Origin of the sequence: Ferrovibrio sp. (assembly GCF_029255545.1) — a bacterium.
Lineage (GTDB): Bacteria > Pseudomonadota > Alphaproteobacteria > Ferrovibrionales > Ferrovibrionaceae > Ferrovibrio.
This window is the reverse complement of sequence record NZ_JANLJJ010000051.1, coordinates 1-50,237: the sequence shown is the minus strand read 5'-3', so window position 1 is coordinate 50,237 and position 50,237 is coordinate 1. Positions and strand designations below refer to the sequence as shown.

58 protein-coding genes, 1 pseudogene and 1 riboswitch are annotated in these 50,237 nt (G+C 66.5%); of the genes and pseudogenes, 33 read left to right on the top strand and 26 right to left on the bottom strand.

What is annotated here, in order from left to right:
* The first annotated feature begins 141 nt into the window (after positions 1-141).
* A complete protein-coding gene (locus tag Q1J79_RS10650; RefSeq protein ID WP_300300004.1) occupies positions 142-867 on the top strand; it encodes a hypothetical protein in 726 nt (241 codons plus the stop codon).
* Between the two features lies 1 nt (position 868).
* Here Q1J79_RS10650 and Q1J79_RS10645 read toward each other — a convergent pair whose 3' ends face one another.
* Positions 869-1,483 (bottom strand): hypothetical protein, encoded by a 615-nt coding sequence (locus tag Q1J79_RS10645; protein ID WP_300300003.1) that lies wholly within the window; start codon positions 1,481-1,483, stop codon positions 869-871.
* Between the two features lie 115 nt (positions 1,484-1,598).
* Between Q1J79_RS10645 and Q1J79_RS10640 the strand changes: the two genes are divergently transcribed.
* The 3 genes from Q1J79_RS10640 (at position 1,599) to Q1J79_RS10630 (ending at position 5,033) form a co-directional block, all read left to right on the top strand.
* Positions 1,599-2,003 (top strand): PaaI family thioesterase, encoded by a 405-nt coding sequence (locus Q1J79_RS10640; protein WP_300300001.1) that lies wholly within the window; start codon positions 1,599-1,601, stop codon positions 2,001-2,003.
* 12 nt (positions 2,004-2,015) lie between these two features.
* Positions 2,016-3,170, top strand: coding sequence for an alanine racemase (locus Q1J79_RS10635; protein ID WP_300299999.1), 1,155 nt, complete (start codon positions 2,016-2,018; stop codon positions 3,168-3,170).
* Positions 3,171-3,236: 66 nt separating this feature from the next.
* Positions 3,237-5,033, top strand: a complete 1,797-nt coding sequence (locus tag Q1J79_RS10630) for a HAMP domain-containing sensor histidine kinase (RefSeq protein WP_300299997.1) — start codon at positions 3,237-3,239, stop codon at positions 5,031-5,033.
* Positions 5,034-5,036: 3 nt separating this feature from the next.
* On the opposite strand, the gene Q1J79_RS10625 is transcribed toward Q1J79_RS10630, so the two are convergent.
* From Q1J79_RS10625 to rsmI, 8 genes are all read right to left on the bottom strand, one after another.
* Entirely contained in the window at positions 5,037-5,852 is an 816-nt protein-coding gene (locus Q1J79_RS10625) for an alpha/beta fold hydrolase (RefSeq protein WP_300299995.1), read from the bottom strand.
* A gap of 15 nt (positions 5,853-5,867) precedes the next feature.
* Positions 5,868-6,998, bottom strand: a complete 1,131-nt coding sequence (locus tag Q1J79_RS10620) for a DUF2336 domain-containing protein (RefSeq protein WP_300299994.1) — start codon at positions 6,996-6,998, stop codon at positions 5,868-5,870.
* A 216-nt stretch (positions 6,999-7,214) separates the two neighbouring features.
* Complete coding sequence (locus Q1J79_RS10615; RefSeq protein ID WP_300299993.1) at positions 7,215-7,832, bottom strand: trans-aconitate 2-methyltransferase; 618 nt, start codon at positions 7,830-7,832, stop codon at positions 7,215-7,217.
* Positions 7,829-8,785: a glutathione synthase gene (gene gshB, locus Q1J79_RS10610; protein ID WP_300299991.1), complete on the bottom strand. Its 957-nt coding sequence runs from the start codon at positions 8,783-8,785 to the stop codon at positions 7,829-7,831. Before gshB ends, Q1J79_RS10615 begins: the two co-directional genes overlap by 4 nt.
* Positions 8,786-8,816: 31 nt before the next feature.
* Positions 8,817-9,641, bottom strand: a complete 825-nt coding sequence (locus Q1J79_RS10605; RefSeq protein ID WP_300300008.1) for a SirB1 family protein — start codon at positions 9,639-9,641, stop codon at positions 8,817-8,819.
* Between the two features lie 24 nt (positions 9,642-9,665).
* Positions 9,666-10,280, bottom strand: coding sequence for a BON domain-containing protein (locus Q1J79_RS10600; RefSeq protein ID WP_300299989.1), 615 nt, complete (start codon positions 10,278-10,280; stop codon positions 9,666-9,668).
* 52 nt (positions 10,281-10,332) lie between these two features.
* Positions 10,333-10,695, bottom strand: coding sequence for a YraN family protein (locus Q1J79_RS10595; protein WP_300299987.1), 363 nt, complete (start codon positions 10,693-10,695; stop codon positions 10,333-10,335).
* Entirely contained in the window at positions 10,682-11,596 is a 915-nt protein-coding gene (gene rsmI, locus Q1J79_RS10590) for a 16S rRNA (cytidine(1402)-2'-O)-methyltransferase (protein WP_300299985.1), read from the bottom strand. Before rsmI ends, Q1J79_RS10595 begins: the two co-directional genes overlap by 14 nt.
* Before the next feature lie 67 nt (positions 11,597-11,663).
* On the opposite strand from rsmI, the gene Q1J79_RS10585 reads away from it, so the two are divergent.
* The 3 genes from Q1J79_RS10585 to Q1J79_RS10575 all read left to right on the top strand — a co-directional run bounded on the left by Q1J79_RS10585 (position 11,664) and on the right by Q1J79_RS10575 (position 14,235).
* Positions 11,664-13,010 (top strand): penicillin-binding protein activator, encoded by a 1,347-nt coding sequence (locus tag Q1J79_RS10585; protein ID WP_300299983.1) that lies wholly within the window; start codon positions 11,664-11,666, stop codon positions 13,008-13,010.
* Between the two features lie 176 nt (positions 13,011-13,186).
* A complete protein-coding gene (locus Q1J79_RS10580; RefSeq protein WP_300299981.1) occupies positions 13,187-13,720 on the top strand; it encodes a response regulator in 534 nt (177 codons plus the stop codon).
* A 17-nt stretch (positions 13,721-13,737) separates the two neighbouring features.
* The gene (locus tag Q1J79_RS10575) at positions 13,738-14,235 is read left to right on the top strand and encodes a hypothetical protein (RefSeq protein WP_300299979.1); all 498 of its coding nucleotides are present in this window, start codon (positions 13,738-13,740) and stop codon (positions 14,233-14,235) included.
* Here the strand turns inward: Q1J79_RS10575 and Q1J79_RS10570 are convergent.
* Positions 14,232-14,993, bottom strand: a complete 762-nt coding sequence (locus Q1J79_RS10570; protein ID WP_300299977.1) for a sulfite exporter TauE/SafE family protein — start codon at positions 14,991-14,993, stop codon at positions 14,232-14,234. The two genes, Q1J79_RS10575 and Q1J79_RS10570, sit on opposite strands and share 4 nt — an antisense overlap.
* Entirely contained in the window at positions 14,983-15,600 is a 618-nt protein-coding gene (locus Q1J79_RS10565; protein WP_300299975.1) for a HupE/UreJ family protein, read from the bottom strand. Before Q1J79_RS10565 ends, Q1J79_RS10570 begins: the two co-directional genes overlap by 11 nt.
* Positions 15,601-15,725: 125 nt before the next feature.
* Positions 15,726-15,962, top strand: a riboswitch (cobalamin riboswitch).
* A gap of 114 nt (positions 15,963-16,076) precedes the next feature.
* Between Q1J79_RS10565 and cobW the strand changes: the two genes are divergently transcribed.
* The 11 genes from cobW to Q1J79_RS10510 are packed head-to-tail and all read left to right on the top strand — an operon-like array spanning position 16,077 to position 28,640.
* Positions 16,077-17,132 (top strand): cobalamin biosynthesis protein CobW, encoded by a 1,056-nt coding sequence (gene cobW, locus Q1J79_RS10560; protein ID WP_300299973.1) that lies wholly within the window; start codon positions 16,077-16,079, stop codon positions 17,130-17,132.
* Between the two features lie 25 nt (positions 17,133-17,157).
* Positions 17,158-20,916, top strand: a complete 3,759-nt coding sequence (gene cobN, locus Q1J79_RS10555; protein WP_300299971.1) for a cobaltochelatase subunit CobN — start codon at positions 17,158-17,160, stop codon at positions 20,914-20,916.
* On the top strand, positions 20,913-21,557 hold the full coding sequence (gene cobO, locus Q1J79_RS10550) for a cob(I)yrinic acid a,c-diamide adenosyltransferase (protein WP_300299969.1): 645 nt from the start codon (positions 20,913-20,915) through the stop codon (positions 21,555-21,557). The genes cobN and cobO overlap by 4 nt, the downstream gene beginning before the upstream one ends.
* A 1-nt stretch (position 21,558) precedes the next feature.
* Positions 21,559-21,942, top strand: coding sequence for a RidA family protein (locus tag Q1J79_RS10545; protein ID WP_300299967.1), 384 nt, complete (start codon positions 21,559-21,561; stop codon positions 21,940-21,942).
* Positions 21,943-21,951: 9 nt separating this feature from the next.
* On the top strand, positions 21,952-23,001 hold the full coding sequence (locus Q1J79_RS10540) for a sirohydrochlorin chelatase (protein ID WP_300299965.1): 1,050 nt from the start codon (positions 21,952-21,954) through the stop codon (positions 22,999-23,001).
* Positions 23,001-23,681: a precorrin-8X methylmutase gene (locus Q1J79_RS10535; protein WP_300299963.1), complete on the top strand. Its 681-nt coding sequence runs from the start codon at positions 23,001-23,003 to the stop codon at positions 23,679-23,681. Before Q1J79_RS10540 ends, Q1J79_RS10535 begins: the two co-directional genes overlap by 1 nt.
* Positions 23,678-24,880: a precorrin-6y C5,15-methyltransferase (decarboxylating) subunit CbiE gene (gene cbiE / locus Q1J79_RS10530; RefSeq protein ID WP_300299961.1), complete on the top strand. Its 1,203-nt coding sequence runs from the start codon at positions 23,678-23,680 to the stop codon at positions 24,878-24,880. Before Q1J79_RS10535 ends, cbiE begins: the two co-directional genes overlap by 4 nt.
* Positions 24,881-24,890: 10 nt before the next feature.
* The gene (gene cobI, locus Q1J79_RS10525) at positions 24,891-25,610 is read left to right on the top strand and encodes a precorrin-2 C(20)-methyltransferase (RefSeq protein ID WP_300299959.1); all 720 of its coding nucleotides are present in this window, start codon (positions 24,891-24,893) and stop codon (positions 25,608-25,610) included.
* A complete protein-coding gene (gene cobJ, locus Q1J79_RS10520; RefSeq protein WP_300299957.1) occupies positions 25,607-27,421 on the top strand; it encodes a precorrin-3B C(17)-methyltransferase in 1,815 nt (604 codons plus the stop codon). The genes cobI and cobJ overlap by 4 nt, the downstream gene beginning before the upstream one ends.
* The gene (gene cobM / locus Q1J79_RS10515) at positions 27,418-28,212 is read left to right on the top strand and encodes a precorrin-4 C(11)-methyltransferase (protein WP_300299955.1); all 795 of its coding nucleotides are present in this window, start codon (positions 27,418-27,420) and stop codon (positions 28,210-28,212) included. Before cobJ ends, cobM begins: the two co-directional genes overlap by 4 nt.
* A gap of 8 nt (positions 28,213-28,220) precedes the next feature.
* Complete coding sequence (locus Q1J79_RS10510; RefSeq protein ID WP_300299953.1) at positions 28,221-28,640, top strand: protease inhibitor I42 family protein; 420 nt, start codon at positions 28,221-28,223, stop codon at positions 28,638-28,640.
* A gap of 3 nt (positions 28,641-28,643) precedes the next feature.
* Here the strand turns inward: Q1J79_RS10510 and Q1J79_RS10505 are convergent, their stop codons facing one another.
* Positions 28,644-29,417, bottom strand: a complete 774-nt coding sequence (locus Q1J79_RS10505) for a cobalt-precorrin-6A reductase (protein WP_300299951.1) — start codon at positions 29,415-29,417, stop codon at positions 28,644-28,646.
* Positions 29,417-30,517, bottom strand: a complete 1,101-nt coding sequence (locus Q1J79_RS10500) for a cobalt-precorrin-5B (C(1))-methyltransferase (protein ID WP_300299949.1) — start codon at positions 30,515-30,517, stop codon at positions 29,417-29,419. Before Q1J79_RS10500 ends, Q1J79_RS10505 begins: the two co-directional genes overlap by 1 nt.
* 46 nt (positions 30,518-30,563) lie before the next feature.
* On the opposite strand from Q1J79_RS10500, the gene cobA reads away from it, so the two are divergent.
* From cobA to Q1J79_RS10480, 4 genes are all read left to right on the top strand, one after another.
* Positions 30,564-31,379 (top strand): uroporphyrinogen-III C-methyltransferase, encoded by an 816-nt coding sequence (gene cobA / locus Q1J79_RS10495; protein WP_300299947.1) that lies wholly within the window; start codon positions 30,564-30,566, stop codon positions 31,377-31,379.
* Positions 31,361-32,689, top strand: a complete 1,329-nt coding sequence (locus Q1J79_RS10490; protein ID WP_300299945.1) for a cobyrinate a,c-diamide synthase — start codon at positions 31,361-31,363, stop codon at positions 32,687-32,689. Before cobA ends, Q1J79_RS10490 begins: the two co-directional genes overlap by 19 nt.
* A gap of 119 nt (positions 32,690-32,808) precedes the next feature.
* On the top strand, positions 32,809-33,363 hold the full coding sequence (locus Q1J79_RS10485) for an SH3 domain-containing protein (RefSeq protein WP_300299943.1): 555 nt from the start codon (positions 32,809-32,811) through the stop codon (positions 33,361-33,363).
* Positions 33,356-33,637, top strand: a complete 282-nt coding sequence (locus tag Q1J79_RS10480) for a TfoX/Sxy family protein (protein WP_300299941.1) — start codon at positions 33,356-33,358, stop codon at positions 33,635-33,637. The genes Q1J79_RS10485 and Q1J79_RS10480 overlap by 8 nt, the downstream gene beginning before the upstream one ends.
* A gap of 12 nt (positions 33,638-33,649) precedes the next feature.
* On the opposite strand, the gene Q1J79_RS10475 is transcribed toward Q1J79_RS10480, so the two are convergent.
* Positions 33,650-34,093, bottom strand: coding sequence for an Rrf2 family transcriptional regulator (locus tag Q1J79_RS10475; protein WP_300299940.1), 444 nt, complete (start codon positions 34,091-34,093; stop codon positions 33,650-33,652).
* A gap of 114 nt (positions 34,094-34,207) precedes the next feature.
* On the opposite strand from Q1J79_RS10475, the gene fdxA reads away from it, so the two are divergent.
* From fdxA to Q1J79_RS10460, 3 genes are read left to right on the top strand one after another with little or no spacing between them, the layout of a single operon-like run.
* A complete protein-coding gene (gene fdxA / locus Q1J79_RS10470; protein WP_300299939.1) occupies positions 34,208-34,549 on the top strand; it encodes a ferredoxin FdxA in 342 nt (113 codons plus the stop codon).
* Positions 34,546-35,748: an NnrS family protein gene (locus tag Q1J79_RS10465; protein WP_300299938.1), complete on the top strand. Its 1,203-nt coding sequence runs from the start codon at positions 34,546-34,548 to the stop codon at positions 35,746-35,748. The genes fdxA and Q1J79_RS10465 overlap by 4 nt, the downstream gene beginning before the upstream one ends.
* 43 nt (positions 35,749-35,791) lie before the next feature.
* Positions 35,792-36,295 (top strand): group III truncated hemoglobin, encoded by a 504-nt coding sequence (locus Q1J79_RS10460; protein WP_300299937.1) that lies wholly within the window; start codon positions 35,792-35,794, stop codon positions 36,293-36,295.
* 2 nt (positions 36,296-36,297) lie between these two features.
* Here the strand turns inward: Q1J79_RS10460 and Q1J79_RS10455 are convergent, their stop codons facing one another.
* Positions 36,298-36,966, bottom strand: coding sequence for a glutathione S-transferase family protein (locus Q1J79_RS10455; RefSeq protein WP_300299936.1), 669 nt, complete (start codon positions 36,964-36,966; stop codon positions 36,298-36,300).
* A 69-nt stretch (positions 36,967-37,035) separates the two neighbouring features.
* On the opposite strand from Q1J79_RS10455, the gene Q1J79_RS10450 reads away from it, so the two are divergent.
* Complete coding sequence (locus Q1J79_RS10450) at positions 37,036-37,626, top strand: TetR/AcrR family transcriptional regulator (protein WP_300299935.1); 591 nt, start codon at positions 37,036-37,038, stop codon at positions 37,624-37,626.
* Here Q1J79_RS10450 and Q1J79_RS10445 read toward each other — a convergent pair.
* The 6 genes from Q1J79_RS10445 to irrA form a co-directional block, all read right to left on the bottom strand.
* A complete protein-coding gene (locus Q1J79_RS10445; RefSeq protein WP_300299934.1) occupies positions 37,623-38,231 on the bottom strand; it encodes a pyridoxamine 5'-phosphate oxidase family protein in 609 nt (202 codons plus the stop codon). The genes Q1J79_RS10450 and Q1J79_RS10445 overlap by 4 nt on opposite strands.
* A 66-nt stretch (positions 38,232-38,297) precedes the next feature.
* Positions 38,298-38,729 (bottom strand): VOC family protein, encoded by a 432-nt coding sequence (locus Q1J79_RS10440; protein WP_300299933.1) that lies wholly within the window; start codon positions 38,727-38,729, stop codon positions 38,298-38,300.
* 77 nt (positions 38,730-38,806) lie between these two features.
* Positions 38,807-39,397 carry a DUF3501 family protein gene (locus tag Q1J79_RS10435; protein WP_300299932.1) on the bottom strand — a complete coding sequence of 197 codons (591 nt, stop codon included), beginning with the start codon at positions 39,395-39,397 and terminating at the stop codon, positions 38,807-38,809.
* A gap of 59 nt (positions 39,398-39,456) precedes the next feature.
* Positions 39,457-40,821: a heterodisulfide reductase-related iron-sulfur binding cluster gene (locus Q1J79_RS10430; protein ID WP_300299931.1), complete on the bottom strand. Its 1,365-nt coding sequence runs from the start codon at positions 40,819-40,821 to the stop codon at positions 39,457-39,459.
* A gap of 91 nt (positions 40,822-40,912) precedes the next feature.
* Positions 40,913-41,332, bottom strand: coding sequence for a rubrerythrin family protein (locus Q1J79_RS10425; RefSeq protein WP_300299930.1), 420 nt, complete (start codon positions 41,330-41,332; stop codon positions 40,913-40,915).
* Positions 41,333-41,548: 216 nt separating this feature from the next.
* Positions 41,549-41,977, bottom strand: coding sequence for an iron response transcriptional regulator IrrA (gene irrA, locus Q1J79_RS10420; protein ID WP_300300006.1), 429 nt, complete (start codon positions 41,975-41,977; stop codon positions 41,549-41,551).
* A gap of 363 nt (positions 41,978-42,340) precedes the next feature.
* On the opposite strand from irrA, the gene fabA reads away from it, so the two are divergent.
* From fabA to Q1J79_RS10395, 5 genes are all read left to right on the top strand, one after another.
* Positions 42,341-42,865, top strand: coding sequence for a bifunctional 3-hydroxydecanoyl-ACP dehydratase/trans-2-decenoyl-ACP isomerase (gene fabA / locus Q1J79_RS10415; protein WP_300299929.1), 525 nt, complete (start codon positions 42,341-42,343; stop codon positions 42,863-42,865).
* 103 nt (positions 42,866-42,968) lie between these two features.
* Positions 42,969-44,201 (top strand): beta-ketoacyl-ACP synthase I, encoded by a 1,233-nt coding sequence (gene fabB / locus Q1J79_RS10410; RefSeq protein ID WP_300299928.1) that lies wholly within the window; start codon positions 42,969-42,971, stop codon positions 44,199-44,201.
* Between the two features lie 49 nt (positions 44,202-44,250).
* Positions 44,251-45,081: an SDR family oxidoreductase gene (locus Q1J79_RS10405; RefSeq protein WP_300299927.1), complete on the top strand. Its 831-nt coding sequence runs from the start codon at positions 44,251-44,253 to the stop codon at positions 45,079-45,081.
* Between the two features lie 33 nt (positions 45,082-45,114).
* Entirely contained in the window at positions 45,115-45,654 is a 540-nt protein-coding gene (locus Q1J79_RS10400; RefSeq protein WP_300299926.1) for a PAS domain-containing protein, read from the top strand.
* 61 nt (positions 45,655-45,715) lie between these two features.
* Positions 45,716-46,297 (top strand): PAS domain-containing protein, encoded by a 582-nt coding sequence (locus Q1J79_RS10395; RefSeq protein ID WP_300299925.1) that lies wholly within the window; start codon positions 45,716-45,718, stop codon positions 46,295-46,297.
* Positions 46,298-46,304: 7 nt separating this feature from the next.
* On the opposite strand, the gene Q1J79_RS10390 is transcribed toward Q1J79_RS10395, so the two are convergent.
* Complete coding sequence (locus Q1J79_RS10390) at positions 46,305-47,468, bottom strand: aminotransferase class V-fold PLP-dependent enzyme (RefSeq protein ID WP_300299924.1); 1,164 nt, start codon at positions 47,466-47,468, stop codon at positions 46,305-46,307.
* Positions 47,469-47,604: 136 nt separating this feature from the next.
* Here Q1J79_RS10390 and Q1J79_RS10385 point away from each other — a divergent pair, with 136 nt between their 5' ends.
* A complete protein-coding gene (locus Q1J79_RS10385) occupies positions 47,605-48,489 on the top strand; it encodes an EamA family transporter (RefSeq protein ID WP_300299923.1) in 885 nt (294 codons plus the stop codon).
* A 31-nt stretch (positions 48,490-48,520) separates the two neighbouring features.
* On the opposite strand, the gene Q1J79_RS10380 is transcribed toward Q1J79_RS10385, so the two are convergent.
* From Q1J79_RS10380 to Q1J79_RS10370, 3 genes are all read right to left on the bottom strand, one after another.
* A complete protein-coding gene (locus Q1J79_RS10380) occupies positions 48,521-48,673 on the bottom strand; it encodes a hypothetical protein (RefSeq protein WP_300299922.1) in 153 nt (50 codons plus the stop codon).
* 90 nt (positions 48,674-48,763) lie between these two features.
* A complete protein-coding gene (locus Q1J79_RS10375; protein WP_300299921.1) occupies positions 48,764-49,030 on the bottom strand; it encodes a hypothetical protein in 267 nt (88 codons plus the stop codon).
* Between the two features lie 162 nt (positions 49,031-49,192).
* Positions 49,193-49,498 carry a hypothetical protein gene (locus Q1J79_RS10370; protein WP_300299920.1) on the bottom strand — a complete coding sequence of 102 codons (306 nt, stop codon included), beginning with the start codon at positions 49,496-49,498 and terminating at the stop codon, positions 49,193-49,195.
* A gap of 96 nt (positions 49,499-49,594) precedes the next feature.
* On the opposite strand from Q1J79_RS10370, the gene Q1J79_RS10365 reads away from it, so the two are divergent.
* The gene (locus tag Q1J79_RS10365) at positions 49,595-49,951 is read left to right on the top strand and encodes a hypothetical protein (protein ID WP_300299919.1); all 357 of its coding nucleotides are present in this window, start codon (positions 49,595-49,597) and stop codon (positions 49,949-49,951) included.
* Between the two features lie 17 nt (positions 49,952-49,968).
* Here the strand turns inward: Q1J79_RS10365 and Q1J79_RS10360 are convergent.
* A pseudogene (locus tag Q1J79_RS10360) lies at positions 49,969-50,237 on the bottom strand (CDP-diacylglycerol O-phosphatidyltransferase); the annotation flags it as partial.

The following is a 50,237-nucleotide window of genomic DNA, read 5'->3' as shown; positions in this document are numbered from 1 at the left end:
TAAGCAGCCTACCCCGCCCCGTCAAGGGAGCCTTGCCCGGATTCCGCCATAATTTCTTCCAGCCGGCCGGCTTGACAAAATAAGTTTTATTTCCTATGTTCTTCATATATTCTATTTTCATTGCAAGAGCACCAAATTCAGATGGCCGATCCCTATTTCTCTCTGCCCCGCGTCTCTTCACCTAGGCACGATCCCGATCACGATGACTGGTCGTTCACCGGCCTCTCCCCATCGCCCTATGTGCCAGAGCATAAGAACCAGTTGATCGATCAACAGGACTGGCAGCGCTTCAACGATGCCTTTGCTGCCCTGGACGGGACCGACCGGCTGCAGCAATACGTGGCGTCTCGGCTTTATGCCGAGGAAGGCGGGCGACGCTGGAACGGCAGCCGCAGCGCCTATGCCGGCATCCAGCAGGCGGCCTTGGCGGAAGCCCAGAAGCGCGACCCCGCGCTGGGTGGCCTGACGCTGGGGGAGGGGCTGACCGATGAGCAGATCGCCCGCATCTACGCCACCACCATGGCCGCCGGCGCGCGGCGCTATGGCGGCTTCGAGGCCCTGGCCCGCCTCAATCACGACGGCACGGTGGCCGCCATTGTCGATACGCAGTTTCGCCATGGCCAAAATGACGGTGCCAAGGCAATCCGCGATGCCGTGAGTGAGGCAAAGAAAGCTTTACCCGAAGATGTGCGAGCCAGCCTGAAACTGCCCGACCTGGGCGACAGCACCGGTCCGGAAGAAACCCTGCGGCAATTACGCCAGCTTGGCGAAGCCGGCTATGGGGCGCTGTTCCGTGGCGCCCTGGCTGAACTGCGCAAAGAGCGAGGGGGAGAAAAGGAAAAGCCTCGTTACGACCGCTACCGCTGACTCAGCCCCTTTCGATCGTATACCAGTTGACTACACGCCAAGCGCCATCGGGTTGACGGCGCAATGTGTATTCGGTCGGACTGTTTTCGGGATTGTCGCTATCCATTGGGCGCGTACAAAAATCGCCCTTGTCCTCGCGATAGCAGTTCATCCATTGCACCGAGATCACGATGTCGCCGTTTTCGCGCGGCAGGCGCACGACGTTGTAACCATGAATCCACATATCCGCCTCGCCGCGCACCCGCTTAGAGCCAGCTATGCGGTACCGCCGGAATTTGGTCGGCACAGGCCTCATGCCTGCAAAGTCTTCCGCCGTCTCGACATGGTCGGGGCCGTGCGGCTTTCCATCGCTATCCAGAGGCGGATTCGGTGCGATTGCCATGCGGCAATAATCCCCGGCACGGGCGAGGCAGGCCATCATCGTATGGACGGCGCAAACCGGACTGCTCAGATCGCCGACACAGGCAGGGAGAGGCCCGGTCTGATGGATGTCGCGCCACTTGCTCTTGGGGTCGGCCGCCGGCAGATCCGGATCGATAGCTTTTTTTGTCTGTGCCTCTGCGATGCCGCAAAACAGCACTAGAAAAATGGTGGCACAAAGCTGGGATCGGATCATGCTAATATTTTATGTCATGCCCCTATCAACACCAAAAAGAATTCCGTGTCTTGCATAGGGATTCATTCTTCTCCAAGCTTCGTGCATATGCATGTATGAAGCGCGAGAGAGCCTGATGTCCGACTTGCATGGCCTGCCCTTCGCCGAACTGATGGGCTTGAAGATCACGGCGATCTCGCCTGATAAGGTCACTGCCGAACTGCCGGTGCGGCCCGAGCTATGCACCCGGCCCGCCGTACTGCATGGCGGCGCGGTGATGGCCTTCGCCGACACGCTGGGCGCGGTGGCCACCATGGCCTGGCTGAAGGCCAATCTGGGCGAGGGCTGGGGCACCACCACGATCGAAAGCAAAACCAACTTCCTGGCCGCCATCCCGGCCGGCGAGACCGCCCATGCCGAATGCACGCCGATCCATCGCGGTCGCACCACCCAGGTCTGGCAGACGAAAATCAGCCGTGCCGACGGCAAGCTCGCCGCCATCGTGACCCAGACGCAGCTTGTGCTGGCGCCACGCGCATAATATGCCAGACCGATGACAATCACCCTTGCCGACCTGCCCACGCCGTCGCTGATCCTCGACCGGCAAAGGCTGCTGAACAACATCGCCCGCATGCAGGCCCGCGCCCGCGACCTGGGCGTCATCCTGCGGCCGCATCTGAAGACGGCGAAATCGGCGAAGGTGGCCGAACTGGCCGTGGGCAAAGCTGGCCCGCTCACCGTTTCGACGCTGGCCGAGGCGGCGTATTTCGCCAGGGCAGGCTTCACCGATATCACCTATGCCGTGCCGATGGCGCCGGCCAAGCTGACCCAGGCCGCCGCCATCATGCGCGATGCGCCGGGCCTGAAGCTGATCACCGATAATATCGCCGTGGCGCGCGCCGTGGCCGAGCAGGGCCGCGCGCTGGGCGTGACCTTTGCCGTGCTGATCAAGATCGATTGTGGCCTGGGTCGTGCCGGCATCGCGCCGGAATCCGAATTGCTGCTGCCGCTGGCAGACGCGCTCTCGCAACCGGGCGCCCGTCTCGCCGGCGTGCTGACCCATGCCGGTCATTCCTACCATGCCAAAAGCATTGCCGAGATCACGCGCATCGCCGAGGAAGAGCGCCAGGCCGTGCTGCTGGCAGCCAGCCGCCTGCGCGCGGCCGGGCAGGATTGCGCCATCGTCTCGGTCGGCGCCACACCGACCGCGCTGTTCGCGAAGACGCTGGACGGCGTGACCGAGATGCGGCCGGGCAATTTCGTGTTCTTCGACCTGTTCCAGGCCGGCCTGGGCTGTTGCGGCATGGAGGATATCGCGGTCAGCGTGCTGGCCAGCGTGGTGAGCCATCACCATGGCCGCAACCATCTGCTGATCGATGCCGGCGGCCTCGCCCTGTCGAAGGATACCGGCGCCAACGAACACGCGCCGGGCACCGGCTATGGCCGGGTCTGCCAGCCCGGCGGCGAACTGCCGCTGCCCGACCTTGCCGTGCATGATGTACACCAGGAACATGGGCTGGTGGGCACAGGTCAGAATGAACCGGTGGATTTCGCCGCCCATCCGCCCGGCAGCCGCCTGCGCGTGCTGCCCAACCATGTCTGCATGACCGGCGCGATGTATGAGCGCTATCACGTGGTCGAGGGCGGCAATGACGCGGCGCTCAATCCGGCCGTGATCGCCGAATGGGACCGGGTAAACGGCTGGTAACCGAAAAGATAGGTTGCAGGGCGGACGCCTTTTCCGGTTGAGTTGGCTGGGGGAAAACATCTGCCGATGATCAGCACCGACCAGCCGATAGGCCGCCAGGCTGCCCAGGAGCAGCCTACCCGGGCGCAGTCTGCCCGGGAGCAGCCGGCCGCCGGCAGCGAACCGCGACAGCGGAACCGCGATCCGGTGCTGGGCAGCTTCCGCCAGGTGGTGCCGATCAACGGGGCCGTCACCCTGATCAATGCGTCGGCCCTGGTCCTGCTGCTGATCAATGCCATACCGGGTCAGTGGCTGCTGGCCTGGTGGCTGCTGCATGCCGTGCCGGCTCTCTACATGCTGTTCCGCTGGCTGCGCCGGTCGCCGGCGAAACCCGCCGACGGCCGACAGCGCATGCGCCGTTACGATGCGATCGTCGCCGCGATATCCGGCGCAAGCTGGGGCGTGGCGGCCCTGTTCCTGCCCCTGTTGAGCGAGCAGCAGCAATTGCTGGTGATCATGGTGGCGGCCGGCATGATCGCCGGTTCGGCCGCCACGCTGGCCGTGGTACCGAATGCGGCGACGATCTTCATGCTGCTGATCGCAACGCCCTATATCCTGTTTTTCATCCAGCAGGCGACGACGATCAGCCTGGCCATGGCGGTGCTGTCGATCCTCTATGTCGCCGCGATGATCCTGACCAACCGCATCGTCAACGGCGTGATCCGCCGCAATCGCCGGCTCTATGAGGAAAACAGCGCGCTGTATGAGCGTATCCGCGCCGCCCAGAGCGAATTGCTCGATATCGCCGAGAGCACCGAAGCCTTCGCCTTCCTCGATGCGCAGGGACGCCTGCAGCTGTGGAACCGCCGGCTGCCCGCCCTGCTCGGTCTCGCCGATACGGACCTGGAGCGCGGAATTGATTTCGAACTGCTGCTGCGGCACGCCGGTTTGCCTGACGCGCTGCTGACCAGCGAGATTGCCGGCGGCATGCTGCAATTGCCGAATGGCCGCTGGGTGCAGATCGGCCGCCGCGTCACGCCGCAGGGCGATCATGCCCTGATCCTGACCGACATGAGCGAGCAGCAGCAGGCCAGCGCCCAGCTGCAGGCGCAGAATGCCCGGCTGGAAGAGCTGTTCCGGCAGGTCAGCCTGGCCCGCGATGCCGCCCTGCGCGCCAGCCAGGCGAAGTCGATCTTCCTGGCCAACATGAGCCATGAGCTGCGCACGCCGCTGAACGCCATCATTGGGTTTTCCGATATCGTGCAGAAGAAGATGTTCGGCGCGGCATCGCCGAAATACGATGAATACCTGAACGACATCAACGGCAGCGCGCGGCATCTTCTGGCGGTGATCGACGACATCCTCGATCTCGCCCGCATCGAGGCCAACCAGATCGCCCTGCATGAAAGCGACGTGATGCTGGACGAAGAGATTCCGATCTGCGCCCGGCTCGCGGCATCGCATTACGGCCGGCCGGCCCATGCCGTGACGGTGGATCTGCCGGAGACGCTGCCGGCCCTGCATGCCGATGCGCGGCTGGTGCGCCAGATCCTGATCAACCTGATCGGTAACGCACTGAAATTCTCGTCGGACGGCATGGTGGTGGAAACCGGCGCCCGGCTGGATGAGCAGAGCGGCGAGATTTCGCTCTGGGTGCGCGACCATGGCATCGGCATCGCCCCGCAGGACCAGGCGCGGATTTTCGATCCCTTCGAGCAGGCCGACACCCAGCTGAGCCGCAATTACGGCGGCGTCGGCCTGGGCCTGTCGCTGGTGCGGGCCTTCGTGCAGGCCCATCAGGGCCGCATCAGCATCGACAGCGCCCCCGGCAAGGGCACCCTGATCACCGTCACCTTCCCGGCCGCGCGCACCAGGCGCGACTGAGCCTCACCAGAAAAAGCCGAGCTGGTGCAGGAAGGCGTCCACCGCCGATTGCCACAGGCCGGGGCGTTCCAGCAGCTGGTGGCCTTCATCATCCTCGACCGGACCGAACAGATACAACTCGGCATTGCCGCCGGCACCGGTATAGGCGTCATGCCAGCGGCGGATCGCGGGCATCGTATGATGGCGATCATTCTCGGCATACAGCCATAGCGACGGCGCCACAGCCCCGGCGCCCGCGCGCACGAAGGCGTCGCGGTTGAAATCCTCCATCATGCCCTGCTCGGCAATCCAGCCGCCGGCAAAGCTGATGCTGCCGATCACGCCGGATGGCTGCCGGCCGGCATAGGCGACGCTGAGCAGGCCGCCACGCGAATGACCGGCCACCAGAATGCGGCGGCCATCGATCTCCGGCTGGCGGCGCATGAACTCCACCACCGCCTCGACATCGTCCAGCGCATGCTGCAGGCCCTCGGCCAGCTTCAGCGCGTCCCAGTTATAACTTTCCAGATAATCGCCTTCCGAGCCGCCGCGGCCGCGCCGCATCGGCGCCAGGAAGGCGAAGCCGCGGGCATGGAAATACCGGGCCTGGTTTTCATAACGCAGCACCGCCTCGCGCGGGATGCGGCCACGTTCGGCGCCCTGGCCGGTGGAGCCATGATTGAAGATCACCAGCGGCGCCGGAACTGGCCGGGCATCCCGAAGCCGTGCCGGGTAATAGGTGGCCTGTATGGTTAACGGGCGGCCGAGCGCCGGATCGGCAACACGGCTGGGGATCGTGAGGGTTTCGCTGGGAAGACTGTTGGCCGGCGCAGCGATCATGTCAGCGGGTTCTGCTCAGGCCACCATCCGCTGCGCCGCCTGGGCCCGCGACCGCCGGCGACTGAGCCAGCGCTGTTCCTGCGGGTCCCACAGGGCGGCGTAATCGGCTAGCATCATGGCGGTCACCATCTCGGCGAATTCGGCGCGCTCGGCGGCGCCGCGCACGAAGTCGAAGCCGCGGGCCAGTTCGACCACCGCTTCGGTCATCTTGAAATAATCCTGCGGCAGGCGGCAGCGCTGATAGATCGCCGCCAGGCCACGCCGGCCGGGATCGTGAATCAGCAGGCGGGCATTGGCCAGCGAGATGCCGGCCAGCTGGGCCAGCGCCTGCTCGAAAAAGACCAGGTCGCCGCCAGAGAGCGCACGCAGGACCAGCGTGCTGCCAAGCTGGCCGCGTTTCTGCAAGTCGGCCACCAGATCGGCCAGCGCCGGCGGCTCGGCGCCGTCGCCGAGCAGGCCGAGCAATGTGCGCTCGCGCAGCTGCATCATGGTGTCGGCCGCCATGGCAGGCGGAATGTGATAACGCGCGATCAGCGCCTCGCGCAGCGCATCGGACACCTGGGCGATCAGGCGGGCGGCGAATTTCGGCGGCAGATCGGGATGGCGGGCCAGCGCATCGCCGACGCCACGACTGTCTGGAAACCGATCCAGCGCGGATCCCATTTGCGACGGCCCGAGCCGGGCGCCGCGGTTGCCGATCAGCACCACCACCGCCGGCTCGGCCGCATGGGCGATCAGCGCATCGGCCAGCTCGGATGAAACGGCGGCGCGGCCGGCAATCGCCGATTGGTGCTGCGGCGACACGGCCTGCAGCAGATCGATCAGGTCGGCATCGGTGAAAACCGGCGAATGCTGCAGCAGCGGCGTGGCGACCGCGGCAATGTCGCGCGCCATGCGCAGAGCAAGACTGCGCGGCAGGTCGTCGCTCTGCCTGAGATGTTCGGCCAGGGCCTGGCGCACGCTGGCTTCCGCGTCGCGGGCCAGCGCGGCGATGATGGCCTGGGCCAGCTCGCGTTCGGTGGCGTTCAGCGCGCGGCGGCTATAGGCGCTGGCGACTTTCGTGGCCGTGTCGGCGCGGGCCACCGGCGATGGATCCGCCAGCAGCCGCTCGACATCCTGAATGCTGAGAAACGCCCCGTCTGACACCGAAATCCTGCCCCCGCGGCCCGATGTTGGCGGCGGACAATAGCAAAGGACGGCGAAATGTCACGACCAAATGTTGCCGCCGCTGCGACCGGCGATGGCCGGTAACTGCGGCAAACCTTACTGTGCGAAGAACGATTTACTTTCGTATGCAGCCAGCGGCTGCACGAAACCCAGGCGCCGGACAGAGATTCAATCGCTTATCCGGCATGACGCGGCCTACACGCGCCGGAACCGGCTGAACTGGAAATGCTGCACCCGGCCGGCTGGCGTCTGGTGATCCTCCTGCAGCGCCTGCTGCAGCAGGAAATCGCCGCCGAGTTCGGCCTGCAGGCTTTCGGGGCTGTAGCGCTGCACCGGCAGGCCGCTGCAGCGTTCCGGGCCATCCGGCGCGAAACTGCCGATCACGACATGGCCGCCCGGCGCCACCGCCGCGCGCAAGGCCGCCTTGTAGGCGACGCGGTCTGCGGCCGTGGTGAGGAAGTGGAACACGGCGCGGTCATGCCACAGATCGTATCGCCGGCGCGGCTGCCAGGTGGTGATGTCGGCGACGATCCAGTCAACGCTTGCGCCGCGGGGCCCCAATCGCGCCTGCGCCCTGGCCAGGGCCGCGCCGGCGATATCGAGCACGGCGATGTCGCGCCAGCCGGCATCGAGCAGGGCGTCGACCAGCCGCGAGGCGCCGCCGCCGATATCAATCAGCGATGCATCGGGCGACAGGCCGGTCTGCGCGATCAGATCAAGCGAGGTCTGCGGCCGGTCCTGGAACCAGCTCACCTCGGCCTCGTCCTTGGTCGAGTAGACCTCCTGCCAATGCTGCTGGCGCGATTCGGTCATGCCAGCACGCGCCGCTTCAGGGCATCCTCGATGGCGTCCCAGATCTCGGCTTCGATCTGCACGCCGTCGAAGCGATTGATCTGCTGGATGCCGGTCGGCGAGGTGACGTTGATCTCGGTGAGATAGCCGCCGATCACGTCGATGCCAACGAAGATCAGGCCCTCGCGTTTCAGATGCGGACCGATGATGTCGCAGATCTCGCGTTCGCGATCGGTGAGCATAGATTTCTCCGGCCGGCCGCCGACATGCATGTTGGAGCGCGCCTCGCCGGCCGCCGGCACGCGGTTGACCGCGCCAACCGGGCGTCCGTCGATCAGGATGATGCGCTTGTCGCCCTGGCGCACCTCGGGCAGGTAACGCTGCACGATCACCGGCTCGCGCGAGAGCTTGGTGAACATTTCCAGCAGCGAACCGAGATTCTCGTCATCGGGCCGGAGACGGAACACCCCGGCGCCGCCATTGCCGAACAGCGGCTTGAGGATGATGTCGCCATGCTCTTCACGGAAAGTCTTGATCGCCTCCATGTCGGAGGAAATCAGCGTCGGCGGCATCACGCCGTCGAAATGGGTGACATACAGCTTTTCCGGCGCGTTGCGCACGGCGACCGGATTGTTCACCACCAGCGTCTTGGGGTGGATATGCTGCAGGATATGCGTCGCGGTGATATAGGCCATGTCGAAAGGCGGATCCTGGCGCATCAGCACCACATCCATCTCGGCCAGATCGATCAGCGCAGGATCGCCCAGGGTGTAATGATTGCCGCGCTCGTAGCGCAGGCGCAGCGACCGGGCGCGGGCCAGCACGCGCCCGTCGCGGAAGCTCAGATCCTTGGCCAGATAGTGGATCAGCGAATAGCCGCGGCGCTCGGCTTCCAGCCCGAGCATGAAGGAGCTGTCGCCATCGAAATCGATATGCTCGATGGGGTCCATCTGGATCGCCACCTTGAGGGCCATGGCACAGTCCTTCTTTCTCTGGAACGGAACGCTAGTTGAGTTGCAGCCGAATGTGGCGCAGGAAAGCCTCGGCCTCAAGGCTTGCCGCCTCATCGCCGGCCAGCATCAGAAACCGCTCGGTGGCGGCGATCGACTGGCGGATGCGGCCCAGCTTACCCTCGACGACGCCCAGCTCACGCCAGGCCGGCGCGAAATTCGGCGCCACCAGCAGCATGCGGCGCAGGATTTCCGCCGTGCGCTCGACATCGCCGGCCCGCCAGGCGCGGCCCTTGATGTTGTTCTGCAGGCGCAGCAGCACCTCGCGCGCCGTCATCGGCCGGACATGCTCGGGCTCCACGATCTCGCCACTGCCGAGGCGGCGCAGCAGATCCTGCATCTCCGGCGGCGCCGCGATGCGGCCGCCATGGAAGGGATCCAGCACGAGGCTGCCATCCTCGCCTTCCAGGCGGATCAGGAAATGACCGGGAAAATCGATGCCGCAGACCGGCCAGACCTGGGCCTTCGCCGCATAGATGTAGAGGATGCCCAGCGCCACCGGCAGGCCCATGCGGCGATCGATGACACGAAGCAGATCGGCATTCTGCGGATCGTCATAGGTTTCGGTATCGCCGCGATAGCCAAATTCAACGCCGATCACGCCGGCCAGTGCCATCGCGCGCGGCGCCACTTCCGGGCCCGCCGCGATGCGACTGAGCGCGGCGGCGATGTCGCTTAGATGCCGGCGGTAGGGCGCGAGATCGAGGCCAGGCCGGTCGAGCGCGGCCAGCAGCAGGGCGGCCTCGGCGATGTCGAGGCCGTCATCGGGCGCAGCGCCGAGAGCCTTGAGAGCCGTTTCGAGTGCCGCCGGGTCCTCCATCACCTGCCTGTCATGCCGGTTGCGTTACACGGGCCGGCGGCGCGGGTCGGTCTTGAGCCAGACATGGCTGACCACGCGCCGCACGCCCTTGATGATGCGCGCATGTTCGGTCACGCGCTGGATTTCGTCATCGCTCTGCGCCAGGCCGATCAGATAGATCGTGCCGTTCACCGTTTCGATCGAATAGTTGATATCGACGATGTTCTTGTCGGTGGCGATCTTGGCGCGCAGCTGGGTGGTGATCCAGCTGTCATTGGCGGAATCGAGCAGGTCGCCCGAATTCGTCACCTGCACTTCGTTGATCACCTCCTGGATACGGTCGGAGGCCGCCCAGGCCAGTCGCGTCGCTTCGTCGCGCGAGAATTCGGTGCCGACCACGCCGGTCAGCAGCACACGGCCCTCGACCACGGTGATCGACAGCTTGCGCCACAGATACTGGTTGTCCTTGAGGTATTTGTCGTTGATCAGCAGCTGGATGCCCTTGTCATTGGCGGCGTTCTTGGCGCCGCGTTCCTCTGCCGCGGCAACGCCCACGGCAGCGCCGGCACCGACGGCAAGGCCGACGCAGCCGTTCAGAAGCGGCGCGGTGGCCAGCAGAAAAACCAGCGGAACGAAGCGGAGATGGGTGAATGAACGCACGGATGGCTCCCCTGCCTGTGATCACGCGAAGACGATATCCCCCGGCCTCCGCTCAGACCCGCCAGGCATCGCGGATATGGCGCGGCAATCGCCCGGGGGCAAGCAGCACGGCATCGAAGCGCAGCGACAGGGCGGCGGCATCGGGCTGCCGGGCCAAGAATACCGCAGCGGCCTGGGCAATGCGACGGCGCTGCGCGGCCTGAATCGATTCAGCCGCCCGATCCTGGCCGGCCCGCCATTTCACTTCCACCGCCACCAGCAGGCCGCCGCGGCGGGCCAGGATATCGATCTCGCCGGCGGGGTGACGCCAGTTGCGCGCCAGGATGCGATAGCCCTGCAGGCGCAGCCACCAGACCGCCCAGCTTTCGCCGCGGCGGCCGGCCAGATAGCGGCTGTTCCGCTCAGTCTTCGTCATCCGCGCGGCCCTGGTCGCGCAGCTGCAGGGCACGGGCATAGACCGGCTTGCGCGGCAGGTTGAGCAGGGTCGCCACCTCGTCGACCGCCTGGCGCAGCGGCAGGCGCTGCAGCGTCTCGTTCAGCGCGGCATCCAGATCGGCCTCCGATGGAGCGGCCGCGGCAGGCGGCGGGCCGATCACCAGCGTCACCTCGCCTTTCGGCGGACCATGTTCGGCGTAATGCGCGGCCAGATCATTCAGGCTGCCGCGCCGCACTTCCTCGAATTTCTTGGTCAGCTCACGCGCCACGGCCGCCTCGCGCTCCGGCCCCAGCACGGCGGCCATGTCGGCCAGGCTGTCAGCCAGCCGCTGGGCGCTTTCCAGCAGCACCAGCGTCGCCTGCACCGGCTTGAGCTCGGCCAGCCAGGTCCGCCGTGCCGCCGACCTGGGCGGCGGGAAGCCGGCATACAGGAAGCGGTCGCTGGGCAGGCCGGAGAGGCTGAGTGCGGTGGGCACGGCGGAGGCGCCCGGCAAGGCCGTGACATGGATACCGGCGGCGATGCAATCCTTCACCAGCTTGTAGCCCGGATCGTTGATCAGCGGCGTGCCGGCATCGGAGACCAGGGCGACCACGGCGCCGCCCCGCAGTTTTTCCAGCAGCTGGGGCCGCACTTTCGCCGCATTATGCTCATGGTATGGCAGCAATGTGGCCCGGATGCCGTAACGCTGCAGCAGCGGGGCGGTGACGCGGCTGTCCTCGCAGGCCACCAGGTCGGCATGCTTCAGCAGGGCCAGTGCCCGCAACGTGATATCGGCGGCGTTGCCGATGGGGGTGGCCACCAGATATAAGCCGGGGATGAATTGTGCCGCATCCACCCCGGAGAACAGAGTTTCGGGCGGCGGCTGGATCGGGTTTTTCATGGGCGTCGGAATGAGCTGCGTGCGTTACCTTAAGGCGGGCCTTTCCGCACTGTCTATGCTGGCGGCCGTGTCATTGCCACTGCTGCTTGGCGCCTGCCAGAGCGGAGCCCCTGCCCAGGGTGGCCTGCCCGGCCTGCTGGAAAAGATCGCCCCGGGCGCGCCGCAGCGCGTGGCCCCGCAGCCCGGGACCCCGCCCGGCGGGCAGGCCAATATCCCTCCGGCAGGCCAGCCGGCCCCCCAAATGCCCCGTCCGGCGGCACCGTCCCTGGCAATCGAGACCCAGCCCCTGCCGGGACCGATGCTGGTCCGCCCGGGCGAGGGCAATATGATCCGCATCGCCTTCCTGGCGCCCCTGAGCGGCCCCCATGCCGGGCTCGGCCGCGCCCTGCTCGATGCCGCGCAGCTGGCCTTGTTCGATCTGGCCGACGACCGCCTGGCCCTGCTGCCGCGCGACACCGAGGGCCAGCCGGAGAAAGCCGCGGCGGCAGCCCAGCAGGCCATGGCCGAAGGCGCGCAGATCATCATCGGGCCTCTATTCTCCAACGAAGCCGCCGCTGTCGGCACGGCGGCACGCGAGCGCGGCGTCAAGGTCCTGAGCTTTTCCACCGACCGTACGGTCGCCGGTGACGGCGTCTATCTGCTCGGCTTCACCCCGGACCAGCAGGTCGAACGGGTGATCGCCTATGCCCGCGGCAAAGGCATGACGCGCTATGCCCTGCTGGCGCCGGATTCCCCTTATGGCCATGCGGTGACCCAGGCCGCCGAACTGGCCACCCGCCAGGCCGGCGGCCAATTGCTGCGTCAGGATCGCTACGCCGGAGACACCACCGACCTGACCCCGGTGGTGCGGCGTTTTGCAGGCAGCCTGCGTGCCCTGCCGCCGCGCAGCCCGGAAGAGCCGCCGGTGGAGGGCATCGATCCCAGCCTACCCCGGCCGGTCGATGCGCTGCTGCTGCCCGAGGGCGGCGCCAAGCTGCGCGCCCTGGCGCCGCTGCTGCCGTATTTCGACATCGATCCGCGCGCCGTGCGTTTCCTCGGCACCGGCCTGTGGGAAGATGCCAGCCTGGGCAGCGAACCGGCCCTGCAGGGTGGCTGGTATGCCGCTCCGGCGCCGGAAGGCTTTGCCGAATTCAGCCGCCGCTTCGAGCAGAGTTACGGCCGCCGGCCGGTGCGTCTGGCCAGCCTGGCCTATGACACCACCGCCCTGGTCGGCATTCTGGCCAAGCGCACCGACGTCATGCCGTTCAGCGACGCGGCCCTCACCAATCCCGACGGATTTGCCGGCTATGACGGCATTTTCCGCTTCCAGCCCAATGGCTTGGTCCAGCGCGGCCTGGCCGTTCTGGAAGTGCAGCGGCGCGGCAGCCGGGTGATCGATCCAGCCCCGGCCAGCTTCCAGCTGCCGGGCAACTGACCGGTCACGGACAGGCATCCGTTGGTATTACCGGGAAATAACTGCGCCGCACCGGAGGGTCGTGCTAACCACGTATGCACATGAAATTACTACCTGGGCGGGCTTCATACTAAAAAGCCTTTCTAGTACTGTTTCTGTCACGGTTATCCGGTTCCCTGCAGGGGAGGGATACAGCAGTGAGCGAAAGCATGGCTGATCACGAGCGTATCGATTTCTCGAAGATCAATTTCCTGATCGTCGAGCCCAACCGGGTCATGGGCCAGATGGTCCGCGACGTTCTGATGATGCTGGACGCCCAGTATCTCGACCGCGCGCGCGATTATGACAGCGCCCTGACGGTGCTGCGGCTGGGCCGCACCGACGTGATGATCACCGAATGGGCCCTGCGCGACGAAAAGCTGGGCCGGACCGGCATGGATATCGTGCACTGGATCCGCAATGATCCCGCCTCGCCGAACCGGATGATGCCGGTGGTGATGATGACCGCCAATTCGGAAGAGGAATATGTCTGCCGCGCCCGCGATTGCGGCGTCTCCGAATTCGTCGCCAAGCCCTATACGGTGAACGCCTTCTACACCCGACTGGTTTCGGCCATCGCGCGGCCGCGCCAGTTCGTGCGCGTCGACGAGTATTTCGGCCCCGACCGCCGCCGTCGCCGCAGTGATGAATATGCGGGACCGGAACGGCGGCTGCCGGCTGATTCCTACTGAGCCGGACCGCGTCCCCGATGGCCAGAAAAAAACCGGAATTCCTGCCGCCGCAGCAGGACCTTCGCCGCAAAGCGGTGAATTTCAGCAAGGGATTCCGCCTCAAGCTTGAGCCGGCCGAACTGCGCCGCCTGGAAGAAGTGGTCGAAAAGGCCAAGGATGCGCTGAGCCTGGACGTGGCCGACAAGCTGCGCCAGCTGCGCGAGGCGCTGGAAGAGGTTGCCCGCAGCCAGCAGACCGACCGCGGGATGCGTACGATCCGCGCCCTGTCGCTCGACATCAAGGGCGCCGGCGGCATGTTCAATTATCCGCTGCTGACCGAATTCGCCAAGTCGCTGAACGATTTCACCAAGGGAATCAATCAGCCGACGCCGCTGCAGCTCGACATCATCGCCGCGCAGATCGATGCGCTCTACGTCGTGATGGGGCAGCGCATCGAAGGCCAGGGCAGCAAGGTCGAGAAGGACTTGCTCACCGCCCTGCGCCTGGCGGTGGAGCGGCACAAGACCGCCGGCTAGAGCATTTTCCATAATGGCAGGCCGCTGAGGGCGGCGAAGGCGCACAGCGCCAGCGCCACGCGGCGGAACTGCAGCTCGTTCGCCCGCGCGAACAGGCGGCTGCCCCATTGCAGCGGCAGCAGATAGGCCGGCACCAGCGGCAGTGCCGTCAGCAGGCTTTCCAGCGTGAACAGCCCATTCCACCAATAGGCCACGGCGGTGGCCGTGGCCGTCAGGCCGAAAAACACCACCAGATTGGCGCGCACCGTGGCGGCGGCGGCCTGGCTGCCCAGCCAGAGCAGCACCACCGGCGGACCGGGCAGGGCCGCAGCGCCGCCGCTCAACCCCGCCAGCGCGCCGGTGCCCAGCGTGGCCGGCAGCGACAGCCGCCGGTGATAGCGCCAGCCGGCGGCCATCAGCAGCACGGCCAGCAGGATCACGCTGCAGATCACCCAGCGCATCACGTCGGGATCGGCCACCACCAGCAGGGCAACGCCGAAGGGGATCGCTGCCACCGCGGCAAGGCCAAGCGGCAGCACCTCGCGCCAGACACAGCGCCGCAGCGCGTCGGGCAGCATCGGCAGGGCGGCGGCATCGTCGGCGATCAGCAGCCAGACGGCAGCCAGTTTCGGTTCATAGAGCAGACCGGCGACCGGCATGAACATCATGGCGCCGCCGAAGCCGGAAAAGCCGCGCACCAGGCCGGCCAGCGCCGCAGCGCCGATCACGGCCCAGTAGCGCGGCTCTGCAATGAGGGCGAGAAACGCCTCAGCCGACAAGGATGACGATGCCAGCCAGCGCGACCGCGGCGCCGGCGGCCCGGGTCAGGGCCGGCAGGGCAGCCTGCTGCGCCAGCCGCGCGGCGGCCAGGCCGCCGGCATGCAGCAGCGCGGTGGCCAGCACCATGCCACCGGCATACAGCGCGGCCTGCGACGCATCGCCCATTTCGGTACCGTGAGCGTGGCCATGCAGCAGCGCGAAGACGGCGGTGACCGCCATGGCCGCCGCCAATGGCGGACGGACGGCGAAAGCGACCAGCAGACCGAGGATCAGCACGGAAAGGGCGATGCCCGCCTCGACACCCGGCAGCGCGATGCCCGCCAGGGCCAGCAGGAAACCGCCGGCCATCGGCAGCACGAAAGACAGCGGCAACAGCCACAGCGCCCGCCGGCTGCCATGCTGGATCGCCCAGAGGCCGACGGCAACCATCGCCAGCAGGTGGTCGAGGCCGCCAAAGGGATGCGCAAAACCGCCGGCAAAGCCGAGAGCGGCAGGCTGGCCGCCCGGATGGCCGGGATGGGCAAAGGCGGCGCCGGCGGCCAGAACCAGGATCAGGACCTGGGGCGCGAGCATGGCAGACATGGTCAGCGTGCGGTGAAACGACATCGGAAACCCTCTTAGCGCGCAGTTGCGACCCACCCGCTTCCTTTGTGCCCAAGCGGGCCGGGTTTGACAAGTCCGAGCCCTCGCCTGGTTGCCCGGTAGGCAATTTGACAAGGCAGAACCAGCAGCTTACGGTCCGCCGCGATGGTTTGCCGGATCGGTCTCGCGCTGATGCGGCGATGAAAAGGGAATGCGGTGCGGGCCGCCAGCCGGAAGGCAGGCTGCCCAAGGCCGCGGCAGCCCCCGCTACGGTATGCGGTGAGCGGCGCGCATCAGGCCACTGGACAAGACTATATCGTCCGGGAAGGCGCGCGATCCGCATCGACCCGCGAGCCCGGAGACCTGCCATCGGTTTCGGTCGAAGCGGAACCGCCGGACGGGGTGTGCCGGCGCCCGGGTTATGCCATCCTCCCCTGTCGCAGCGGCGGACCGGCATTCCTGTTCCGCGACGGCGTCACGCGATCAGGGCGCTTGAATCCATGCAGAAGAGTTCCACCCAGAAGTTTCCAGCCGGCAAAATCCCGGCCACCATCGTCACCGGCTTTCTCGGCGCTGGGAAGACCACGCTGATTCGCCACCTGATCCAGAACGCCAATGGCCGTCGCATCGCCCTGATCGTCAACGAATTCGGCGAGGTGGGCGTCGATGGCGAATTGCTGAGAAGCTGCGGCGCGCCCGATTGCGGCGAGGACGACATCGTCGAACTGGCCAACGGATGCCTGTGCTGCACCGTGGCCGATGATTTCCTGCCCACCCTGCAGAAGCTGCTGGAGCGGCCGAACCCGCCATCGCATATCGTGATCGAGACCTCCGGCCTCGCCCTGCCCAAGCCGCTGGTACAGGCCTTCGCCTGGCCCGGCATCAGGACGCGCACCACGGTGGATGGCGTCGTCACCCTGGTGGATGCCGCCGCCGTCGCCGCCGGCCGCTTCGCCGATGACGAGGCGGCGCTGGCCGCCCAGCGCGAAGCCGATCCCAACCTCGATCACGACAACCCGCTGGAAGAGCTGTTCGAGGACCAGCTGGGCTGCGCCGACCTGGTACTGCTGACCAAGACCGACCTGCTGGACCATGACGGCTTGCAACGCGTGCAGGCCGAGCTGGCCCCGCATCTGCGCCCGGGCGTGAAAAGCCTGCATGTGCGCCAGGGCGACGTCGCCGCCGACATCCTGCTTGGCCTGGCCGCCGCCGCCGAGGACGACATCGCGGCGCGCAAGTCGCATCACGATGCCGAGGAAGACCACGATCACGAGGATTTCGCCAGCTTTGCCGTCACGCTGCCGGAACAGGCCGCGCCGGAAGCGCTTATCGCGCGCCTGCACCCGCTGATCGCCGCACATGACATCCTGCGCATCAAGGGTTTCGTTGCCGTCGCCGGCAAGGGCATGCGGCTGGTGCTGCAGGGCGTCGGCGCGCGGCTGCAGCATTATTACGACCGCGACTGGCAGAGCGACGAGCATCGCGCGACAAGGCTGGTGGTGATCGGCCGGGCCGGACTGGACGAAGCCGCGATCCGCGCCGCGCTGGCGGCCTGAGGCAGGACAACGGGGGAAACGGGCCTTGCATCTGCTCAATGCCATACCGGGTGGCGCGGCGGCGACGGAGAGTCCCGTCGACCTGCGGCAATCGCCCGGCGACATTGTGGTGTTGAGTGCCGCCGATTCCGAACTGGCCGCGCTGAGCACGGCCTGTGCCGCGCTGCCCGGCGACTTCCCCAGCCTGCGGCTCGCCAACCTGCTGCAGCTCAGCCATCCCTATGCCGTCGATCTCTATATCGAGCAGGTGATCGCCAAAGCCAGGCTGGTGATCGTGCGGCTGCTCGGCGGCCAGAGCTACTGGGCCTATGGCGTCGAGCGCCTGAGCGACATCTGCCGCGCCCAGGGCATCGCGCTGGCCTTCCTGCCCGGCGACCGTCAGCCCGATCCCGGCCTGGATGGCTTTTCGACCCTGGACGACGACACCCGCACCACTTTGTTCAGCTATTTTCGCGAAGGCGGCATCGACAATCTGGGCCAGATGCTGCGCTGCGCCGCGGCGCTGATCGGCCGCAGCGAAGACCCGCTGCCGGCGCGCCCGCTGCCGGCGGCCGGACTCTACTGGCCGGGCCTGAGCGAACCCGACCTCAACACCCTGCGCCAGCTCTGGACGGACCGGAAATGCGCCGCGCAGCCGGTGGCCGCCATCGTCTTCTACCGCGCCCTGCTGCAGGCCGGCGATGTCGCCGCCGTCGACGCGCTGATCGAGGCATTGGCGGCGGAAGGCATGAGCCCGCTGCCGATCTATGTCACCAGCCTGAAAGACCGCCTGTCAGCCGATCTCGCCTCGACGCTGATCGAACAGGCCCTGCCCGACGTAATTTTGAATGCCACCAGCTTCGCGGTGGGCAATCCACGTGGCGAAGGCGGCAGCGATGACCCACTGGGCCAGAGTGACTGCCCGGTGCTGCAGGTGGTGTTCGCCTCCGGCCCGCGCGAGCAGTGGCAGGACGGCACGCGCGGACTGAATGCCCGCGACCTGGCGATTGCCGTGGCGCTGCCCGAGATCGACGGCCGCATCATGACCCGCGCCGTCGCCTTCAAGGCCGAAGCGGTATTCGACCGGCGCACCGAATGCAGCATCGTGCGCCTGGTGGCCGATGCCGGACGCTGCCGGTTCACCGCGAAACTCGCCGCCGCCTGGTCGCGGCTGGCGCGCCTGTCGCCGGTCGAGCGCAGGATCGGCCTGGTGCTGGCGAATTATCCGAACCGCGATGGCCGCATCGGCAACGGCGTCGGCCTCGATACGCCGCAGAGCGTGGTGCAGATCCTGCGCGCCATGAAGGATGCCGGTTATGAGCTGAACGCCCTGCCGGTCAGCGGCAACCGCCTGATCGCCGCGCTGACCGAGGGCGTCACCAATGATTTCAGCCAGACATCGGCCCGCCGCGTGCGCGCCAGTTATCCGCTGGCGCTGTATCGCCGTTTCTTCGACAGCCTGCCGGCGGCGATCCGCGAAGCGGTGACGGCGCGCTGGGGCGGGCCGGAAGACGACCCGCAGCTGCAGGCCGATGGCTTCGCCCTGCCGGTGCTGCCGCTTGGCAACGTGGCGGTGATGATCCAGCCGGCGCGCGGCTACAACATCGATCCGGCGCGCAGCTACCACGATCCCGACCTGGTGCCGCCGCACAACTATCTCGCCGCCTATGCCTGGCTGCGCGAAAGCTTCGGCGCCGACGCGGTGATCCATTGCGGCAAGCATGGCAACCTGGAATGGCTGCCCGGCAAGGCGCTGGCGCTCAGCGAGGCCTGCTTCCCCGAAGCCATCTTCGGGCCGCTGCCGCAACTCTATCCCTTCATTGTGAACGACCCGGGCGAAGGCACCCAGGCCAAGCGCCGTACGTCAGCCGTGATCCTCGATCACCTGACGCCGCCGCTGACGCGGGCGGAAATCTACGGCGACCTTGCGGCATTGGAGCAACTGGTCGACGAATATTACGAAGCCGCCGGGCTCGACCGCCGCCGCCTGCCGTTGCTGGCCGAACGCATCATCGACGAGGCGCGGCGGCTGGGCCTGGATGCCGATTGCGACATCAAGCCCGGCGAACCCACGGAAAGCGCGCTGCTCAAGCTCGACAACCATCTCTGCGACCTGAAGGAACTGCAGATCCGCGATGGCCTGCATGTCTATGGCGTGAAGCCGCAGGGCGAGCAGCTGATCGACCTGCTGGTGGCCCTGGTGCGCCTGCCGCGCGGCCGCACCGGCCGCAGCCGGCCGGGCGACGACTCGATCCTGCGCGCGCTGAGCCGCGACCTGAATCTCGGCTGCGATCCGCTGGGCACCGATTATGCCGCCGACTGGACCGGGCCGCAGCCGTCGATCCTGGCCGATCTTGTCGTCACGCCGTGGCGCAGCTTCGGTGACACGGTCGAGCGACTGGAGATTCTCGCCAAGCAGCTGATCGCCGACCGCCGCCTGCCCGAGGATCACTGGACCGCCACCCAGGCGGTGCTGCAGGTGGTGGATTACGAATTGCGCCCGGCCGTGCTGGGCTGCGGCCGCTCCGAGATCGAGAATCTGCTGCGTGGCATGGATGGCCGCTATGTGCCGCCGGGGCCAAGCGGCGCGCCGACCCGCGGCCGGCCCGACGTGTTGCCGACCGGACGCAATTTTTTCTCGCTGGACGCGCGCAGCCTGCCGACGCCGGCGGCCTGGACCCTGGGCTGGCAATCGGCCGATGCCCTGCTGCAGCGCCATCGCCAGGATCACGGCGAATGGCCGCGCGCGATCCTGCTCAATGCCTGGGGCACCGCCAACATGCGCACCGGCGGCGACGATATCGCCCAGGCGCTGGCCCTGATCGGCGCGCGGCCGACCTGGGAAACCGCTTCGGGCCGCGTCACCGGATTCGAGATCGTGCCGCTTGATCTGCTCGACCGGCCGCGCGTGGATGTCACGCTGAAGGTCAGCGGCTTTTTCCGCGACGCCTTCCCGGCGCAGGTGGCCTTGTTCGATGCCGCCAGCCGCGCCGTGCAGGCGCTGGACGAGCCCGACCATCTCAATCCGCTGGCCATGCATGCCCGTGGCGAGAGCGACCGGCTGGTCGCCAGCGGCCTGCCGCTGGAGGCGGCGAAGCGCAGCGCCGGCTATCGCGTGTTCGGCGCCAGGCCGGGCGCCTATGGCGCCGGCCTGCAGGCCCTGGTGGATGAAAGCGGCTGGGACAGCACCGACGATCTGGCGCGGGCCTATATCGCCTGGGGCGGCTATGCCTATGGCGCCGAGGCCGAGGGCATCGAGGATTACGCCGGCTTCACCCGCCGCCTGGCGCGCACAGATACCGTTGTGCAGAACCAGGATAACCGCGAGCATGACCTGCTCGATTCCGACGATTACTACCAGTTCGAGGGCGGCGCCGTGGCTGCCGTGCAGTATGCCTCGGGCACGGCGCCGACCGCCTATCACAACGACCATTCCCGCCCCGAGGCGCCGCGCATCCGCCGCCTGGAAGAGGAGATCGCCCGCGTCGTGCGGGGCCGCGCCGCCAATCCGAAATGGATCGCCGGCGTGAAACGTCATGGCTACAAGGGCGCCTTCGAAATCGCCGCCACGGTGGATTACCTGTTTGCCTTCGCCGCCACTACCGGCCTGGTGCGCGACCACCAGTTCGATGCGCTGTATGACGCCTATCTGAATGACGCCGAGACGCGCCGTTTCATCGAGGAGAACAATCCGGCGGCGGCGCGCGAGATCGCCGAACGCTTCCGGGAGGCGATCCGCCGCGGCCTGTGGCGGCCGCGCGCCAATTCCGCCGCCGACCTGCTGGAAAGGATGCTGGCCGCATGAAGATCAAGGAGCAGGGCCTGAGCGAGGACGAGGTCAACGCCCGCGCCAACGAGAAGGCGAAGAAGCGCAAGGAAGTGCGCGACCGCATGCTGGCGACCAAAACCATCGAGAAGGGTCTTCTCATGGTGCATACCGGCAAGGGCAAGGGCAAGTCGACCGCCGCCTTCGGCCTGGTGATGCGCGCCATCGGCAACGGCTTCCGCGTCGGCATCGTGCAGTTCGTGAAAGGCAAATGGCAGACCGGCGAACGCCCGGTGCTGGAGAAATTCCCCGAGCAGGTGACGATCAGGGCCATGGGCGAGGGTTTCACCTGGGATACCCAGGACCGCGCCCGCGACATCGCCGCAGCAAAAGCCGCCTGGGCCGAGGCGAAGCGCATGATCGAGGCCTGCCGCGCCAATCCCCCTGCTTACGACATGCTGGTATTCGACGAGCTGAACATCGTGCTGCGCTACGATTACCTCGATCTGGCCGAGGTGGTGGAAACCCTGCGCCAGCGGCCGCCGATGCTCCATATCGTGGTGACCGGCCGTAATGCCAAGCCCGAGCTGATCGAGGCCGCCGACCTGGTGACCGAGATGACCGAGATCAAGCATCCCTTCCAGGCCGGCGTGAAGGCGCAAAAAGGAATAGAGTTCTGACATGAAGAAAAGCCTGCACAATCCCGCCAGCGTGGGCGCCGCCGTCGGTGGCTACACCCATGGCTGCCAGGTTGCCGAAGGCCAACGCATCCTGTTCGTCAGCGGCCAGATTCCCGAAGCCGCCGATGGCAGCATTGCCACGGATTTCGAAGGCCAGGCGCGCCAGGTCTGGCGCAATATCGAGGCTGTATTACAGGATGCCGGCATGACACTGGACAACTTGGTGAAGGTGACGACCTTCCTGACGGACCGTGAGCAGGTGCCGGCCAATCGCAAGGTGCGCAACGAGGTCCTGGGCGATCGCAAGGTGGCGCTGACCGTGATGGTCGCCACCACGCTGGAAGCGCGCTGGCTGCTCGAAATCGAAGCCATAGCGATGGCATGAGTTGACCAGATGAACAGCCCCCTGCTTACCAATCCCTTCCAGAAAACCGGCGTCATGCTGTGCGGCCATGGCAGCCGCGACGCGCGCGCCGTGGCCGAGTTCACCGCGCTGGCCGGGCATATGAAACGCCGCCTGCCGCAATACGATGTCGATTTCGGTTTCCTGGAATTCGCCACGCCGATCATCCGCGACGGCCTGGATGCCCTGCGCGCCAAGGGCAACACCAGGATCCTGGCCCTGCCCGGCATGCTGTTCGCCGCCGGCCACGCCAAGAACGACATCCCCAGCGTGCTCAACCGCTACCAGGCCGAACATCCCGATGTGAGCATCCAGTATGGCCGCGATCTCGGCATCGACCTGAAGATGCTGCGCGCCGCCGGCGAACGCGTGCAGCAGGCGCTGGATGCCGCGGGCGACCATGTCGGCCGCCACGAGACGGCCCTGGTGGTAGTGGGTCGCGGCACCTCGGATCCTGATGCCAATTCCAACATCGCCAAGGTGATGCGCATGCTGTGGGAAGGCTTCGGCTTCGGCTGGGCCGAGACCGCCTATTCCGGCGTCACCTTCCCGCTGGTGCAGCCCGCACTGGAGCATGTAGCAAAGCTCGGCTACCGGCGCGTGATCGTGTTTCCGTATTTCCTGTTCACCGGCATTCTGGTCGAACGCATCTACGAACATACCGACCGCGTGGCCGCCGCCCATCCGGAAATCGAATTCGTCAAGGCCGGCTACCTGAACGACCATCCGCTGGTGCTGGAGGTATTCGAAGACCGGCTGCAGGAAATCCTGGCCGGCACCAACAACATGAACTGCCAGATGTGCAAATACCGTGCGCAAGTTCTGGGTTTCGAGGACGAGGTCGGCCTGGCACAGGAAAGCCATCACCACCATGTGGAGGGCATCGGCACCGGAAAGCATGACCACGGCCACCATCATCACGACCACGATCATGGTCATGACCACGGGCACGATCACGGGCATGGCCACGACCACAATCATGGCCACCACCCCTATCCCCATGCCGACCATCCGCTCGGCCCCAAGACGCTGACCAAGTGATGACCGGCAAACCGACATACGATTACCTGCGCGATCCCGACGCGATCTATCGCCTGTCGTTCCAGATGATCCGCGACGAGGTGGACCTGTCGCACCTGCCGCCGGGCATCGACGAGCTGGCCCTGCGCCTGATCCATGCCAGCGCCATGCCCGACATCCTGCCCGACCTGGTGTGGACGGCGGATCTGCCGCTGGCCGTGCATGATGCGCTGCGCGCCGGCAAACCGATCCTGAGCGATGTCGACATGGTGGCCTATGGCGTGATCCGCTCGCGCCTGCCGGCAAACAATCCGGTCTTAAGTTTTCTCAATACGCCGGAAGCGCGCGAGATCGGCCGCACCAAGCAGATCACCCGTTCGGCGGCGGCCGTGGAATTGTGGTTGCCGCATCTGGCCGGCGCCGTTGTGGTGATCGGCAACGCGCCGACCGCCCTGTTCCGCCTGCTGGAGCTGCTGGACGAGGGCGCGCCGAAGCCTGCGGCGATCCTCGGCTTTCCGGTCGGTTTTGTCGGCGCGGCGGAATCCAAGCAGGCCCTGATCGACGCCGCGCCGGAAGGCGTCGCCTTCGCCACCCTGAAAGGCCGGCGCGGCGGCAGCGCCATGGCAGCTGCCGCGATCAATGCGCTGGCCACATGGGAACCAGCGAAAGACGCGCCGGCAAAGGAAAAGGTGGCGCCATGACCCTGCCCTGGCTTTCGGTGGTCGGCCTCGGCGAAGACGGACTGAATGGCCTGGCGCCGGCGGCGCGCGCACTGGCCGAGGATGCGGAAATCCTGATCGGCGGCGAACGCCATCTGGCCCTGCTGCCCGAGCTGCCGAACCAGACGCGCATGACCTGGACGCGGCCGCTGCTCGACCTGGTCGAACGCATCACCGATTATCGTGGCCGCCGTGTCTGCGTCCTGGCCACCGGCGATCCGATGTGGTTCGGCATCGGCGTGACCCTGGCCAGACGCGTCCCCGCCGCTGAGATGCGCATCTTCCCGCATGTCAGCGCCTTCAGCCTGGCTGCCGCGCGTATGGGCTGGGCCGTGGATGCCTGCGACTGCCTCACGCTGCACGGACGTCCGCTCGATCTGCTGGGCCTCCATCTGCAGCCCAATGCCAAACTGCTGATCCTCTCCGACAATGGCCAGACGCCGGCGCAGGTGGCGGCCTTCCTGGCCAAACGCGGTTTCGGCATCGCCGAGATCACCGTGCTGGAACATATGGGTGGCGCGGCGGAACGCCGGCATGACGGCGTGGCGAAAAGCTGGAGCATCGCCGATTGCGCCGACTTCAACACGCTGGCCGTGCAGTTGCACGATGGTCCGGGTCTGAGCCGCCTGGCCGGCCTGGATGACGACCTGTTCCTGCATGACGGCAACATCACCAAACGCGAGATCCGCGCCGTCACGCTCTCCAGACTGGCGCCCTTTGCCGGCGAGCTGCTGTGGGATGTCGGCGCCGGCTCGGGTTCGATCGGCATCGAATGGCTGCGCGCCGACCGGCGCAACCGCGCGATTGCCATCGAGGCACGCGAAGGCCGGCGTGGCATGATCGCGCAGAATGCCCTGGCGCTGGGCGTGCCGCATCTGGAGATCGTGGCCGGCAGCGTGCCGGCGGCACTCGACGGTCTGCCCGCACCCGATGCCATTTTCATCGGCGGCGGCATCATGGCCGAGGGCCTGATCGCACGCTGCTTGGAGGCGCTGAAACCCGGTGGCCGGCTGGTGGCCAACGTCGTGACGCTGGAAGGCGAAGCGAAAGTGGTGCAGGCGCGTCAGAGTTATGGCGGCGATCTCGGCCGCTTCAGTGTCTATCGCGCCGAACCGGTCGGCCGATTCCATGGCTGGCATGCCATGATGCCGGTGACGCAGTGGAGCGTAACCAAGGAATGAGTTTCCCGGAATGAGCGGCACTCTGTATGGCCTCGGCATCGGCCCGGGCGACCCCGACCTGATCACCCTGAAAGCCCTGCGCCTGTTGCAGGCCGCCGACGTGGTCGCCTATCCCGCGCCCGAGCAGGGCGACAGCCTGGCGCGCCGCATCGTGGCGCCGCATTTAAGCGGCGGCCAGACCGAGCTGGCCATCCGCATGCCGCTCAGCGTGGCGCGGTTTCCGGCCCAGGCGGTATATGAGCAGGCCGCCGGCGATCTCGCTGCACATCTTAAGGCAGGTCGCAACGTGGCGGTTCTGTGCGAGGGCGACCCGTTTCTCTATGGTTCGTTCATGTATCTGTTCGGCCGGCTGAGCGAGGAATTCCCGGTCGAGATCGTGCCGGGTGTGTCGTCGCTCACCGCCTGCGCCGCAGCCTTGCAGTATCCGCTGGTCTCGCGCAACGACGTGCTGACGGTGATTCCCGCGCCGCTGGACGACGAGACCATCGCGCATAAGCTGCTGCATACCGATGCCGCCGCGATCCTCAAACTCGGCCGCCACGGGCCCCGCGTGATTGAGCTGCTCAACCGCCTGCATCTGGCGGATCGCGCCCGCTACATCGAACGCGCCACCATGGCCGAGCAGCGCATCCTGCCGCTGTCGGAGGTTGATCCCACTGCCATTCCCTATTTCGCCATGATCGTGGTGCATCGCAAAGGGCAGCAGCATTTCATGGAGTTCGGCGCATGAGTGGAAAGCCGGCCCTGGTTTTACTGACTCCCAACGCGCGCGGCGTGGCGCAGGCATTGATGACCGCCTTCCCGGCCTGGGAGGTTTACGCGCCCGACGATGCCGCGCTGGTGCATGCCCTCCCCCTATCGCCATCGGGCGGCAAGGCGACCGATACCATCGCGCGGTTATTTGCGGCCGGCCGGCCGGTGATTGGCATCTGCGCCGCCGGCATCCTGATCCGCGCCGTGGCGCCGCAGCTTTCCGACAAACACGGCGAACCGCCACTGATCGCGGTGGCGGCCGACGGCTCGTCCGTGGTGCCGTTGCTGGGTGGCCATCACGGCGCCAACCTGCTCAGCCGCCGCATCGCCAGCGTGCTGCAGGGTATTCCGGCGATCACCACCGCCGGAGACCTCGCCTTCGGCCTCGGGCTGGACGAACCACCCGAAGGCTACACGCTCGCCAATCCGCAAGATGCCAAGGGCCTGATGGCGAACCTGCTGCGCGGTGGTGGCCTGCGCATCGAAGGCAATGCGCCCTGGCTGGCCGACAGCAACCTGCCGCTCAGCGCCGATGGCCCCATGGTGATCGAAGTCACCCATCGCACCGCCGACGGCAGCCCGGACCACCTGATCTACCATCCACGCAACATTGCCATCGGCGTCGGCTGCGAACGCAACACCAAGCCGGTGGAACTGATCCGCCTGGTGCAGGCCACGTTGTCTGATCACGGCATCGCGCGCGACAGTATCGCCGGCGTGTACTCGCTGAACCTGAAAGCCGACGAGCCGGCCATGCAGGAACTGGCGCGCTGGCTGGGCGTGCCCTTCCGCGTCTTCGATGCCGCCAGGCTGGAGGCCGAAACGCCGCGCCTGGCCAACCCATCCGACGCGGTTTTTGCCGAAGTCGGTTGCCATGGCGTTTCGGAAGGCGCGGCCCTGGCCGCCGCCGGGCCGGAAGCCACGCTGATCGTACCGAAGGTGAAATCCGAACGCGCCACCTGCGCCATCGCGCTCTCCCCGTTGCCCTTCGATGGCGCATCGCGCGGCAAGCCACGTGGTGAACTGCATGTGGTGGGCACCGGACCGGGCGATGCGTTATGGCTGACGCCGGAAGCGCGCATCGCGCTGGCGGAAGCCACCGACTGGGTTGGTTATGGCCTGTATCTTGACCTCTATCCCGAACTGGCCACAGGCAAGGTGCAGCACCGGTTTGAGCTGGGCGAGGAGGAAAAGCGCGTGCGCGCTGCCCTCGACCTGGCGGCGCAGGGCAAACGCGTGGCGCTGGTCTGCTCAGGTGATCCCGGCATCTATGCCATGGCGACGCTGGTCTTTGCCCTGCTGGAGCAGGAACCACACCGAAAAGACTGGCAGCGTGTAGCGATCACCGTCGCGCCCGGCATCTCGGCTTTGCAGGCAGCCGCCGCACGCTCGGGCGCGCTGTTGGGCCATGATTTCTGCACGATTTCGCTGTCCGACCTGCTGACGCCGCTGGACATGATCCTGCTGCGCATCAAGAAGGCGGCCGAAGCCGATTTCGTCATCGCCTTCTACAATCCGGTGTCGCAGCGCCGCCGCACCCAGCTTGCCATGGCGAAAGACATCCTGCTGCAGCACCGGCCGCGCGAGACGCCCGTGGTGCTGGCGCGCAACCTGGGCCGCGAGGGCGAGCGGGTGACGCATACCACTTTGGGCGAGCTGGATGTCGAGCAGGTGGACATGCTGACCGTCGTGCTGGTGGGTTCCAGCGCCAGCCGCAGCATCGCATTGCAGAATGGTCGCCGTTTCGCCTATACGCCGCGCGGCTACGAAAAGAAGTTCTGGTCATGACCGTCCACTTCATCGGGGCCGGCCCCGGCGCGCCCGACCTGATCACCCTGCGCGGCGCGAAGCTGATCAAAAGTTGCAAGCTCTGTCTCTATGCCGGCTCATTGGTACCCGAGGCAATCGTGAAGCTGGCGCCGAAGACCGCGCGCGTCGTGGATACCGCGCCGCTGAACCTGGACGAGATCATGGCCGAGATCGTGGCGGCGCATGAACAAGGCCTGGACGTGGCGCGCGTGCATTCCGGCGATCCCTCGCTCTATGGCGCCATCGCCGAGCAGATCCGCCGCCTGAAGAAACTGGATATCCCCTACACGATCACGCCGGGCGTGCCGGCCTTCGCCGCCGCCGCCGCCGCGCTGCAGACCGAGCTGACCCTGCCCGATATCGCCCAGTCGGTGATCCTGACCCGCACGGCGATGAAATCCTCCGACATGCCGGCAGGCGAGACTTTGGCCAATTTCGGCCGCACGGGCGCCACGCTGGCCATTCACCTTTCCATCCGCAACATCCGCCACGTGGTGGCGGAACTGACGCCGCATTATGGCGCCGACTGCCCGGCGGCCGTGGTGGTGCGCGCCACCTGGCCGGACCAGCAGATCATCCGCGGTTGCCTTTCCGACATCGCCGCCAAGGTGCGCGCCGCCAAGATCACCCGCACCGCCCTGATCCTGGTGGGCCGGGTGCTGGACGAGGCTGCTGATTTCAGCGACAGCGCGTTGTACGATCCGAATCACGTACATGTGCTGCGGCCCGGCCCGAAAGCCAAAGGCAAGGCCAAGGCAGCGAAACGATGAGGCTGACCATGGCGACCTGGCGCACGATTACCGTTCTGCTGCTCTGCGGCCTGCTGGCCGGCTGCGCTGTCGTCGACAAGGCGCCGGTCAAATCTCTGCCGCAGGATTTCACCCTCGAACTGCCGCAATCCGGCGGCCGCTTTGTCCTGCTCCAGGGCGAGGAGGTGCGTATCCGGCTGCCGTCCAACCGCACCACCGGCTATCGCTGGAGCATGGTGAACGAGGCGCCAGGCGTTGAAGTGCTGAGCCTGGCCGAGGAGCCCGCCTATATCGCCGAGGGCACGATGCCCGGCCGCGGCGGCACTGAAGTGTGGCATTTCCGCGCCACCGGCACCGGGCCGACCATCCTGTATTTCGTTTATCGCCGGCCCTTTGAGCCAAACGGCCCGGCGGCGCGCGAGGCGATCTACAATTTCGAGATCCGCTGACGCTTAAACCGCGCTGAGATTCGCCCAGGCCAGCGCGGCGCCCACCGAATCCAGCGTCTCGCCCGGCGGCAAGGGCGGGCGCTCGATCATCAGCACGGGGGTATGCAATTCGGCGGCGGCGGCGATCTTGGCCGCGGCACCACCTGAATTCTTGGTCACCAGCAGATCAATGCGATGCCGCTGCATCAGCGCGCGTTCGTCTTCCGGCCGGAACGGCCCACGTCCGAGGATGAGCTCGCCCGGCGGCAGCGTGACGCCATCGGCCGGCGGATCGATCATGCGGGTGAGGAACCAGCGTCGATTGCCATGCGGCTTGTCCTCGCGGCCGAGCGGCACGAAGGGGCCAAGCTCCTGCCGGCCTAGCGTGAGGAAAATGCGCTGCGCCGGATGGAAACGCAGGAACACCGCCGCCGCCGTCACGCTCGGCATCATGGTCCAGCGGTCGCCCGGCGAGGGCACCCAGGGTGGCCGCACCAGCTTGGCGCGCGGAATGCCCAATGCCTGGCAGGCCTCGAAGGCATGGCGCGCCATCTGGGCAGCAAAAGGATGCGTGGCATCCAGCACCAGGTCGATCTTCTCGTTCACCAGATACTCGCTCAGGCCCGCCACGCCGCCGAAGCCGCCGATGCGCACCTCGCCCGGCGGCTGTTCCGGATTCTCGGTGCGTCCGGCCAGCGAGGAGATGCAGCGGATCTTCGGATGATGCTCCAGCTCGCGCGCCAGCCGCAGGCCTTCGCCAGTGCCGCCCAGCAGCAGCAGGTTGCGTTTGCGCGCCATCACATTGTCCCCGTGCTGCGGCCCACGATATCGCCGGCGCGGTCCACCACTACCACATCGATGTCGATGTGCGCCGGTGCCGCAATGCGCTTGGCTGTCTCGCATGCCAGCCGCGCCACATGATCGCCCAGCGGCAGATGCGCCTGCCGTGCCATCTGCAGCACTTCCAGCGCGGTGTTGGCTTCGGCGGCACGAGTGACTAGCGCGGCATCGCCGCCGCACTCGCCCAGCCATTGCGACAGCACGGCCCTGTCGACCTGGCTGCGGCCGGAATGCAGGTCCATCTGGCCCTGCGCCAGTTTCACCAGCTTGGCGAAGCCGCCGCCGATGGTGAGTTTCGGCAGCGGATGCCGGCGCAGGTATTTCAGCAGCGCGCCGGCGAAATCGCCCATGTCGAGCAAGGCGATTTCGGGCAGGGCATACAGCGACTGCACGGCAGCCTCCGAGGTCGAGCCGGTGCAGCCGGCGACATGATCGAGACCGGCGGCAATCGCCACATCGACGCCGCGATGGATCGAATGGATCCAGGCCGAACAGGAAAACGGCACGACGATGCCGGTGGTTCCCAGGATGCTCAAACCGCCCACGATGCCCAGCCGCGGATTCCAAGTGCGCCTGGCCAGCTCGGCGCCGCCGGGCACGGTTATCTCGATTTCGACGTCACCGGCTTCGCCATGGCGGGTCGCCAGCGCCAACACGGCCTCAGCCATCATGCGGCGCGGCACCGGATTGATCGCCGGCTCGCCCGGCGGGATCGGCAGGCCGGCGCGCGTGACCATGCCGACGCCCTCGCCGGCACGGAACACGATGCCGCTGCCACGGTCGCCGCGACGGACTTTCGCCAGGATCAGGGCCTGGTGGGTGACATCGGGATCGTCGCCGGCATCCTTTATGATGCCGGCCTCGGCCCAGTCGGGGCCAAGCGCTTCACGGGCCAGGGCGAAACTCGGCGTCTCGCCCTTCGGCAGCGTGATGGTGACCGGATCGGGAAATGCGCCGGTCAGCAGGGCCTGATACGCGGCGGCGGTCGCCGCCGTGGCGCAGGCACCCGTGGTCCAGCCACGGCGCAACAGGCTGCTATCCGGGATCACATCCGACATGGGCTGGCAAGTATACACATCTGCCGGTCGGGTGTACCTTGCCGCCATGCAATTGCCATCTCTGCAAATGCCGGTTTTCCCACCCGGCTGGGTCTGGCTGACCGGCGCCGGGCCTGGCGATCCGGGGCTTTTGACCCTGCATGCGGTGAATGCCCTGAACCAGGCCGATATGGTGATCTATGACGCCCTGGTCGGCGAGGCAATCCTGGCCTGCGCCCGGCCCGGCGCGGTGCTGGAATATGCCGGCAAGCGCGGCGGCAAGCCCTCGCCGAAACAGCGTGACATTTCCCTGCGGCTGGTCGAGCTGGCGCGCCAGGGCAAGCGCGTGCTGCGGCTGAAAGGCGGCGACCCCTTCGTGTTCGGCCGTGGCGCCGAAGAGGCCCTGTCCCTGCGCGAAGCCGGCATTCCCTTCCGCGTCATTCCCGGCATATCGGCCGGCATCGGCGGCCTGGCCTATGCCGGCATTCCGCTGACCCATCGCGATACCAATTCCTGCGTCACCTTCCTGACCGGCCACAATGCCAGCGGCGAAGTGCCCGACAGCGTCGACTGGGCCGCCATGGTGCGCGCTTCGCCGGTGCTGGTGATCTACATGGCGATCAAGCATCTGGACATCCTGGTCGCCAAGCTGCGCCATGCCGGGCTGGACGAGCAGCGTCCCGCTGCGTTGGTCAGCCACGCGACGCTGCCGCAGATGCGCGTGCTGCGCAGCAGCCTCGGCCGCATCACGGCGGATGCCGCTGCCGCGGGAATCGAGCCGCCGGCCCTGCTGGTGGTCGGCGAGGTGGTCGACCTGCACGCGCTGTTCGGCAGCAGCGACCTGCAGGCCAGTCTCGCGCCGCCATGCCCGATCGCCATCTGACCCGCGGCATCGTCATTGCCGCGCCGGCCTCGGCCAGCGGCAAGACGACCGTGACCCTGGCCCTGCTGCGGCTGCTGGCCCGCGAGGGCCGCATCGTGGCGCCGTTCAAGACCGGGCCTGATTTCATCGACGGTGCCTTTCACCGCGCCGCCAGCGCCGGGCGGCCCTGTTATAATCTCGATCTTTTCGCCATGCGGCCCGCGACGCTCGCCGGCGTGCTCGATTACGGCAGCGCCGGCGCCGAGATCGTGGTGATCGAAGGCGTGATGGGCCTGTTCGACGGCGCCGTCAGCAACGAGGGCAGCACCGCCGATCTGGCGGCAAAGCTGGCCCTGCCGGTCGTGCTGGTGATCGACGTGGCGCGCCAGAGCCAGTCGATCGCCGCCCTGGTGCATGGCTTCCGCAGTTTCCGCGACGACGTGGCGCTGGCCGGCGTTATCCTCAACCGCGTGGCGTCAGTGAAGCATGAAATGCTGCTGCGCAATGCCCTGGCGCCGCTCGGCCTGCCGGTGCTGGCCGCCCTGCCGCCGGAGGGCGAGTTGAACATGCCGAGCCGGCATCTCGGCCTGGTGCAGGCGGAAGAGCGCGACGGCCTCGATTATTTTCTCGATACGGCGGCCGACTGGCTGCACCGCCATCTTGACCGCGCCGCCTTCGAACAGCTGCCGCAGGTTCTGCAGGTCAGCCGACCGGCAACATTGGCCGCCCTGCCGCCGCTTGGCCAGCGCATCGCCGTGGCGCGCGACCAGGCTTTTGCCTTCGCCTATCCGCATCTGCTGCAGGGCTGGCTGGCCCAGGGCGCGCAGTTAAGTTTCTTCTCGCCGCTGGCCGACGAAGCGCCGGCGGCGGATTGCGACGCGGTCTTCCTGCCCGGCGGTTATCCGGAGCTGCATGCGGGCCGGCTTGCCGCCAGCAGCACCGCGTTGCAGGGCCTGCGCGCGGCGGCGGCGCGCCAGGCGACACTCTATGGCGAATGCGGCGGCTTCATGCTGCTGGGCCGCGGCCTGACCGATGCCGATGGCAACCGGCACGCCATGGCCGGCCTGCTGCCGGTCGAGACCAGCTTCGCCCAGCGCGAGCGCCGGATGGGCTATCGCCGCATCGAAAGCCTGGCCGATACCCCGCTCGGCCCGAAGGGCAGCCGCTTCCGCGGCCATGAATTCCATTACTCGGTGCAGACCGCCGGCCATGACGCCGCCGCGCCGCTGTTTGCCGCCAGCGATGCCGGCGGCGCCGAGGCTGGCCCTGCCGGCTGCCGCCAGGGCAGCGTATTCGGCAGCTACCTGCACCTGATCGACCGGGAAAGCTGACCGGAAAAGCCGAAACCACGCCAATTGCGCGGCGCGGGCGGCCTGTTACGATCCGCCGGAACGGCCCGATTCGTGGCCGGATTAACCCTTCCTTTGCCGCTTTAGGCTAGTCCCGCTGCATGCTGTCGCGTTTCGTCCTGGTCCTGCTTCTGCCGCTGGTTGCCCTGAACCTGCCCCTGGGGTTTGCCAACAGGTTCACCATGGCCGTGGCGCGGGCCGCCGATGACGTTTCGCCGGTGACGGAAAAAGGCGCCGATTCCGGCCTGCCCCTGCCGCGCTTCGTCAGCCTTGCCGCCGACAAGGTCAATGCCCGCACCGGCCCCGGCTCACGCTATCCGATCGCCTGGCAGTACCAGCGCCGCGGCCTGCCGGTCGAGGTGGTGGCGGAATATGAATACTGGCGCCGCATCCGCGACCACGACGGCACCGAGACCTGGGTGCACAAGAACCTGACTTCGGGCAAACGTTTTGCCGTGGTGGATGGCACTCTGCGCAATCTGTTCAAGAAGCCCGACACCGCCGCCGACGTGCTGCTGACCGCCGAGGCCGGCGTGCAGGCCCGCCTGCGCAAATGCCCTGACCTGGCCTGGTGCCAGGTGGAAATCGCCGGCACGCGCGGCTGGATTCCGCGCAGCCATCTCTGGGGCCTTTACCCGAATGAAACCTTTGACTGAGAAATCTCCGGCTGACCGGCCGCTGCGCCTGCTGCCGGGGCTGGGGCCGAAAAGCATCGTCTGGCTGAACGAAGTCGGCATCACCAGCGAAGCCGAGCTGCGCGCCATCGGCGCGGTCGCGGCCTATCGCCGGCTGAAACACTGGAACCCGCGGCTGGTCAGCCGCAATGCGCTCTGGGGTCTCTATGCGGCGCTGAACGGAACCCACTGGACCAGTATCGACGCTGCCACCAAGCAGCGCCTGCTGGCCGAGGCCGGCGAGAATCCGGACTGACCTGCGGCGGTTTCAGGCCGCGCCGAGCAGGCGACGCAGGCTGCGCATCGTTGCCGGACTGCCCAGCATGTCGGCCAGGCTGTAACGGTCGAGCACGGCGAGAAACGCTTTCACGGCCTCGGTAAAGGGCTGCCTGAGCTGGCAGGCCGGGGCTAGGCAGCAGGTGTTGGCCGCGCCGTCGAAGCATTCCACCAGGTTGAAATTGTCCTCGGTGGCGCGCACCACGGCGCCGATGCTGATCGCGGCCGCATCGCGGCCGAGCTGCAGCCCGCCATTGCGGCCGCGCAGGCTGTCGACGAAGCCGGCCTGCGCCAGCGTCAGCGCCACCTTCATCAGGTGATGGCGCGACACGTCATACTGCTCGGCGATTTCCTCGATGGTGCAGCGGCGGGCGGGATTCAGCGCCAGATACATCAGCATGCGCAGGGCGTAATCGGTATGCAGCGTCAGATGCATGGCCAGGGCGTCCGTAATCTGTGGGGCTGGGGTGCGACAAAATATGCATTTTATTTACTTGATATAAGGCCGGCGCACAATATCATGCATCTGGAATACTGTTTTGAGGCGCCGATGACCTACGTCGTGACCGAGCAGTGCATCAAGTGCAAGTACATGGATTGCGTCGAGGTCTGTCCGGTCGACTGTTTTTATGTCGGCGAGAACATGCTGGTGATCAATCCCGACGAATGCATTGATTGCGGCGTCTGCGAGCCGGAATGCCCGGCCGAGGCGATCCTGCCCGACACCGATAACCGGGCCGAGAGCTGGGTCGAGATGAACCGCGACTACGCCGCCAAGTGGCCAAACATCACCCGCAAGGGCGAGCCACCCGCCGACGCCGACACCTGGAAGGGCGTCGCAGGCAAGTTCAGCCGCTTCTTCTCGCCCGAACCCGGAAAGGCCCAGCCATGACCGCCGCCGCCCTGCATCCAGCGGCGCCCCGCCAGGGCTGGGCGGTGTTCGCGCTCGGCTTCCGGCCCTTCTATCTGGCCGGCGCCGCTTTTGCGTTTCTGATCCTGCCGCTCTGGCTCGCCGTCTATGGCGGCCATCTTGCGTTGCCGCTATCCGATCCGCTCGCCTGGCATGGCCATGAGATGCTGTTCGGCTTCGGCGCGGCGATCATCGCTGGCTTCCTGCTGACGGCGGTGCGCAACTGGACCGGCCATGATACCCCGACCGGCACGCCGCTCGCCCTGCTGATGCTGCTGTGGCTGGCCGGCCGCCTTGCCATGCTTGTGCTGCCCGGCTGGCCCGGCGCGCTGGTCGACCTGGCCTTCCTGCCCGCCCTGGCCGTCGCCCTGGCGCCGCCGATCTTTCTGATGCGCGTGCGCAAGGCTTCGCAGCGGCCCTGGCTGCCGCTGGTGGTTCTGAGCCTGCTGACCATCGCCAACCTGCTGCATCATGCTGGCGCGCTGGGTTTCTGGGCTGAGGGCATCGTTTTCAGCCGCCATCTGGCGCTTGGTGTGGTCGCCATCCTGATCAGCGTGATCGCGGCGCGCATCGTGCCCAGCTTCACCATGTCGGGCGCCGGCGTTTTCATTCCGGCCGCCCTGCGGCGCGACCGCATCGCTTTGATCGTATTGGTTCTGGCCGTGGCGCTGGATGTGGCGGCCGTGCTGTGGACGCTGCCGCCCCTGCTGCTGGTGGCCGCCAACGCCGCCGCCGCCCTGCTGCATGCCAGCCGGCTGCAGCAATGGCAGAGCTGGTCGGCACGCCGCGTGCCGCTGCTGGCCATCCTCCACATCGCCTATCTCTGGCTGCCGCTGGCCTTCGCCCTGCGCGCCACCAGCGCATGGAGCGACATGGTAACGCGGGCCATGGCCGATCATGCGCTGGGTGTCGGCGCCATGGCCGGCCTGATGCTGGCGATGATGACGCGCAGCGCGCTGGGCCATACCGGACGGCCACTGAAGGCCGGGCCGGTGGAGCTCGGCATCTATGCCGCCATCACGCTGGCCGCGTTGCTGCGGTTCTGCGCGCTGGCGCATCCCGCGCTGCAATGGCCCTTGCTGCTGGCGGCCGGCATTGCCTGGGAGGCCGCTTTCGGCCTGTTCCTGCTGCGCTACCTGCCGATCCTGCTGCGGCCGCGCATCGACCGCAAACCGGGCTGACCGACTCGTTTCCTTCCCTTCCATCCCCTATATAGTCATCGCCATGGCCCATCAGGACGAAACCGATACCACCCTGGCTGAACGCCAGGCCCGTCGCGCCCAGCTTGCGCCCGGCCACGCCGCCGGCGTGACGGAAGCGATGGTGCATGACGTGGTGCATGCCTTCTACGGCCGCATCCGCAGCGATGCCGTGCTGGGGCCGATCTTCGAGGGCGTGATCAAAGACAACTGGGATCACCACCTGGCCAAGATGTGCGATTTCTGGTCGTCGGTACTGCTGATGACCGGCCGTTACGACGGCCGGCCGATGCCGGCGCATATCCGCATCGATGTCGGGCAGGGCACCGGATTGTCCGATGCGCATTTCGCCCATTGGCTGGAGCTGTTCCGCGCGACAGTACAGGAACGCTGCCCGCCGGCCGCTGCCGCCCTGTTCGAGGATCGCGCGCAGAAGATCGCCGCCTCGCTGCTGCAGGGCGTGCAGTTCAGCCGCGGCGAGCTGCCCGACTGGCTCGGACCGGTGCGGAGCGAGCCGGCGCGCGGCTGATCTCAGGCATGCGCCGGCGCGGCATCTTTCGCGTAATGCGTCAGCCGCTTGCCGGGCAGCATCGCATAAGCCGGTTTCCAGCCAGGCAGAGCCGCGATGCGATCGAGCCAGGCCCGGATCGCGGGATGGCTGGCGCCGAAATCGTAGCCGGTCTCGTCGTTCGGATAATGCAGGTAGGCCATCATCGAAAAGTCGGCCACCGTCGGGCGCGCGCCGACCACGAAGGCCGAAGCCTGAAGATGCTGTTCCAGGATGGCGAGGAAATCGTCGAGCCGCCGGCGGAAATAGGTCAGCACCTGCGGATTGGGCTTGGGCGTGAAGCTGCGGTGAAACCGGTAGGTCGCCATGTAGCCGGTGAGCTTGTGGTTGTCCCAGAACAGCCAGCGTAACACCTCATACTTCTCCGCCGCCGTGTCGCCGCCGAACCTGCCATAGCGTTCGGCAAGCCTGAGCAGGATCGGCGCCGTCTGGGTCAGCTTGACGCCGTCTTCCTCCAGCACCGGAATCTCGCCCATCGCGTTGACACTGGCGCGCCATTCCGGCGTGCGCGTGACGCCGCCGCCGAAATCGGTCCAGACCGGCTCGAATTCCTGGCCGCAGAAGATGAGCATCAGCGCCAGCTTGTAGCTGTTGCCGGATTCCGGGAAGTAATGGAGGCGATAAGCGGGCATTGACATCTCCGCGTTAAGAACGTTTGATCCATAAATAAGAACATATGTTCCGTATGGAGTCCATAGGACATGAACGACGGCAACGAGATCACCGCGCGCCAGCGGCCGCTGATGGAGGCCACCCTGCGCCTCATCGGCCGCCGCGGCCTGGATGGCGTGACCCACAGGGCGGTCGCGGCCGAGGCGAAGACATCCTTGGGCGCTGTCACCCATCACTTCAGATCGCGCGATGCGCTGATCGAGGCAGCTCTGCGCCATGCTCTCGCCCGCGAGACCGGCCGGCTCCGTGCGCTTGCGCTGGGCCTTCAGGACAAGGCCATCAACGTGGATGCCTGGATCGAGTCCCTGGTGGTCTGGTATGACCGGGAACTGAAAGCCGATGCCGAGATGCATATCGCCTGCTACGAGGCTTTCCTGGCGGCAGCCAGAACACCGCATTATCGGCTTGTCGTGGAGGAGTGGTTCGAAACCTGGCGCCGCAGCGCTCAGTTGGCGCTTGCTGCGGCCGGCTCATCCGATCCGCGACGTCACGCCGAGCTTTTCGTCTCCGCGCTGATCGGTTTGGTGTTCAGGCAGCTCGCCGCGCCGCGCCGCGCATTCCGACGCGAAACCATCTCCGTGCTGGCGGAGCTTGTCTCCCGCCTGTTGCAGCGAGGCTAGTAAAGCCGCGATCGGTAACTTTCCTGCAGGTTCGCGTCTGCCGCTTCGGCATCGATGCCTGCGACCTGGTCGGCGATGATGCGGCCGAGCGTCGGAAAGTTTTCACGCGCGATTTGCTTCTGCTGGTTCCACAGATCCGAGCGGATCAGCGCCTTGCCGCAATGGAAATAGACCTCGCGCACGCTGATCTCCAGCGCTGACGTGGGCACTTTGCCCTGCGCCGTGAGCGGCTGCAGCTTTTCCGCATCGGTGATCACCCTTGCCGTGCCGTTGACGCGCAGGGTCTCGTTGATCCCTGGCAGCAGAAACAGCAGCCCGACGTCGGGCGAGGCGACGACATTGCGTAGACTGTCGATCAGGTTGTTGCCGCGCCGGTCGGGCAGCAGCAGGGTGACATCATCCACCACCTGCACGAAGCCCGGCGCATCGCCGCGCGGCGAGGCATCGCTGCCGTCCGGGCCATGCGTCGCCAGCACCGCAAAAGGCGACAGCGCGATGAAGGCGCGCGCGTGTTTGTCGAGGCGGCGCAGGACTTTCTTCTGCACCATTTCGATGGGCTGGGCATAGCAGTCGCGCAGGGCGGAGTCTGAGTCGAGGACGGACATGGCGGGCTCCTTTGCGGCGAGTGTACCGCCACGAGGCCCGCGCTGTCATGCTGCGACGCGCGAGGTTTAAGCTTTCGGATGTGGCACGATCACCACGCTGGGCGCGGAGCGGGTGGCCGGACCATGGAACACCGCCTCGATGTTGTTGCCATCGGGATCGAGGGCGAAGGCCGCGTAGTAGCCCGGATGGTATTTCTCGCGAACCCCCGGCGCACCGTTATCCCTGCCGCCGGCGGCCAGCACGGCAGCATGAAACCGCTGCACCATCGCCTGGTCGCCAGCCTGGAAAGCGAGATGGGTCCGGCCGGTCAGATGAAAATCCTCGTGCGCCTCCGGGCTGCTGACGTAAAGCTCGTCGCAGAAGAAAAAGCCCGCCCCCTCGCCCTCGACCTTCAGGCCGAGCGCACCGAAGGCGGCTTCGTAGAAACGGCGCGATACGGCAAGATCGCGCACCACGAGCTGAACATGGTCGATCAGGCGGCCGCGGTGAAACTGCATATTCGCCTCCTTCGGAGCATGGACCCTGCTGCAATGAACGCGCGCCGGCCAGATTCGATCCAAAGGATAAGGCGAATTTAGGCGAAATCCTTTGCCAGGCTTTCGCGCACGGCGTCCGGCACCACGGCGATATGGCCGTAATGGGGATGCTCGACCGCCAGCAGCACGCGGGTGCCGGGTTTGCGGAATTCGGCGACCTGCTCGGCCGTGAAGGGGAAGCGCAGGAAATGCACGCTAGAGGTCTTGCCGTCCTCGCGGTTGCGTTCGGCATCGTCTTCCGGCACGGCGCGAATCTTGTGGCCGGCGAATTCCAGCATCACGGTCTGGTCGATATTGGTGAGCTGAGCCAGCACGACGGGCCGGCGCACCGCGTCCTCGATCTCGATCATGAAGGTGGCGACCAGCTCGCGGCCCTTCGGGATCAGCGGCTCATAGGCGCGCAGCTCGTCTTCCAGCTGCTCGGCGCCGCCCTTCTCGATGAACAGCATTTCCTGAATCTGCCACCACATGGTGGCGTAATTCTCGAAATAGAAGGTGCAGAACGGGCCGACGCCGACGCGGCGGTTCTTCTTGATGGCCACCACTTCGGCGCGCTTGTCCTTGCGCACCTTCACGAACTCGTCCAGCGGCAGGATATCGGCGTGGGTGATCGTGGTCTTCAGGGTCATGTACATGTCATCCTTCCGAAAGCGCGAAGCCCCTCCGCCCCTTCAGCAAAAAACACTTCTCAGATCAGGCCATAGGCGCGGGCGAACAGCTCGACCGGATGATCAGCCTTGGCCGGCAGCTTGAAGCCGGCTGCATCCTTGCCTTCACGTTCCATGCCCTGGCGGATATGGATCGCCGCCAGCGGGCATTCCGAGGCGATATGCGCCTTGTTTTCCTTCACCGCCGTCCGCGCCACCGGCTTGCCGACTTTCATGCCGACCTCGAAGAAGTCCTTGCGCACGCCCCATGAGCCGCCATGGCCGGCGCAGCGTTCGATCACGGCGAGATCCTGGCCCGGCTTCATCTCCGGGATCAGCTTCATCAGCTCGGTGGCCTTGGCGCCCATATTCTGCGCGCGGGCATGGCAGGCCAGATGCAGGGTGACGCCACCGTCCAGCGGCTTGAGCCCGGGCGCGAGGCCTTCCTTCCTGGCGATGTCGACGATGTATTCCGAGATGTCGAAGGTGGCCTGGGCCAGCTTTTTCACCAGCGGATCATCGGGAAGGATCAGCGGCCACTCGAATTTCAGCATCAGCGCGCAGCTCGGCACCAGCGCCACGATGTCGTAACCCTGGTCGATCAGCGGCGCGAAGGCTTCGGCCACCACGCGGGCCTTTTTCGCCACATCGGCGATGTCGCCCTGCTCCAGCCGCGGCATGCCGCAGCAGCCGGGATATTCGACGCGCAGCTCGACGCCGTTATGGCTCAGGATCTTCTGCGCCGCCACGCCGATATCGGGGTTGTTGTAGTTGCCAAAGCAGGTGGCGTAGATCGCCGCCTTGCGCTTGCCATAGGCCGGCGCCGTCGTGTTGATCGCGGCCGGCTCGGATTTGGCGCGCGCCACCAGCGTCTTGGCGTTGAATTTCGGCAGCTCGGCGTCGTGATGGATGTCGGCCACCGCTTCCATGATCGGACGGGTCACGCCGTTGCCGCGCGCGGACGCCCAGTTGGCGATCGGCGCCACCAGGCCGGCCAGCTTGCCGTTGCGGTCGGTCTGCGACAGCTGGTCGCCGATCGCATCCTTGTGGCCCTGCGCGCGTTCGGCCGCGCGGTAGCGCAGCATCAGATGCGGGAAATCGAGATTGAACTCGTGCGGCGGCACATAGGGGCACTTGGTCATGTAGCACAGGTCGCAGAGCGTGCAGGCATCCACGATCGGCTTGAAATCCTTCGACTCGACCTCGTCCAGCTCGCCAGTGGGCGAGGCGTCGACCAGATCGAACAGGCGCGGGAAGGAATCACAGAGATTGAAGCAGCGGCGGCAGCCATGACAGATGTCGAGCACGCGCCGCATTTCGGCGTCGAGCTTTTCCAGATCGTAGAAATCGGGATTCTGCCAGTCCAGCGGATGCCGGGTCGGCGCCTCGAGGCTGCCTTCGCGCATGGTCGTCTCCGGGAATGCGGGTGCGTCTACGTCGAAGACCCGGAGTCCAGACGGACTCCGGGTGGTACGTCACCAGTGAAACGCGCGGCGATCAGCCGAGCGTGTCGAGCGCCTTCTGGAAACGGCCGGCATGGCTCTTCTCGGCCTTGGCCAGGGTCTCGAACCATTCCGCGATTTCGTCGAAGCCTTCCTCGCGGGCGGTCTTGGCCATGCCGGGATACATGTCGGTATATTCGTGGGTCTCGCCGGCAACGGCGGCCTTCAGGTTGGAGGCGGTGGGGCCGATCGGCAGATCGGTGGCCGGATCGCCGACTTCAGCCATGAATTCGAGATGGCCATGGGCATGGCCGGTCTCGCCTTCCGCGGTGGAGCGGAACACGGCGGCGACGTCGTTGTAGCCTTCCACGTCGGCCTTCTGGGCGAAATACAGGTAGCGGCGGTTCGCCTGGCTTTCGCCGGCGAAGGCATCCTTCAGGTTGCCGTGGGTCTTGGTACCTTTGAGTGCGGGCATGGCTGGTCCTCCTAGTGCTTCCCTGCAAACCGCCGGAGCCGGGTTGGCCCCGGGGCGGGCGCCCCGCTCTGGCCCCCCACTGCCAATGGGGGGCAGCGGGACAGAGATTCGGGACGCAGCGGATTATGGACCGCGTCCGGGACGTGTCAAGATTTTTTGGAATTATTCTAATTTAGTGACGGGTCGCTAAAACCCGTCCGTCGGCCAGGCCTGGCTTCAGTCTTCCAGGCGGACGATCACGTCGACCCGGGCGATTTTGGCGCCATTGGGCGCGGCCGGCAGACGCGCCACCGCCACATCGGCTTCCGGGATGTCGCGCAACTCGCCCGTGCGCTCGTAATAGAAATGATGGTGGGCCGACAGGTTGGTGTCGAAATAGGCCCGGCCGGCATCGACCGTCACCATACGGAGCAATCCGGCTGCGGTGAACTGGTGCAGGCAGTTATAGACCGTGGCCAGCGACAGGCGGGCGCCGCGCTCGGCGGCCTCGCTGAACAGGCTTTCCGCCGTGACATGGCGGTTGCCGCGCTCGAACAGGATATCGGCCAGCACCAGACGCTGCCGCGTGGTGCGCAGGCCGGCGGCCCGCAGCTGCTCGGCAGCGGCCCTGAAGCGTGGTTCGATCACCCTGGTCATGATCTGCATATATAGCAGGACAGCGACGTCGGCCACAGGAATGTCATACTTGGCCGTTCCCGGCCGTTTTTCCCGCCCGATAGTGATCCCGGCACCGGCCCGGCGGGCGATGGCACAGATGTAACAAAGTGCAACGAAACTGTTGCGACTGGGCCCCGGATCACTACATTGTCCCCGGAAGGCGAAGGCCGGTCCGCAACTTATGGCCCCGGGAGCAGACATCCGGGCATGCAGGGGCAGGCCGCCGGGAGGATCGCCAGCCATATCAGGCGGCGCCCGTCACTGGGCGCGACAGGCCGGTATCGAGCGTGACACCGGTATCGAGCGTGACACCGGCATCGAGCGTGACAACGGGGTTGAGGGTTTCCCAACGTGGAACAGAAGAACAGTTACAGCTACGAGGATCTGCTGGCTTGCGCGCATGGCAAGCTGTTCGGCGAGGGCAATGCCCGCCTGCCGCTGCCGCCCATGCTGATGCTCGACCGCATCGTGAAAATCGTCAGCGACGGCGGCAAATACGGCAAGGGCGAGATCGAGGCCGAGCTGGATATCAAGCCCAACCTGTGGTTCTTCCCCTGCCATTTCGAAAACGACCCGGTGATGCCGGGCTGCCTCGGCCTGGATGCCATGTGGCAGCTGGTTGGTTTCTTCCTCGGCTGGATGAAGGCGCCCGGCAAGGGCCGCGCCTTGAGCGTCGGCGAGGTGAAATTCTCCGACATGGTCACGCCGGCCGCCAAGAAGATCACCTTCAAGATCGACATCAAGAAGCTGCTGCTGCGCAAGTTCGGCATCGCGATTGCCGACGGCACGATGTATATCGACGGCAAACCGGCCTATGAATGCAAGGACATGCGCGTCGGTGTGTTCCCCGACGGCATGGCGCCTGCTGCTGCTTGAGCCGCGGCCTGATCACAACATCTGCCGCTGCAAACTGTAACGGTTCCTGCGGTATGATTGCGGCCCGGCATTGTCCGGCCCGCATTTGAGGAGTCTCACGCCCATGCGTCGCGTCGTCGTCACCGGTATCGGCATCACCTCGTCCATCGGCAACAACGTCGAGGACGTGGCCGACAGCCTGAAGGCCGGCCGTTCCGGCATCGTCTTTTCCGAGGAATATGCCAGGCTCGGCTTCCGCAGCCAGGTGCATGGCACCGTCAAGATCGACCTCGACGCCGCCATCGACCGGCGCCAGAAGCGCTTCATGGGCGATGGCGCGGCCTATGCCTATCTCGCCATGGAGCAGGCGATCGCCGATAGCGGCCTGGAGCCGGGCGACATCATCAATCCGCGCACCGGGCTGATCGTCGGCTCCGGCGGCGCCTCGACCAGGAATCTGGTCGCTTCCGCCGATATCGTGCGCGAAAAGGGCGGCCCGAAGAAGATCGGCCCCTTCATGGTGCCGCGCACGATGTCGAGCACCTGCTCGGCCGTGCTCTCCACCGCCTTCAAGATCAAGGGCGTGAATTACTCGATCAGCTCGGCCTGCTCGACCTCGGCGCATTGCATCGGCAATGCCGCGGAGCTGATCCAGCTGGGCAAGCAGGATGTCATCTTCGCCGGCGGCGGCGAGGAGCTGGACTGGACGCTCAGCTGCCTGTTCGACGCCATGCCGGCGATGAGCTCGGCCTACAATGCCACGCCGGAACGCGCCTCGCGCGCCTATGACAAGGATCGCGACGGTTTCGTGATCGCCGGCGGCGGCGGCATCGTCATCATGGAAGAGCTGGAGCATGCCAAGGCGCGCGGCGCCAAAATCTATGCCGAGCTGGTCGGCTATGGCGCCACTTCCGATGGCGCCGACATGGTCGCGCCGTCCGGCGAGGGCGCGGTGCGCTGCATGCAGATGGCGCTGGCCGAAAGCGCGCGCGGCAGCAACGCGCCGATCGACTATATCAACACCCATGGCACCTCGACGCCGGCCGGCGACATCACCGAGCTGAAGGCGATCCGCGAGGTATTCGGCGAAACCGTGCCGGCGATCAGCTCGACCAAGTCGCTGACCGGCCATTCGCTGGGCGCCGCCGGCGCGCAGGAAGCGATCTATTCGATCCTGATGATGCGCGACAACTTCATCGCCGCCTCGGCCAATATCGAGAATCTCGACCCCGGCGCCGAAGGCTTCCCGATCGTGCGCGAACGCCGCGACAACGTGACGCTGAACCGCGTGATGTCGAATTCCTTCGGCTTCGGCGGCACCAATGCGTCGCTGGTGTTCCAGCGCTACGAAGCCTGATCGCGCCAGCCCGCCCATAACAATAACTCCTTCCTTTCCGGATTCCGATATGACCGATATGCGCGCGTTGATGAGTGGCAGGCGCGGCCTCATCATGGGGGTCGCCAACGACCACTCGATCGCCTGGGGTATTGCCGACATGCTGCACAGGCATGGCGCCGAGCTGGCCTTCACCTTCCAGGGCGAGGCCTTCGAGCGCCGCGTGCGGCCGCTGGCCGAGAGCGTGAACGCCAAGGCCGTGGTGCCCTGCGACGTCGAGGACGAAACCTCGATGCGCCAGGCCTTCGAGACGGTCGCCGCCGCGTTCGGCAACGAGATCGACTTCGTGGTGCACGCCATCGCCTATTCCGACAAGGAAGAGCTGAAGGGGCGCTACCTCAACACCACGCGCGGCAATTTCAGCCGTTCGCTGCTGATCTCCTGCTATTCCTTCACCGAGGTGGCGCGGCTGGCGGCGCCCTATATGGCGAAGGGCGGCGCGCTGATCACGCTGACCTATGAAGGCTCGACGCGGGTGATGCCGAACTACAACGTGATGGGCGTGGCCAAGGCGGCGCTGGAAGCCAGCGTGCGTTACCTCGCCGTCGATCTCGGCCCGCAGAATATCCGCGTCAACGCGGTGTCGCCCGGCCCGATGCGCACCCTGGCCGGCTCGGCGATCGGCTCGGCGCGGGCCACCTTCAAGTTCACCGCCCAGCACAGCCCGCTGCGCCGCAATGCCTCGCTGGAGGAAGTGGGCGGCGCCGCGCTGTTCCTGCTGTCCGACCTGGGCGCCGGCGTCACCGGCGAAATCGTGCATGTCGATTCGGGTTTCCACGCGCTCGGCATGCCCAACCCGGCCGACCTGAACGGCAATGGGAACGGCAACGGCGAAGGCTGACGCCACGGCGGCGCGGTTCCTGGATTCACCACCATGGATCGTCCGCTGAACATCCTGCTGTCCGATCTGCGGCTGCCGGGTCACCTGCAGCTCGCCGAACATTGGCTCGACCTCTACCAGAGCCATGGCCAGCGCGTGCCGCCCTTGAGCGCGCTCGACCCGATCCGTTTCGCCAAGGCGCTGGCCGACAGCTGGATCGTCGATGCCGAAGACGGCGACCGTTTCCGCATCCGCCTGTCGGGCGAGACGTTGGTGAGCTGGTATGGCTTCAATCCGAAGGGCCGGTATTACGAGGAGCTCTTCGCCCCAGCCATCCTGCCCATCGTCACCGAACAGTCGCGCCGCGTGGTCGGCGACCCCGCCATCTGCTATCACCGCATGCATACGACGATCCCCGACTGGACGGTGCCGGCTTTTTTTGAACGGTTGGCGCTTCCGCTGGCCGATGCCGAAGGCCGGGTGCGCCACCTGGTCGGCGCCACGCTGTTCCTGGGCGAGGCAGACCACGGCAGGGGCGGCAAGGCCGCCGTGGTCGACGCCGATTACTGGTACGCCGTTTCGGCCGCCATTTAAATTCGTCTGCATTACAGCTTTGTAATTTCCTTTTCGACGGCAGGCTTTCTACCGTGCCGGCATGGAACACGGCCTTGCCTCCCTGATCGTGGACATGCCCGATGCCAAGCTGCAGGCCGTGGCGCGGCACTGGATGACGCTGCATTACGCGGGCGGCGGGATTCCCCGCCTGCGCGCGGTCGACGCCCTGCAGCTGGGCCAGGCATTGTCCGATATCTGGATTCTCGACCTGCATGACGACGGCATGCCGCGCGTGCATCTGGCCGGCGAAACGCTGGCGGACTGGTTCGGCCGCTGCCTCAAGGGCCTGCGGCTGAGCGAGATATACAATGCCGACATGCTGCCGCTGATCCTGAACATGGTGCGGCAGGTGAGCGAGACGCCGGCGATCCTGCTGCAACAGGCCCACAGCCTGCCGACCAACCGCAGTTTCACCGTGCCGTTCCACCGCCTGGCCCTGCCGCTCTGCGACGATGCCGGCGCCATCCGCCATGTGCTGGGAATTTCGGTGTTCAGCAGCCGCGCCGGCCATGGCCAGGGCCCGGTGCGGACCAGCATCGAGCGCGAACGGCTCTACCCGCTTCGCGTCACCGCCGCCGAACGCGCCGCCAGCACCGAACGCGCCGCCGCCATGGTGGCGTGAGCGGCTTTCAGCCCAGCGCGCCTTTCAGCACCCGGAACAGACGCTCGACATCGGCATCGGTGTTGTAGAGGTGCGGCGTCACCCGCATCGACTGGCCGCGCACGCTGACAAACACGTTTTCCGTCGCCAGCTTCGCCGGCAGTGCCGCCGGCACGCCATCTTTGAAGCGCAGGCCGAGGAAATGCCCGGCGCGTTTCTCAACTGGCGCCGAACCGAGGCCGAGCTCCTCTTGCGCGTGAGCCGCTATCGCCGCCGTGCGGGACGCCAGCGTCGCCTGGATATTGTCCACGCCCCAGCCCAGCAGCATCTCGAGCGCGGCTTTCGCCGCCGGCATCAGGGCGAAGTTGCTGCGTTCGCCCGCATCGAAGCGGCGTGCGCCGGGCTGGTATTCGCTTTTATAATCCACCAGGCCGGCGAAGTTTTCCGAATCCTTACGCGCGATCCAGTTCTGCTCGAACGGCATCGCCTGCTGCCAGCGTTTTGCGGCATAGAGATAGCCGAGGGAATACGGCCCCATCAGCCATTTGTAGCCGCCGACGGCCAGGAAATCCGGGTCGATGACCTGCACGTCGAAGGGCAGCGCGCCGAGCGACTGCGTGGCATCGATCACCAGCGCGGCGCCGACTTTGGTGCAGGCGCGGCGGATCGCCACCAGATCGAGCAGGCCGCCATCGGTCCAGTGGCAATGCGGCAGCGCGACGATGGCGGTGCGCGCATCGATGCGGGCCAGCGTGGCCGAGGTCCAGTCATCATCGGCTGGGCGCGGCACCTGCACATGGGCCGCGTTGGCGGCGCGCGCCTTCTCGATCCAGGGGTAGACATTGGAGGGAAACTGCTCGGCCAGCGTCAGCACGCTCTGGCCCGCCTGCAGCGGCAGGGCATGGGCCGCCACCGCCACGCCATAGGAGGCCGCCGGCACCAGCGCGATATCCTCGGCCGTGGCATTGACCAGCCGGGCGAACAGCCCGCGCACGATTTCGGTGTCGGTGAAGAAATCCTGCGGCGTCACCAGCCAGGGCCGCGCCTTGCGCGCCACGCCGGCCTCGCCGGCCGCCACCACCGATTTGGCCAGCGGCGACATGTAGGCGCAGTTCAGGTAGGCGACGTCGTCGGGGATGTCGAAGAGGGCGCGTTGCGGGGGGAGAAGCCGGGGCGGGATCTGTGCGGTCATGGCCCGAGCTTAGCGGCGCCGCTCCGGCCCGCCAGTGCCCGGATCGGCGCAGAAATGCACCCCGACAATTTTTTTGCTGGCATCGCCTGCGGCGGCGGCGCAGATTGCCGGCCCTGATAACAAAAAAGCCTGCCCGATGCCGCTTCCCCATATTGCCCTTGCCGTCCTGATCGCCGCGATCTGGGGCTTCAACTTCGTTGTCATCCGCATCGGGCTCGACAGCTTCCCGCCCTTCCTGTTCAACGGCCTGCGCTTTGCCGTGGCCTCGCTGCCCTTCCTGCTGCTGTTCCGTCATCCTGGCGTGAAATGGCGCTGGGTGATCGGCACCGGGCTGGTGCTGGGCGTGGCGAAATTCAGCTTGCTGTTCCTCGGCATGGCCCATGGCATGCCGGCCGGCCTGGCCTCGGTGGTGATGCAGGCCCAGGCGCTGTTCAGCGTGGCCTTCGCCGCCCTGCTGCTGAGCGAGCGGCCCGGCCCGGTGCAATGGATCGGACTGGGCATCGCCGCCGCCGGCCTGGTGGTGATCGGCAGCGATCTCGGCGTCGACACGCCGCTGCTGGCTTTCCTGATGCTGATCGCGGCCGCGGCCTGCTGGGGCTTTGCCAATATCCTGACGCGCCGCGCCGCGGCGAAACAGCCGCTCGCCTTCATGGTCTGGGTCAGCGCGGTGCCGCCGCTGCCGATGCTGGGCCTGTCGTGGATCTTCGAGGGCGAGGCGGCGATCGCGCAGGCCATCGCCGGGCTGGATGCGAAAGGCATGCTCGCCGTGCTCTATATCGGCCTGCTCTCCACCACCGCCTGCTTCGCCGCCTGGAGTTTCCTGCTGCGGCAATACAAGGCATCTCTGGTGGCGCCCTTCACCCTGCTGGTGCCGGTTTTCGGCCTGGCCAGCGCGGCGTTGGTGCTGGACGAAACGCCATCCGCGCCCGAGCTGGCCGGCTCGGCGCTGATCCTGCTCGGACTGATGGTGAATGCCGGCCTGCTGACCCGCTGGCTGCGCCGGCCGGCCCTGGTGGGATAAGACGGGCAGGATAGACGCGCGGGATAGACTGCTACAGCCTCATCGCCAGATCGCGGATCGCCGAGCGGCAGGCATCGGCCGTCCGCTCCAGATAGGATCGCGCTTCGGGCCGAAGGTCATCCTGCAGCAGTTGTTCGTTGATCGACGCGAGTATAGCGCGCAGGTGCCGTATACGACCCGGCATGTCCTTCTCCCCCTCAGGCGAATCACTCATGACCCGAGGGAGAGTGCGGTCGGCATGGTTAACAAAACCTGAGAGCCGCGGCTGAACCGCTCAGGCCGCGGCGCCCTGCATCTCGCCGGTGAAGTGCTGCAGGCTGTCGAGCATGTGTCGCGGCACCGGATCGTGGCCCTTGAGGATCAGCACCAGGGCTGCGCGGGTAACGCCGAGCTTGGCGGCGTAATCCTCGAAACGGATGCCGTTGCGGCGGCAGGCTTCCAACACCAGCGGCTGGACATCGCGGACAAAGAACTGCTTTGCCCCATAGCCTCGGGTTTCCAGGGTGATCTGACTGATGGCGCTCTGATTTGGGCGGTGCACGGCTTTCCTCCTCTCTTCCGTCAGGCCGCATGCGAGGCCGGCGCGGTCGCGCCGGCCATGAAAAATTTTGGCAGGCGGCGCGCCGGATTCAAGAGGGGCATGCGCCGCAGGACGCTGGCGAAAGCGCGGCAACGGAAAGAGGCGGATTTTAGGGAGAGGCGCTCAGACGCTCAGGTCGGCGTTGCGGCCCATGCCGCGCGGCCGGCTGCCGGCGCGGTCGGTCTTGGCCTCGGTGGCGGCGGCGCCATTGTCGCTGTTCTTGCCCTTCTGGCCCTTGGCGCGATCCGAGCCGCCGGAATTGCCCGAGGCGGTGGCCGCCATGCGCGTCTCGGCCCGCACCGGCACGGCCGTCACCGCCGCGGCCGCCTGGGCTGCGTTGGGGGCCTGGTTCTGCTGGGCAAGCCCGTGGGCGGCGGACGGCGCCTGGGTCTGCGGCAGAACCGTGATCGGTGGGACCAAAAAGCTCATGTTTCAGATGTATGATGGGGTATAACGCTTGACAAGCGATATTATTTCCAAAGGTGGTTAATATCGAATCAACCAAACCTTTTACGCGAAGGAAGCTTGGCCCTGACCCAGTCCAGCGGGGATAAATCCCGGAAAACGGCAAAAAAGCCCGGCCTTCTGGCCCGGCTGTTCGGCGCCGAGGCGCCGGCCAAACCGCCGCCGCAACGCCAGTATGCCGGGCCGGCCAAGGATCCGCGCCAGGTTCTGGCCCAGCAGATCAAGGCGATCCGCGCCAAGCTGAACCCGCAATTGCTGCGGGTCGTCGAGAAGCTGGCGAAAAAAGGCCCGCCGGTCACCGACCAGGAGCGCGCCACCCTGGCGATTGAACTGTTCCTGGCCCAGAAACAGGATGGCGGCGATTTCGCCACCAAGCTGAAGGCCAAGCTGGAAGAGCAGAAACGCCGCAGCCACTAGTGGCGGCGGGGCGATCCTTAATGCAGCACGGTATGCGGCGGCTCGCCGTCATCCCCGGGTGGCCGGATGCCGTCGGCGGCGACCGGAGCCGCCGGGTGGCTGCTATCCGCGCGGCGCAGGCGTTCATGCGCCTTCACCGAGAAGGGGATCGAGCCGAGATAGGCCAGCTCGATGGCGGCCAGCGTGTACCAGGGCTGGTTCAGCAAGGCGGCGACCAGCAGGCCGACGCCCAGCAGCACCAGGCCGACATAGTCGCGCGGCACCCGCACGCGCTTGAACGAGAAGG

Excerpts from the sequence above, each read along its gene's own strand:
- gshB (WP_300299991.1), bottom strand. The coding sequence starts at position 8,785 with ATGGCCCTCAAGGTGGCGATCCAGATGGACCCCATCGAGCATATCGAT.
- Q1J79_RS10625 (WP_300299995.1), bottom strand. The coding sequence starts at position 5,852 with ATGATCGCTGCGCCGGCCAACAGTCTTCCCAGCGAAACCCTCACGATC.
- Q1J79_RS10490 (WP_300299945.1), top strand. The coding sequence starts at position 31,361 with ATGCCCGATCGCCATCTGACCCGCGGCATCGTCATTGCCGCGCCGGCC.
- Q1J79_RS10425 (WP_300299930.1), bottom strand. The coding sequence starts at position 41,332 with ATGCCCGCACTCAAAGGTACCAAGACCCACGGCAACCTGAAGGATGCC.
- Q1J79_RS10400 (WP_300299926.1), top strand. The coding sequence starts at position 45,115 with ATGGATCGTCCGCTGAACATCCTGCTGTCCGATCTGCGGCTGCCGGGT.
- Q1J79_RS10605 (WP_300300008.1), bottom strand. The coding sequence starts at position 9,641 with ATGGAGGACCCGGCGGCACTCGAAACGGCTCTCAAGGCTCTCGGCGCT.
- Q1J79_RS10540 (WP_300299965.1), top strand. The coding sequence starts at position 21,952 with ATGAACAGCCCCCTGCTTACCAATCCCTTCCAGAAAACCGGCGTCATG.
- cobW (WP_300299973.1), top strand. The coding sequence starts at position 16,077 with ATGCAGAAGAGTTCCACCCAGAAGTTTCCAGCCGGCAAAATCCCGGCC.
- Q1J79_RS10485 (WP_300299943.1), top strand. The coding sequence starts at position 32,809 with ATGCTGTCGCGTTTCGTCCTGGTCCTGCTTCTGCCGCTGGTTGCCCTG.
- Q1J79_RS10535 (WP_300299963.1), top strand. The coding sequence starts at position 23,001 with ATGACCGGCAAACCGACATACGATTACCTGCGCGATCCCGACGCGATC.
- Q1J79_RS10500 (WP_300299949.1), bottom strand. The coding sequence starts at position 30,517 with ATGTCGGATGTGATCCCGGATAGCAGCCTGTTGCGCCGTGGCTGGACC.
- Q1J79_RS10405 (WP_300299927.1), top strand. The coding sequence starts at position 44,251 with ATGACCGATATGCGCGCGTTGATGAGTGGCAGGCGCGGCCTCATCATG.
- Q1J79_RS10510 (WP_300299953.1), top strand. The coding sequence starts at position 28,221 with ATGGCGACCTGGCGCACGATTACCGTTCTGCTGCTCTGCGGCCTGCTG.
- Q1J79_RS10465 (WP_300299938.1), top strand. The coding sequence starts at position 34,546 with ATGACCGCCGCCGCCCTGCATCCAGCGGCGCCCCGCCAGGGCTGGGCG.
- cobM (WP_300299955.1), top strand. The coding sequence starts at position 27,418 with ATGACCGTCCACTTCATCGGGGCCGGCCCCGGCGCGCCCGACCTGATC.
- Q1J79_RS10545 (WP_300299967.1), top strand. The coding sequence starts at position 21,559 with ATGAAGAAAAGCCTGCACAATCCCGCCAGCGTGGGCGCCGCCGTCGGT.
- Q1J79_RS10650 (WP_300300004.1), top strand. The coding sequence starts at position 142 with ATGGCCGATCCCTATTTCTCTCTGCCCCGCGTCTCTTCACCTAGGCAC.
- fabB (WP_300299928.1), top strand. The coding sequence starts at position 42,969 with ATGCGTCGCGTCGTCGTCACCGGTATCGGCATCACCTCGTCCATCGGC.
- Q1J79_RS10440 (WP_300299933.1), bottom strand. The coding sequence starts at position 38,729 with ATGCAGTTTCACCGCGGCCGCCTGATCGACCATGTTCAGCTCGTGGTG.
- rsmI (WP_300299985.1), bottom strand. The coding sequence starts at position 11,596 with ATGAAAAACCCGATCCAGCCGCCGCCCGAAACTCTGTTCTCCGGGGTG.
- Q1J79_RS10635 (WP_300299999.1), top strand. The coding sequence starts at position 2,016 with ATGACAATCACCCTTGCCGACCTGCCCACGCCGTCGCTGATCCTCGAC.
- cobJ (WP_300299957.1), top strand. The coding sequence starts at position 25,607 with ATGAGTGGAAAGCCGGCCCTGGTTTTACTGACTCCCAACGCGCGCGGC.
- Q1J79_RS10370 (WP_300299920.1), bottom strand. The coding sequence starts at position 49,498 with ATGAGCTTTTTGGTCCCACCGATCACGGTTCTGCCGCAGACCCAGGCG.
- Q1J79_RS10615 (WP_300299993.1), bottom strand. The coding sequence starts at position 7,832 with ATGACCGAATCGCGCCAGCAGCATTGGCAGGAGGTCTACTCGACCAAG.
- cobO (WP_300299969.1), top strand. The coding sequence starts at position 20,913 with ATGAAGATCAAGGAGCAGGGCCTGAGCGAGGACGAGGTCAACGCCCGC.
- Q1J79_RS10505 (WP_300299951.1), bottom strand. The coding sequence starts at position 29,417 with ATGGCGCGCAAACGCAACCTGCTGCTGCTGGGCGGCACTGGCGAAGGC.
- Q1J79_RS10575 (WP_300299979.1), top strand. The coding sequence starts at position 13,738 with ATGGCCAGAAAAAAACCGGAATTCCTGCCGCCGCAGCAGGACCTTCGC.
- cobI (WP_300299959.1), top strand. The coding sequence starts at position 24,891 with ATGAGCGGCACTCTGTATGGCCTCGGCATCGGCCCGGGCGACCCCGAC.
- Q1J79_RS10455 (WP_300299936.1), bottom strand. The coding sequence starts at position 36,966 with ATGCCCGCTTATCGCCTCCATTACTTCCCGGAATCCGGCAACAGCTAC.
- Q1J79_RS10395 (WP_300299925.1), top strand. The coding sequence starts at position 45,716 with ATGGAACACGGCCTTGCCTCCCTGATCGTGGACATGCCCGATGCCAAG.
- Q1J79_RS10435 (WP_300299932.1), bottom strand. The coding sequence starts at position 39,397 with ATGACCCTGAAGACCACGATCACCCACGCCGATATCCTGCCGCTGGAC.
- Q1J79_RS10640 (WP_300300001.1), top strand. The coding sequence starts at position 1,599 with ATGTCCGACTTGCATGGCCTGCCCTTCGCCGAACTGATGGGCTTGAAG.
- Q1J79_RS10385 (WP_300299923.1), top strand. The coding sequence starts at position 47,605 with ATGCCGCTTCCCCATATTGCCCTTGCCGTCCTGATCGCCGCGATCTGG.
- Q1J79_RS10565 (WP_300299975.1), bottom strand. The coding sequence starts at position 15,600 with ATGTCGTTTCACCGCACGCTGACCATGTCTGCCATGCTCGCGCCCCAG.
- Q1J79_RS10445 (WP_300299934.1), bottom strand. The coding sequence starts at position 38,231 with ATGTCCGTCCTCGACTCAGACTCCGCCCTGCGCGACTGCTATGCCCAG.
- Q1J79_RS10595 (WP_300299987.1), bottom strand. The coding sequence starts at position 10,695 with ATGACGAAGACTGAGCGGAACAGCCGCTATCTGGCCGGCCGCCGCGGC.
- cobA (WP_300299947.1), top strand. The coding sequence starts at position 30,564 with ATGCAATTGCCATCTCTGCAAATGCCGGTTTTCCCACCCGGCTGGGTC.
- Q1J79_RS10475 (WP_300299940.1), bottom strand. The coding sequence starts at position 34,093 with ATGCATCTGACGCTGCATACCGATTACGCCCTGCGCATGCTGATGTAT.
- Q1J79_RS10645 (WP_300300003.1), bottom strand. The coding sequence starts at position 1,483 with ATGATCCGATCCCAGCTTTGTGCCACCATTTTTCTAGTGCTGTTTTGC.
- Q1J79_RS10390 (WP_300299924.1), bottom strand. The coding sequence starts at position 47,468 with ATGACCGCACAGATCCCGCCCCGGCTTCTCCCCCCGCAACGCGCCCTC.
- Q1J79_RS10430 (WP_300299931.1), bottom strand. The coding sequence starts at position 40,821 with ATGCGCGAAGGCAGCCTCGAGGCGCCGACCCGGCATCCGCTGGACTGG.
- irrA (WP_300300006.1), bottom strand. The coding sequence starts at position 41,977 with ATGCAGATCATGACCAGGGTGATCGAACCACGCTTCAGGGCCGCTGCC.
- Q1J79_RS10630 (WP_300299997.1), top strand. The coding sequence starts at position 3,237 with ATGATCAGCACCGACCAGCCGATAGGCCGCCAGGCTGCCCAGGAGCAG.
- Q1J79_RS10450 (WP_300299935.1), top strand. The coding sequence starts at position 37,036 with ATGAACGACGGCAACGAGATCACCGCGCGCCAGCGGCCGCTGATGGAG.
- cbiE (WP_300299961.1), top strand. The coding sequence starts at position 23,678 with ATGACCCTGCCCTGGCTTTCGGTGGTCGGCCTCGGCGAAGACGGACTG.
- Q1J79_RS10380 (WP_300299922.1), bottom strand. The coding sequence starts at position 48,673 with ATGCCGGGTCGTATACGGCACCTGCGCGCTATACTCGCGTCGATCAAC.
- fdxA (WP_300299939.1), top strand. The coding sequence starts at position 34,208 with ATGACCTACGTCGTGACCGAGCAGTGCATCAAGTGCAAGTACATGGAT.
- Q1J79_RS10460 (WP_300299937.1), top strand. The coding sequence starts at position 35,792 with ATGGCCCATCAGGACGAAACCGATACCACCCTGGCTGAACGCCAGGCC.